This window comes from Marinigracilibium pacificum (assembly GCF_012926615.1).
GTDB classification, from domain to species: Bacteria; Bacteroidota; Bacteroidia; order Cytophagales; family Cyclobacteriaceae; genus Mangrovivirga; species Mangrovivirga pacifica.
Map to the genome: position 1 here is coordinate 173014 of NZ_JABBNU010000009.1, position 57671 is coordinate 230684.

The window sequence follows — 57671 nt, forward strand, 5'->3', positions numbered from 1 at the left end:
CTAACAGTACTTTTTTGCAATTGACAAAACTCACCATAACCGGTCTAAGAAAATCTTTTACTTTCATGAATTCCTCTTTCGTTTTAAAAGGAGGCACATTAAAGTTATCAGTTAATTTATTTGCTTCCTCATAAGCCTTTGATGGGTACCAGGTTTTACCATCCCCACTTAAAACCCCTCCACTTTTCACTAATCGATCCCATGCTGAAGATGCCATTTTACTTTTCTTTACAGGTCGCCATACATCTCCGGAACCATCAATAACTCCTTTACCTGTGATTGCAATATTTTCAAGATCTTTTCCTGATATCGGTGATAAACATCGGTAGGTCTCTAATCCTTCAAAGCTTGTTTCAACTAATGGATATTTTGATTTGTCTTCACTAAACCTGATCAACGCCCCGTCTTCTACATGCAAATTGACATTGCTTTGAAATACAATTGGGCCGGTCATCCAGATACCACGTGGTACAATCACTTTACCTCCACCTTTTTCTACAATTGCTTGCATCGCTTTCTCAAAAGCTTCGGAATTATCAAAAATACCATCTCCTTTTGCTCCGAAATCAACAATATTTACCTCATTATCTGGGAATTCAGGCTCTTTCACCTTTGGCATGTCAAATTCGATACCTTCATAAATGTCACCAGAATTATTAATTTCCTTAGATGACATATTGGCTTCTGTGACTGTTTCGGTAGAACCTCCGCCACAACTATATAATGCTAACCCCATCAAAGTCAGCAATAAAAAAGTGCTATTCTTCACATTCATATTTTTCATGATATTATCTGGGTAGTTTAGTTAATCTTTCCGCAGGATCCCAATCACCAAAAATTTCTTTCAATGTATATTCTGAAAGTTGCTTCTTGGTCAATTGATGAGACCATTTTACTCTTTTGTTTGAATTGGCTCCGGGCCCTGTTGAATTATACTCTGCATAAAATGCTGTTTTTTCAGCTTCTGGTTTGCTCCAGTTGTGCCATCCTTCGGAATTTATATGCTTCCCCAGTACACAGTTTATAAATACAGTATGGGCATATTCTCGCCAGGGTCTTCCAAGGAATACTGAGTTATCCGGGGCATCACCGGTAAGTTTACAGTTTAGAAATACAAACCCATATTCAGTTTCTTCTTTAGTTGAGGCAGCAGTAATATAATTTCCTCCCTCTTTGGAATAAATTTCGCAATCTTCAAAAACAGCAGTACTCCAGCCAAAAATAAAATCCGTTGTTCCTTCTATATAGCAGTTTTTATAATATTGCCTGCTTCGGTCGCCATGTGGATAAAGGGTATCTTGAAACCCTAAAAATCTGCAGTTTTCGAAAATAACTTTATCTCCATCAACTCTCACTGCCACTGCCTGACCAAAAGGCCCTGCAGTATTTGAAAAAGTGATATTCTGCGCAGTAAAGCCATCACCAAACACATAAAACCCAGCTGAACCCGACGTTCCTATTTCCTCTCCAAATTCATTTTTCTTTGATGCAAAATCATCGAATGTAATTATAGTCTTCTGCGGATTTTCTCCAATAAATGTAACATTGGTTTTTGAAGCCGGAAGTATTAATTTCTCTTTATAAACACCATCTTTTATCAAAATACGAGTTGTTTCCTTTCTCATATCCGGAACCGCATCAATTGCAGACTGTATGGTTTTAAAATCTCCTATCCCGTCTTTTGAGACAATGTAGTCAAACTCAACTATGGAATTTACCAGTAGAGATTCCAGATATACCTCGATATTGTTATAATACTCATGAAGGTCATTGCCATTGGCATTATATTTTGTCGGATCCAGATTATTTTCTTTCTCCCATTGATCAGGCATTCCATCACCATCAGAATCTTTCGGATAAGGTGCTGATTGCAATTCAGGCCATCCACCAACATCTTCCTGAGAGTCAATTATGCCATTATTGACCGTAGCTGACCCCTCTTTTACATTTTTAATGATTCGTTGATCGACTTCATCTCTTTTCAAACTGGCTCCGCTTCTTTTCAAAACAGCTCGATAAGCTTTTTGTGCGGTATGTTGCGAGGTGATTTTTACCGCACCAAACGAATTTTCAGACTTTACAGCCTCCGGGTCATCACAATGAACACCCCCGGCCCAATTATCATAAGAAACTTGTGCATCACCATAAACAAAGTTTCCTTCTATATAAAATTTACCATATGGCTCACTCGGATTAACTATTCTATTTCTTGTTAATTTCTTAGTGGCAGGGCCTGGCTTAAAATAGTTATTCACCATATTATAACGACCCGATTCACCTCCGTAAATACTATTGCTTCCCCAGTTATAGATTACATTATTTCGGAAATCTGTGAGTTCACCTTCATCATTTTTAGTGGATGAAGACCCGCTAAATCTAGGGTTTCTACTATTATGATGGGCTATTAAATTATGATGAAAAGTAGCACCATTCCCTCCCCAGATTGCACCGTAACCATGAGGCCCCTTCTCATGGTTAGAATTATTCAGGCTTTCAGAAATAATGCACCACTGCATCGTAAAATCAGAGTTTGAATAAAAAGAAGCACATTCGTCGATCGACCAGCTCATTGAACAGTGATCAATCATAATGTTTTTCAGAAACCTGGCATTGATTGCATCCTCCTGGACATCGCCTTTATCTCCCAGACGAAACCTCATGTATCTGATGATAATATTATTTGCCCTGATTTGAAGTGGGTAATTCCTGATACATATTCCTTCTCCGGGAGCCGAATGACCAGCTATGGTAACATCGCCATTTTTAATGACCAGATTAGACTTAAGATCAATATTTCCCGACAATGAAAATATAATTATTCGCGGACCTTCAGATTCAATTGCTTCACGTAGACTGCCCGAACCCGAATCATTTAAATTAGAGACAACAAATACCTTTCCTCCTCTTCCACCGGTAGTGAATTTCCCGAAACCTTCAGCATCAGGAAAAGCCATCTGTTGTGCATTAACATAGTTAAAAGCAATTGTGAAAAAGATAAAAGGTAATATGGTTCTAATCGAATTCATTAATTTTCATTTGCGGGCTTACCAATTGTAGCAAGAATTCCTCCATCAACATAAATGATCTGACCATTAACGAAGTCACTGGCTTTTGATGATAAAAACACTGCTGTACCTTCGAGATCTGCCGGATCACCCCATTTCCCTGCCGGTGTACGGTTTATTATAAAGTCATTAAATGGATGACCATCTTCCCTGATCGGTGCAGTCTGGCTAGTAGCAAAATATCCGGGACCGATACCATTTACCTGCACATTATATTTTGCCCACTCTGTTGCCATATTTCGAGTAAGCATTTTAAGTCCGCCTTTGGCAGCAGCATAGGCACCAACTGTGTTTCGACCTAATTCCGTCATCATCGAACAGATATTAATGATCTTTCCCGATCCACGGGCGATCATCCCATTAATAACCGCCTTGGAAACAATAAACGGACTGATCAGATCAACCCTGATCACTTCTTCGAATGCCGAAACCTCCATTTCAGCAAGAGGAGTTCTCTTGATTATACCAGCGTTATTAACTAATATATCTATCGGACCTACCTCTTTTTCTATCTTGGTGATATTTTCAATGACCTGATCTTCTTTAGTCACATCAAACAAATACCCTCTGGCATCGATGCCTTCCTTTTTATATTCGTCAATTGCCTTATCAACTTTCTCCTGAGACGAATGACCATTGATTACTACAGTGGCACCCGCTTTTCCAAGTCCCATTGCCATTGCCATTCCGAGTCCGTGAGTAGCTCCGGTTACAAGTGCCGTTTTACCTTTCAGATCAAATAAGTTCATATTATTTCATTTCAGTTATCGGACAAACATCCATATCACCATAATCAAGATTTTCACCAGCCATACCCCAGATAAATGTATAATTTGAAGTTCCGGCACCAGAATGAATAGACCATGGCGGAGAGATTACTGCTTGCTCGTTATGCATCCATATATGCCGTGTTTCATCCGTTGGCCCCATAAAGTGACTTACTGCCTGGTCTTCCGGAAGATCAAAGTAGAAGTATACTTCCATACGTCTGTCATGCACATGTGAAGGCACAGTATTCCAGATGCTTCCCGGCTTTAATTCAGTCATACCCATTTGTAACTGGCAAGTTTCAACAGTTGCCGAAACCAGTAACTGATACACAGTTCTGGCGTTTGATGTCTCTAGTGAGCCTAATTCAAGCTTATTCGCATCCGCTTTTGTTACTTTTTTATTTGGATAGGAATGATGCGCTGGTGCTGAATTGATATAGAATTTAGCTGGTGAAGCTGAGTCAGCACTTGAAAAGATCACTTCCTTGGCTCCCTTACCTATATAAAGAGCTTCCTTAAACTCTAAATCAAACTTTTCCCCGTCCACAGAAACAGTTCCTTTTCCTCCGACATTTATAATTCCCATTTCCCGTCTATCAAGAAAATGTTCAGCCTTTAATGGATCAATTGTTTCTAATGTTAAAGATTTTTTTATTGGCACAGCAGAACCGGCAATATATCTGTCATAGTGGGAATATACCAGACAAACCTTATCAGGCTGCATAATTGAGTCTATTAAAAACTCATTTCTTAGCTGTTGAGTATCATATTTTTTTACTGCTTCAGGGCCTGAAGCGTATCGTACTTCGTAATCAGTATTCATAATAATATTGTGTCATTAATTCGAAACTTCACTTAAATATATAAAAAAATAATCATTTCCGTTAACGTTAACGGAAATTTACCCTAAAAATAAATTGTAATAGGGGAAGGGTGAAACTTATTGTTATGTTAATGAGGGAAGCAGTATTTTGATAGATTGATATTGAAGAGAAGAGGAAAGAACTCATAGCAAAAAAAAAATCAGTAAGACAATGGATTATTACGCATATCACTGAAAAGCTACAGACCTATCCGTTTTTGAATGCACAAGAGGAGGTTAACATAACCCTATAAATGAAAAAGCCATCAATAGTATTTTCCGAAGGGTATTCAATTTCTTTTTGATTTATAGAAAGAATATATCCCTAAGCTTAAAAAAACGATTCCTATTATAAATAGTAAAAATCCTATAATTGGTATACATCCATGAGGGCATGCGTATGAATTAATAATCCAATTAATACGCAAAATTGAACAAATAATAAATATTGCTGATATGAGTAGATAAACTAAATAAGTTTTCATTTCAAAATATACTTATTATTAAATGATGATAGTTTAATTCTGAATACCATTACAAAAATGGATATTATTAACTCGATGACTCTTATCTAAAATTTGTTGTGATGTTTTTCATGTCATTAAATCCCTTATAATTCCAAAATTAGCCCCTGTTTGATTAACTACAAACAATTTTTATGCTTATAGCCACATCTTAATAATTGTAAGATATTGCTATTGTTATGGAGAGTATCTTCACACGCAATGGATATTTAAATAATGGTTAGTGGAGACACTAACCATGACAAACAAAAAAAGCCGATCAAATTGACCGGCTTTTGTAGTTGTAGATCTTGATACTTGTCCTGACAGGTATATCCTCGTCAGTGAAGCATTTTTCTTCGTCATGATAGCAGGTCAAGAATAATAGTCCCAAGTCATTCATTATTAGTAGATACTGACGAGCACTTTAAGTTGTCAGCAAACCTGCTTTTGCCTTAAAAAAGAAAAACCAGTACTGAAAAGCACTGGTTTCCTAATAGTAGCGGGAACAGGATACTGACGAGCTTTTCAAGCTGTCAGCACCATGACAACAAGCTTCAAGGCTTGATCGTCATTGGCTCGAACCTTATAAAAAAGGTTGTTATATCAATTTATAACTTGAATGAGTAATGAAAATGAGAGAGCAATAATTAAAAATGGCTAGCGGAGATACTAACCATGACAAACAAAAAAAGCCGATCAATTTGACCGGCTTTTGTAGTAGCGGGAACAGGACTCGAACCTGTGACCTTCGGGTTATGAGCCCGACGAGCTACCAACTGCTCCATCCCGCGATATATCTTTGTTGGAACTACTTTTGTTCCTTCGTTTCTTAATTGGAGTACAAAGGTAGGTATAATTCTGATAAAATCAAGTACCTTTGCAAAGAATTTTTAAAATATGTCAAAAATCAATCATAAAGCCGGTTTCGTAAACATCATTGGTAAACCTAATGTTGGTAAGTCTACTCTGATGAATGCACTCATCGGCCAAAAACTATCGATCATCACTTCAAAAGCCCAAACGACCAGACACCGTATCATGGGCCTTCTGAATGGTGATGACTTCCAGGTAGTATTCTCGGATACTCCCGGAATCCTGAAACCACAATACGAACTCCATAAAAGTATGATGGGGTTTGTACAAACTGCTCTTGAGGATGCTGATATCCTTTTATATGTTACAGATCCTTTCGAAACTCTTGAGGATGCTGAAAATATTATAGAGAAAATAAATAGAAGTGAAGTTCCTACTTTTGTTGTAATCAATAAAACTGATCTTAAAAAAGATGAGAAAGTAGCTGAGCAATTAGAATACCTTCAGGAAAATCTGAAAGCTGATAAGTTCTTCACTGTTTCTGCTCTAAATGGAAATAACGTTGAATTACTTTTTGACGCCATTATGGAGTTACTACCTGAGCACCCAGCATATTTCCCTAAAGATGAAATGTCTGATAAACCTGAGCGTTTTTTCGTAGAAGAGATCGTAAGGGAAAAAATATTCTTAAATTATAAGAAGGAAGTTCCATATAGCAGCGAGGTGGTTTGTACCGCTTTTGAGGAAGATGAGGAAATTATCCGAATATATATAGAAATTTATGTTGAAAGAAAATCTCAACGGGCTATAATAATTGGACATAATGGGGCATCAATAAAGAAAGTCGGAATTGAAGCTCGTGAGGATATGGAAAAATTCTTTGGCAAACAGGTTTATTTAGAATCTTATGTCCGGGTAGAGCCAGATTGGCGAAAAAAACAGAATAAATTGAATAAATTCGGATACAATAATCAATAACGAATACTTATGGCAAATATAGTTGCAATAGTAGGACGACCTAATGTAGGTAAGTCGACTCTTTTTAACAGGCTTATCGAAAAAAAACAAGCAATAATGGATGACCAGCCGGGCGTAACCCGTGACCGTCATTATGGCTTTGGACACTGGACAGACAAATATTTCACTGTTATAGATACTGGTGGATATGTTACAGGATCTGCTGACCAGTTTGAAGGCGAAATCAGAAAACAAGTAAAAGCAGCTATGGAAGAAGCTAGTGTTATTGTTTTCATGGTTGACAGTCACGTAGGAATGACTGACCTTGATATGGAGTTTGCAAATATTGTAAGGGAAACGAAGAAACCAGTAGTTGTGGTAGCTAATAAAGCTGACACCCTTGAATATCAATTGATGGCTAATGAGTTTTATGCTCTTTCGCTATCTGATGAACTTTATCCTATCTCTGCAAATAGTGGATCAGGAACAGGAGACTTGCTTGATCATATCGTTTCTTTCTTTGAAGAGCAAGGAACTGAAAACCCACATGAAGGAATTCCTCGCATAGCTATACTTGGAAGACCTAATGCCGGTAAATCATCATTTCTGAATACAATTACCGGAAATGAAAGAAGTATTGTCAATGAAGAAGCAGGAACGACCAGAGATGCTGTTGACACGCATTATAAAATGTTTGGACAGAATTTCATCCTGACAGATACTGCCGGAATCAGAAAAAAATCAAGGGTTAAGGAAAATATTGAGTTTTACTCGGTAATGCGATCTATTCAGTCTTTGCAAGACAGTGATGTTTGTATTGTAATGGTTGATGCTACCCGAGGACTTGAGGCTCAAGACATAAGCATTATAAACCTTGCTGTAAAATATGGTAAAGGGGTGATGATTATGATCAATAAATGGGATCTAATCGAAAATAAAGTAAGTAATACTGCAAAAGATTACAGCGACAGAATATATGAAAGAATCGGAGACAGAAGATATATCCCGATAATTTACACTTCAGTTTCTGAAAAACAGCGGATTTTCCAGGCAATGGAGCTTGCTGTCAAAATATTTGAGAACAAAAACAGGAGAATTCCTACATCTAAATTGAACGATATTTTACTTCATGAGATAGAAAAAACTCCTCCTCCGGCAACAAAAGGGAAATACATTAAAATCAAATATATCACTCAATTGCCGTCTAAAACGCCTTCTATTGCGTTTTTCTGTAATTTACCACAATATATAAAAGCACCTTATCAGAGATTTTTGGAAAACAGAATTCGTGAAAATTTCGATTTCACTGGCGTGCCTTTAAAAATCTTTTTTAGGAAAAAATAATTTTATCGTTATCTTTGTTGCCATCAATATATTTTTGTTCAATTACCAAATTTATTTGCACGATGAAAAAATTATTTGCCTTATTAATGGTAGCAGGATTTATGACTGCTATGGTATCTTGTGGTGGTAACGCATCTTCTGAAGGTGAAGAAGCTGCTACTGAAGTAACAACTGAAGAAACTGCAATCGAAGAAGCAGTTGAAGAAGTTGAAGAAGCTACTGAAGAAGTTTCAGAAGAAGCTGAAGAAGCTACTGAAGAAGCTACTGAAGAAGTAGAAGAAGCTACTGAGGAAGTTGAAGAAGAAGCATCTGCTGAGTAATCTTCTCAACTCTATAAAACTTAAAAGAGTCTTGATCTAATCAAGGCTCTTTTTTTTATCTTTGCCCGGTATGCTTGAATCTCTAAAAAAGAAATATGCCTCCGGAAGAAACACTTTCCAGAAGTATCTTCCTGAAGAAGCTGTCGAATATTGCTTTGAGCTTTGGCTTACTTATTCTTTCAGGTTTAAAATCACTAAAGACCGCCAGAGCAAGCTGGGTGATTACCGATATGACCCAACAACTAAAATCCATTCGGTAACAGTAAATCACAACCTGAACAAATACCAGTTTCTTATCACCTATATTCATGAAGTGGCACACCTTGCCGTTCACAAAAAATATGGAAACAGGGTTTCTCCACATGGCAACACCTGGAAAAATCAATTTAAGGAACTATTTCTTCCTGTTTTAAATGACAAGGTTTTCCCGGATGACATATTAAGAGTTCTGGCAAGGCACATGAAGAACCCTAAGGCTTCAACACATGCTGACCCAAACCTTTCAATTGCTTTAGCAGCTTATGATGATAATCATTCTGAAATAACCTTTCTCGACGCAGTACCCGAAGGCGAGTTATTCAATTTTAGAAATAAGAAATACAAGAAATTAGAAACCAGAAGAACAAGAGTTATTTGCCTGGAAGTATCTAGTGGAAAAAAATACCTGATAAATAAAGTTGCAAGAGTAACCACAGAGCAGGATTAATTATAATCCCAATCTCTTCGAAAACTCCATTGAAATCCGATCAATGAGCATCATTGGCTTGAAGGTTCGCCAGTTAATTAGTTCCAACGAACCACCAAAGTCAATATAAGAATCCACACCATATATTTTCCATTCCTGGTAAACATGCTTATGAAAACCAACTGCGCAAATCCATCCATCTTCAACATCTTCATACCATTCTTCATAGTAGCTATCATCATCACCATGAAAATTGAAGACATTTTCACCGATTAATAAAAACTTATTGATTCCTTCATTAATCATAGGGTCAATCACATTGCGCTTCAAATGCATCGAATCATTTGTAATAGCATCATTCCACTCCCCGATAAATTCAATAATACAGGAGCTTCTCTCGTAATCAACATAAAGAATTTTTAAATAAAGGGTGTCACTACCAATAAAATCCCAGGCGGGATCTATATAATATCCATAAATATTATCAGTATATAATTCGAAATTATATTCCTTTCCATAAAATGGAGACCTGTCATCATCCTCGGACCTATAATATTTTAGCCATTTCTCATATGGAATGAGATCGTGCATTTCTTACCTCTTATAATGTTCGATAACTTTACGTACAGAACCATAACTGGAAAGCAATTCTTGCGCTTCCTGACGAGATATATTTAAGGAGTTCATCAGCATTCTGCATCCTCTGTCTACAAGCTTCTCATTACTAAGTTGCATATCAACCATTTTATTACCCTTTACGCGCCCAAGGCTAATCATTACACCTGTTGAAATCATGTTCAGGATCAGCTTTTGAGCTGTCCCGGCTTTCATTCGGGTACTTCCTGTTACAAACTCAGGGCCTACTACAGCTTCAATAGGCACTTCAGCTGCTTCTGCTAAAGGACTTCCATCATTACAGGTAATACAAGCAGTAAACAACCCGTTTTCTCTTGCATTTTTAACTCCACCTATAACATACGGGGTTGTCCCTGACGCTGCAATACCTATCACAGTATCATTTTTATTTATATCAAATTTGGATAAATCTTTCCAAGCCTGCTCAGCATCATCCTCCGCAAACTCAACAGCCTTTCTGATTGCACTATCTCCACCTGCTATGATACCAATTACTATATCATGAGGCACTCCAAATGTAGGAGGACACTCTGAGGCATCTACGATACCCAGCCTTCCACTGGTGCCAGCACCAATATAAAACAGACGACCACCCTCTTTCATTCGCTCTGAAACAGCCTTAACAACTCTCTCAATTTGAGGTATACATCCTTCAACAACCTTCGGAACTTTCTTATCTTCCTCATTAATAGCCTTCAGTAATTCAGCTACTGGCATGTTCTCAAGATTGTCGTATAATGAATCAGCTTCTGTGGTTCTGTCTTTCATATTATTTAGAAGTACTTTCAATCAATTGTTGGTGATATAGGGTCAGTCCGGCAATAGGAGTTTCTGAAATATTACGGACGGTAACTCCTTCGTCATTAGCAACCTGCCTAAGTAAATTACTAAAATAAAACGCTACGCCACCGGTAAAATGTATAGGAACTTCATTGATCTTATCTCCGAAGTTTTCTTTTATCTGTTTGATGAATATTGAAAACCGATCATAGATTAACCTGGCCATCCATGGTTTATTCATATGCTGCATCATAAATCTGGTAAAACTTCCCAGATATTTCTGCTTGTTTTCGGCTGCATACAAAGCGCCAAGAACTTCATCGGGAGATCCAAAGCGCTTGTCAAAAAAACCTGCAAGATCTTTCGGCATTTTATTTTCAAGCCTTGCCTTTAGCAATACTTTACCCAGATCTGCACCGCTGCCTTCATCTCCCAGCAAATAACCTAATGAAGGTGATACTTTTACTATTTTCTCTCCATCAAAATATACAGCAGATGCCCCTGTACCCAAAATACATGAAATACCTGCAGCATTACCACACGAACTTTGAGCAGCAGCCATTACGTCTCCATAAACATGAATCGTTGCTTCTGGCCAGACTGCAATTAGCAAAGCTTTAACTTTTTCTGCCGGTTCGGTCCGGTGACACCCTGCTCCATAGAAATATATCTTGTCGGGTTTTTCTTCAGCAAAATCTTTGACTTGCTGAAAAACAGCTTCAAAATCACTTTTTGATGATTGATGCGCTTGCAGGCCTTGAGTATGCAATTGGTTGAAATTACCTTTTGAATTTATAAATCTCCAGTCTGCTCCGGTACCACCCGAATCTACAATATAGATCATGATTTGACTTTTCCTATTTTGCTAAACTTCTCGAAGACTTTTTCTGTATGAGGAGCATCCGATAATTCCTCGGTCAGGTCCTGACCTGCCCAATGCTCATAATGCTTACCATTCTTCCACAGCCTTGACGACGTCACATCATAAATATCTCCATTGAAGGCAACATAAACTTCTTCCTTATCCTGACCATTATACAGGGCAAGCTGACTTCTGGTTAGTTCCTTCAAACTGAATACTTTTCAATTACTGAATCAATTACCTCATCAATAGCTGACGAACTTTCATAGAATCCAACTACCTTCCTAATGATATCATCAACCATTGCGTCAGGACAACTGGCACCACTGGTTATTAATATTTTTACAGGCTCATCAGTCTTAGAAGGAAGGAAATCTTCAGTGACTCTTTCTTCTTTTTTCAAATGAAGGTAATGTGATATTAATTTTTCTGACAAGATTTTGTCTGCATCTGAAATATGATAGGTAGGCAGTTCTTCTTCACAAAGATCAACAAGGTGTGAGGTATTACTAGAGTTATACCCACCCACAACAATAGCCAGGTCAGCTTCAATTTCAAGCATTCCTCTTACAGCTCCTTGATTATCAGAAGTAGCATAACACAGCGTATCACGTGTATTTGCAAAATGATTTGAAATATTCTCCTCACCTACTCTTGAAAGCATTACTTCCCTTAGGTAATCAGTAATTTCCTGAGTATCCTCCGCCAGCATTGTAGTCTGGTTTACAACCCCAATCCTGTCAAAATGAATTTCTGGGTCAAACCCTTCACTATATCTGTCGGCAAATTCCTCAAAAAACTCTTCCCTTGTTTTTTCTTTTAATATATAAGGTTTAAGCTTTTTAGCTTCTTCAATATTTTGAACTACCAGTGCCGGCGCTGTCTCTTTTGCATGAGAAAAAGTTGCCCTGGTCTCTTCGTGATAACTTTTCCCATGAATCACCACAGTATAATCATCATCACCTAAGCTTCCGGCTCGCTTCCATACTTTAACAACAAAAGGACAAGTAGTATCAAATCGCTTTACATCAATATTTTTATCTTTCAGGATATCTTCTATCTCGACTGTTGTTCCAAATGCAGGAATCACTACAATATCATCTCCTCCAATTTCATCCCATGATACAAACTGGTTGCCTTTGGTGTCCATTATAAAACGCACACCCATCTCATGAAGGTCCTGATTAACCTTTGGATTGTGAATCATTTCACTTAGCAGGAAAATTCTTTTACCCTGATTTTCATTAACGGTCTTATAAATGATCTCGATTGCATTTTCAACACCATAACAAAAGCCAAAATGTCTGGCTACATAAATCTTGACAGGACCAAAATCTAGTTCTGTAGGTGTAAAATCTTTCTTGGTTCGGTCATTTACCTTTCTTTGTTCTTTAATCCTGGAAATTATCGGACTTCGGTAAAAGCTCGGTATATCAAAACTTTTCATACGTAATAGCTAAACGAGATTATGACTCTAAAGTTAAATTCAACTTAAAATTGTCGAAGATATTTTTTCAAATGATCTACAATTTTAGGACTTTCTTTTTGAATACTATATAAAATTCCACTTTTATAGGCATTAAACCCTAAAAAATACATCCCCGGATATCTATCACCAGGAATTGCAGTATACGGATGCCCGTATTGATTTAAAAGTTTATCTCCACCTTCAATAAATTCTTCTATGGCAGATCTGAATCCTGTTGCATAGATAATTGCATCTATATCTATCATACTTTCATCATCAAACCAGGCCCAATGTTCTCTCACCTTGGTAAGTGCCGGCTTTACCTCAATCTTCCCTTCCCTTATGTAATCCATCGTCCCTTGATCAATCACCGGAGTTTTACCTTTTTTTCTAAGCATCTTTCCAGGTGGTTCTTTCTCCAGGGAAAGGCCATAATTGCCCATATCATTATATAAAGACTTCTTGATTAGATTCCCAATAAAATCAACTATAAATGGAGGAAGATATTTATTTAAAACAATACTTGTATGCTGGGTAGGGCGTCCTCTGAATTCTAATGGGACAACATTAACAGGACTTCGTACCGATAGATAAGTTGTAGCATCATGATCAGATAAATCCATTGCAATTTCTGCACCTGTGTTACCCATTCCGACAACCATCACATTCTGACCTCGAAACATTTCTCCATTATGATAGCTACTGCTATGTATTTGGGTGCCTTTAAACACATCAAATCCATCAGGCTTAGGGCAAATAGGTTTTCGATTAAACCCTGTACAAACAATAACGGATTTAGAAATCCATACCTTTCCAGAATTTGACTCAGTAACAAATAAATCGTCTTCTGATCGAACCACACGGATTACCTCCTGTCCAAACTCAGGTTTAATCCCATACCGAGTAGCATAAATATCAAGATAATCTGAAAAATCCTCTCTAGGGACATAATCAGGATAAGCCTCAGGAAATGGTAATCCAGGTAAATGTGAATATTTTTTTGATGTGTGAAGGCGCAACCGATCATAATGATTCTTCCAACTGCTTCCAACTGACTGATTCTTTTCAATCATAACAAATGGAATTCCTGCTTGTTTAAGCAATGAGCCAACTGCAAGACCTGCCGGCCCTGCTCCAATAATCAAAACTTCGGTTTCAGTCACAAACACATGTTTTTATATACTTCATAGGCTTCCTGGCTACCCAATGTCGCTGCTTTTTGAAAATCTCTGCAAGCAGCAGTAGGGTTTTCTTGTTCCAGATAACAATAACCTCTATAAAGATATCCATAGGGGCTTAGGTTGCGAATATAAATCAACCAGCTAAAAACTTTCCGGGCACGAGTATAATATTCTTTTTGAAATAATAAAGCACCATAATTCAAATACACTTCTGCATGAAGATCAGGTACATTTCTTGGAGGAATCAGTACGAACCAGGCTTTACCATATATTTGCTCATAACTTTTCTCGATGCGATTTCTGGCTAATCGAAAATAGAATAGAGCCTTTGTAGTATCCTTAACATCCTCAAGGTATACTTTACCTGTTTTATATGCAACTGTAACTCCATCTGTATCAGCATTAGCCACTCTTTCAAGGGCCGCAATAAGGTCTTCACGATCTCCAACTGCCTGCATACAGGTTATCATGTTATTACCTATTCTAATCAGGAATAACCCACCCTGATTTAAATACATTGTATATAACTGATAGGCCTTTGAATAGTTTTGCTCTTCGAAATGAAAATCTGCTCGCTGTGCAAGATATTTTAAAGCCTCTGTCCTTCTCCATTCCCAATTTATTGATAATCTGTCTTTTTCGGGAACTGAAGAAAAAGCAGTAAAAAGTGCTGTATATGACTCAGGAGAATCATACTTCATTGCTGTATCCATTGCCATGACAATGGGTTCAAGTTTCTTTTCAAAAAGATATTCTTGATACCAGTCATAACCAATTTTAGCCATGACAACGACAAGAAAAATAGCCATAACAAAACCAAAAGCATACATGGTAGCCTTACGGTTCTCCTCAGGAGTTAATTTTCTTCCGTTCTTTGAAAATGGATTTGGAGGGCGATATCTGGGGGTTGGCCTTACGAACTTTCGGCTTTGAGTATTTCTGCCCTGTTGTTTCCTTACCTCACTTTGATATCGTTGATACCTTAACCGGTCATCATAAATTTTTTTTGTCTCAGGGTTAGAAAGTATCTGGTAAGCATTTAAAACATCTTTAAAGATTGCTTCTGCCTTAGGATCCGAGTTAACATCCGGGTGATATTTTTTAGCCAAACGCTTATACGCAGTTTTAATTTCTATTAAATCTGCACTTTCAGGCACTGATAATATTGAGTATAGCGTTTGCATAAAAGTTAAACGAAATACCTTCCTCTCCTTATATAAAAATATAAAAACCCGGGAAAAGACCCGGGTTTAAATACAATTATCTTTATCTAACTTCAAAAATTACAAATCAATAATCTTGAACTCTACACGTCTGTTTTCCTGCTTCCCTTCGTCTGTAAAATTATCAGCAACAGGCTTAGACTCTCCATATCCAACAGCTTCAATTCTGCTATCGGAAATACCCTTACCAATTAAATATGTCCTTACCGAGTTTGCACGCTGTTCTGATAAACGCTGGTTATAAGCATCCGACCCATCCCCATCAGTGTGGCCTCCGATCTCAACTCTCATTCCCGGATTTTCTTCAAATATTTCAATCAATCTATCAAGCTCAAATCTTGATTCATCTCTTAATGTAGCTTTATCATAATCAAAGAAGATATTATTCAATCTTAAAATGCTACCTACTTGAATTGGAACCAGATAAATATCCTGAATTATCTCTTCATTTGGACGATATGAACGTGTATCCAGGTTAAATGATGCCGGAAGATATCCCTTAGCTTTAGCATAAAATGCATATTTACCACCTATATCAACCTGCTTTTCATAATCTCCAAGTCCGTCTTCTGTAACTGTAGTTCCTATCGAACGACCAGTCTTCAGATCTTCAAAAGTAACTTCAGCTGAAATAGGTGTCAGTGTATTTTCATCAATAGTTTTACCTTTGATCACCATTTTATTACAAAGAGCTCTTTCCTGCTCCCATAGGGCATCAATCTCAGCAAAACTTAAACTTCTGCTCCACATCTTAATTTCATCGATGTAGCCTTCATAGGGCCTGTTTTGTCCGACTATCTGTCTTCCCAATTTAAAAGTAACATCAGACACTCCATTATAGCCACTACCATGTTGACGATCAATACGATCCATTTTTCCATCAACAAAAACACCCATCTTTCCTGATCGATTCCACACTAATATTACATGCCTCCAGTCTTCGATACCATAGCGAGTTCTACCATAAACTCCAGTTTCATAGTGTTCTCCATCAGCAACAGTAAAGGAAATCAGGTTTTCAATATTAAAGAATGCGGCAAATTGATCTTGATGTTTGTCAAATGCCCATTTACCTAGAATAAGACCAAAGTCTTCACTATATAAACGAGTTGGCCTGAACCAAAAAGAAATAGTTAACCCACTTCTATTTCCATTCATAACCTGGTACTTATCATAGTATTCAATGTAATCATCAATTCCATCAAAATAATATGCATTACTACCGCAACGGCAGGATTCTTCAAGTTTTGCCCCATATACTGTTCCGGTAATTTCATTACCCGTTACATCATCAGGCCCCTGATCTAATGGGAAGTGTGCTATTAAATCTCTATCTAAATCGATCTCCTGAGTTTCTTGTGCAGTCAAACGGGCAGGAGTTAAAATCAAAAAGCATAGAGATATAAAAAATACTATCTTTCTCATCGCAAAAAAAATAAAGCTGATTTTTCAAAAAAATACCCTCAAATATAGTACAAATTATTAGCCCGGAATATGCAATATTTGCCAAAAACATACTTGTATCGATATTTATAGGGCTCTGATCGAATAATCAAACAAAAAAACCTCAGATCATTCGGGCTTTTCTATTATTCAATAAAATTCGATATATTAGACTACCAAACTTTTAATATATGATATTAAGTAACGAAAAACAGCTAAGGATTCTGATCGAAATTGCCAAATCAGATGGCGAACTTCACCCGGATGAACTCTCTCTAATAATGAGAATCGCAGAAGGTAGTGGCATCGATCAAAACAAAGTCAAGGAGTTCATAGTTAACCCTAAACCTTCAGGAAAGCTTGAAGCACTTACTTTTGATCAAAAGTTCGAGTACTTGTACAATATCATATTATTAATGAAGGCCGACAAAAGGATAACATTTAAGGAAATCAAACATTGCCAGAATATTGCAAAGAAGTTAGGGTTCAACCCAAGTGTCGTTTCAGAACTATCCGCTCATATTTACAGTGATCCTTCCATCGCTGCAGATATAAACATGTTACAAAATAAAGCTAAAAAGTACTTGATTAATCTTTAAGGAATATCCTGACCAATTGAAGCAGAATAAATCTCAAACCATTCCTGAGTAGTTAACTCGATATTAAATGCATCCAGGGCATCTTTTAATCTGGATGATTTACCAGTGCCCAATACTGGCAAAATTTCAGCTGGGTGCTTTAGGTGCCAGGCAAGAATAATCACATCTAATCCAACATTATATTTCTCAGCTAATTTTTGAAGAGTTTTTCTAACTCTCACTACCTGATCATCAGAATTATCATCACTAAATATTGCTCCACTTCCCAATGGAGACCAAGCCATTGGCTTTAATCCAAGTTCTATACACTGATCTAATGTGCCGTCAGTCAAACATTCGGTATATAAAGGAGAAACCTGAACCTGATTTGTCACCAATGGAAAATATTTATTCAGCATAGAAAACTGAGAGGGCGTAAAATTTGATACGCCGAAATGAATCACTTTACCTTCGTGCTTCAATTTATTAAAAACCCCGGCTACAACTTCAGGATTTAACAAAGGACTGGGTCTGTGTAATAATAACAGATCAATATAATCTGTCTTCAAATTACTCAGACTGGTATTCACTGAATTAATAATATGTTCTTCAGAATAATCATAAGACTTGATTTGATGCTCAGGCCTGTTTTCTGACACCATTTTTATACCACACTTGGTAATAAGCTGAATATTGTCACGATTCACTCCGGAATGCTCCATAGCATCACCAAACAGCTTTTCATCCGTGTAATCACCATAAATATCTGCATGGTCAAACGTTGATATTCCCAGCTCGGCGCATTCTGATATGATACTCCCTACTTGTTTGGGAGAATATTTATGCCCCCAATGTCCCCATTTCCACACTCCGGCAACAAGCCTTGAAAGCTCAGGGCCTTCATTAGAAATAACTACTCGGGGGCATATTTGATGATTCATTTTATAAGTCTTCTTCTCTTTCTAACATTAATAATGAAGCCTGTGGTACTATAAAATACTTTTCATTCTCATATTCCAGTTCAATGGCTCCTTTTTGAAGAAATATCGCCAAATCACCTTCCTTTGCTTGTAATGGTATGTACTTAATTGATTCTTTTTCTCCCTTCCACAGCTCCTCTTCTTCGCTTGGTAACGGAATAGGATATCCAGGCCCCGTTTTCATCACATATCCGGTCTGAATCTTTTCTTTTTCTCGTACTCCGGGAGGGAGAAACAAACCACTGGCAGTTTTTTCTTCTGTCTTTGCCGGCTTGATCAAAACTCTGTCACCAACAATGATCAACCGCTTAAATTTATTATCAGGAGTAATATGCATGATTAAAAGTTTTAAACCAGGATGCAAATTTAGATCCGGCAAACAATTTCATCAACATTTATCCTAATTTACATTTTTTGGTTCTATATCGTCTATTCGATGTGAGTTCTTCTTTATATATTCTTTGGCAGTCTGCTTAATTACAGGTCCGCTCAGCTGATTTAACAAATTATGCTCTTCCAGCGTAGCCACTATTTTCCTTATCTTGTCAGGAGTAAAAACAGCTTCATAATATGGCTTAAACTTATCTAGCTCACTATCATCAATAGAAACTTCATTGATACTGATATCCCAGGCTTCGTCTAGAGTAGTATAGTCAGATTGACTTAATGCATCTACAACAGCCTTCATTTCGCTAACCTTAACTTTATCTATAATATCTACAATTTCATCGGAAGAAACTTTCTGTGTTTCCTCCGGCATTGTACTCTTAACATCTTCAAACTTTTCAAATGTCGCCTCTATCTCCTTTTGTGCTTCCTTCACATCCATTTGTACCTTTTCAGGTAACAGAGTCATATCGGCTCCCTCAGTATCATTTAACTGATTCGCCAGCCACATCGGCAATACATATTGATAAACTACAACCCCGACACACATCAGGAATACAGCAAAATAGAATAGCTTCTTCACATTTTAGTTATTTAGTTATCAAATTACCATTTAATAATCTGTTGTAATCCGCACAACTCATAAACCCTTTTTCCTTGCAATAATTGCATGCTTTATAAGATTTATTCAAAGGCCCCTGACGTATAATCACTCCCTCACCAGCACAAACAGGACAGGTTATAGTAGAATTTGGGTCAACACAGTCGATACTATTAACTTTAACTATTTCAATACTGTCTGTAGTAAAAACAGGCTCTCCGGTATCCAATCCATCTTTATAGGCATTTTGAGATTTTTCCAGATACTCTACAGCATCATAATAATCTTTTCCGGAAGTACCCTTTAATTCAATGTACTTACTCAGCCAGTTAATACTTTGTTTATATTTCCCCAGAAAAAAGCTATTCTTACCAAATAAATATGTCACTTCTGCTGGTAACACAGCCATTCCTTTTATGACTTCCTTCAATAGCTTATCTGCATCTTCATAACGTTCATCCTCAATAGCTACTTCAGCATCATCCATTTTTTGTAATAATACTAATTCGCTCCTTGATCTGACTTCCTGAGCTGAAACAGTTAAGTTTGCAGCAATGATCAGTAAAAACAAAAAAATAATTCTCTGCACAATCATCTATTATTCACTCTAAAAGCTTCTATAATTTAAATAAAGTTATACGAAAACTAATGTTTCCTGCGTACTAGTAATAGAATAATATGTTAAAAAATTAAAATCATGCAGCAAAAAGCCCTGATAACTATAATTTTCTTAACGTTTTTAGCCTTTAATATTAATGCTCAAAGCTCTGGAAATTCACGTGATCCCAAACCAAAAGAGATTAGTGATGAAGAAGCTATAAAAATATTTATGGCTACTCGAAAGTCTGAAAGCAGATTAATGGCGTCAGAAAAGTGTCAGGGCCCTAATGAAACTATCAATGCATATTATGACCGGTTAATCAGCGAACATCATATCCGTATTCAGCAAAATATAGAACAGAAAAAAATAACTGAAAAATTAAAAGAGCAACCAAAATACAGCGACCCTTCGTATTTTGGTCATGACAATAAGCCTAAGAAAAGAAAAAGAGGTAAAAGGAGATACTGTATAGAATGCGGAATAATTCATTAAAGCGAAAAAAAAGAAGTCCCAAAAGGAAATCTCATAAAAAAACTAACAATAACAGCTACATGATGATCATTCATATCCTGATGATCATCTTTTTAACAATTTTAACTCAGACAGGTGGCTTAATCTATATTATTGCCCTTCTATCAAGCAAAGCTTTAAAAAGAACAATCACTGGCCCAGTAACCTTCATACTTATTTATGCATTGTGTTCAGGTGTTTTACTACCTTGGTTTTCATCATATGGAGGAAGAGTGCCTTTACCTGTAGATCATCCCTACATCAAACCGGGTAATTGGTTTACTGTGATTTGCAATCGACATTATGTGGCTCCATTAGTCAAACAGGAAATGGTTAAAGTGGCAGAAGATATTGCTCAAACAACTCCCGGGTATAAGATGGTTTACCTGGATGCAAACTTCCCATTCTTTAAGGGTTTTCCTTTAATTCCCCATCTTAGTCATAATGATGGCAAAAAAGTAGATATCGCGTTCACATACAATTCTGATAATAAAATCACTACAAAACTCCCTTCAATCTGGGGCTATGGCAATTATGTAGACAAAAGTTATTCGCCAAATCAAGTATGTCCGGAATCCGGAACGAGCTACGGAATAACAGAGAAACTTCCATTTACAGAAATCAATCCTGGCCTGGAAGTTAACCATGAAGTTAATACCAGAGTTGCCAATAGAATCCTTAAAGCCCAAAGAATAGAAAAAATATTTGTTGAACCCTACCTCAAGTCAAAGTGGAAACTAAATAGTAACAAGGTAAGGTTTCAGGGTTGCCATGCCGTTAGACATGATGACCATTTCCATGTACAGTTCAGGTAATTTGATATCTGAGAACAATTAACTTTCAAGCCTCCAATTCTTTGTTTAAATTAGTCTAACACTACACATCATGGATATCAAAATCAACAGATACATAGAACACACAAGGCTGTCACCAACATTTACAGACAACGATGTCTATGCCTTGGTAGAGGAAGCTGCAGAACACAATTTTCTAGGCATTTGCCTTCCTCCTTTTTGGGTAAAAAAAGCAAAAAGAGAAATTGGTGATCAGGACATACAGCTTGTGAGTGTGGCAGGATTTCCTCTTGGCTACAATATGACTGAAACCAAAATTGAAGAAATAAAAAAAATGATCGATGATGGAGTTGATGAAATTGATCTCGTCTTCAATATTTCTGCATTTAAAGCCGGGATGATATGGCCAAAAATTGAGGTTGCAAAGTGTGCGACACTGGCACATGATAATTATAAAATCATTAAAGTTATTATTGAAACGGCATATCTTAACGGAGACGAAATACAGACTGTGAGTAAGCTCTGTGCTGACGCAGGTGTAGATTTTGTAAAAACCTCAACAGGCTTTGCTCCATCGGGTGCAGATGTTAATGATATCAGGATAATGAGAGAGACACTACCTTCAAATGTAGGCATTAAAGCATCAGGAGGTATTAGTTCATTAAGTCAGGCTCAGCAGATGATAAATGCGGGTGCAGATAGAATAGGCACCAGTAAAGGATTAAAAATAATGGAAGAATTTAAAAGTCATTCTAAATAATGAAGACTGTTTGTATTACCATCACCGGAAAAGTACAGGGTGTTTTTTTTAGAGCATCGACAAGGGAAAAAGCGAGAAGTTTGAACTTACGTGGATATGTTAAAAACCAACATGATGGATCTGTATATATTGAAGTTTCGGGCGATCCGATGAAACTACAAAAGCTAATTGACTGGTGCCGTGTTGGCCCGGAAATGGCAATAGTAGAAAATGTAAGTGTAATAGAGTTAGATCAGCCTTCTCACGAAATCGAATTCGAGATAGTTCACTAAAATCAGGCTATTTTATATGCCTGAACGCCTCTTTTCTTTCTTATCTGAACCTCAAAATTCTCTTTCAATAGATTATTCAATCGGTAAGTAAGCAACTCGAAGTTTTTAGAACCATCATTGAAAACAGTTAGCTCGAGCATAATCTTTAAAAAGGCAGGCTGCTTAAGTGCAAGAGAATCCATCATTTCATCAAATCCGTTTGCCCATTGCTCAAGATAAATCTCATAGTGAGATCTTCCATCAAAATTCAGAAACAACTGATTATCAGTAGCAAATTTAAAACGATATACCCCAGACATTGCCAAATAGAACGGCTTCAAATGAGATAAATCTTTCGGCTCGTAATTATTGATTTGCTCAATAGTATGGTCCACAAGACCTAGGGGATTATGTAAAGTACAATATGATTCTTTGATTTTATCGACCATCCTTAAAAGAAGTTCATCAGTTGAATCAACCTGAGCCTCTTTTAATATATAGTTTTTATCCAAAGGAAAATATCTTAACATAGTCTTCACACTTTATCAGACAAAAATAAGGGATTATATTTAATTTGCTGAAAAAAACTCACTTAATTCGGCTTTTACCTGCCAATATTTTCACCAAAAAAAACTGCATTCAAAAACATTTTATTCGTACCATACCAGAAGGCCCTGAAATTCAGGTTGTCAGCAAAAGTAATTACATTTCCACGACCCATACCACTCACATGTACTGCAGAAGTTCCGGATAACTTTTCAAGGTTTTCTGAAGAGATATAACCACTTAACAAAGGTTTTTCTGTATACACAACCGGGTTGACGTATGGATTCTTTTTTGACAACTCCATTACGGTAGTATTTCTACGGAATAATGGAAGAGTATTTTTGTAATAACCATAAGCCAATGGGTGAGTTAGATCAAGTGTTGCTTCAAAAATATTCCCTCCGATATATTGAGCACCTCTAAATCTCTGCCTCAAGGAGTATGGAAGTTGAATAACAGAAGAGTCATTTTCTTCTTTTTGATATTCAGCAGAGTTTAATCCAATAGTTTTCAAATATCCACCGGCATCTCTCATTGCCACAATAGTTCCTCCTCTTGCAACCCAATCTTTCAATGCCTTTCCTCCATTCATTGAACCATACGAACCATCAGGCATGATAATTACTGAATACTTGTTAAGGTCTACATTGGCAATCCGATCTGGAGAAATTATCGTAATCGGCATTTTCATTCTCACATCAAACAAATGCCATACCTCTCCGGCATCATAAGAATTTACCCCCTCACCGGCAATCATCATTACTTCAGGCTTTTTTAGATCATCCATTTTAGGACTTCCCAGATTAACCCCACCAGTATATCCGCTATTCAGAGAATAAACCTTCACTCTCCATTTCTTTTTAGCTTCATTAACCTTCTTTATCACATCTTCAGCTGAAGATTCCTGATTATGAACAGGCAAGACTAATGTCCCGGCAGGCATAATTTGGCCATCGCCAAATGAAAACTCCTCATTTGCAACTTTCATCCTTAGTCCATCTTTAAGCAATTCGTAAGCCATGGCCGGAGAATTATAATCCCTCCAGTCGATTACTAAAGCATAATCTGAAGTTCCAATTTCAGACACCCTTTCTGAACCAGATTCAAATTCCTCACCAATAAGATCCTTTCCGAAATTCTTCTGTAGATAATCGTATTCAACATTAAATGATAGCAAATAACTCCACGCAGATATATCATAAAACAGACTATCAGTAAAGGAAGTCCTGGTTTCAGTCATCGCTTTAATCAATCTGTATTTTGGCTGGTCAAAAGGCACCACAAAAGCTTCACCTTTTTTATAGTTATTTTTTCCCTGAGAAAGATCTTTTGCCGTACGATAAATTTTAATCTTATGTCTTTTAAAAATTTCAGCAAGATATTCAGCTCGGATCGGATCATGTTCAGCTCCAAAAATCAATGCTTTATTCGCATCTTTTGAAGCCTCGGATAAACTGCTTTTATAAAAACTCACCTGATACTCCAGCAAGTCATTCCTTAATTCTACAGCTGATTTAAATGTACTTAGTGATGTAGTAAACTGATTTTTTATAGCAAATGGAAATCTTAAAACTCCGTTAACAGTTTGCTGGGCATGCCCACGACTTGAAGCCTGCTCAAATAATATCCCGATACTTCCCTGAATATCCGGATATGTACTGCCTTTGCCATAATAAAAATCATCAAAGCTTTCCTTTGTGTAATACAGGCTACCGATTTTATCGAGTGCATCAGCATGATATTCTCCTATCCTTTCAGTTAAATCCTGATTCATTGCAGGAGTCAGTGGGTGTGTTCGCTCTGGAATACCCGGCTGAAAGAAAAAAGTACTGTTGGATCCCATCTCATGATGATCAGTCAGAATATTGGGCATCCATTTTTGAAAATATTCAATTCTTGCTTTGGATGAAGGTAATTGAACTGGCAACCAGTCTCTATTAAGATCAAACCAATAATGATTTGTTCTTCCTCCAGGATAACTTTCTTCAAATTCACGATGGTCAGGATCTGAAGTTTCCGTTAAATTTCTATTTGAATTTACCCATGTCGAAAACCGCTGGATTCCATCAGGATTAATTGCCGGATCTATTAAAACAACAACATTCTTAAGGTCTTCTAGAACCTTCCCCGTTCCTGCTGCGAAATGATAGGCTGTCAACAGACCTGCATTAGCTCCACTCGCCTCATTTCCGTGAACAGAAAAACCCATCCAGACTACAACAGGCACTTTTGATAAATCCGGGTCATTCGACGGATCACCATCTGTCAATAATAATCTCTGCCTTTGAATTTCATCAAGTCGTGCAATATTATCCGGATGCGAAATGGCCATTAGTAAAGTCGGCCTTCTTTCAAAAGTGTAACCAGTTTCAAACAACACTACACGATCACTCGACTCTGATAAGGCATGAGCATAACTAACTATTTTGTCATGAGATACATGCCATTCACCTACTTCATATCCTAAAATATCAGACGGCTTTACAATTTCACTTTTATACTCCTGACCATCCGGGAGGTAATATTCAAGCGATACCTGTCCAAAAATTGATTGCCCAAAAGTAAAAATCAAAGCGAAAAAATATATACGGAACATTTAAATTAAGTTTAGGTTAATTATCAAAAGTTTAAAAGGCTCTATTTATTATATATTAAGTCTAAAGACTAAATTTAGCCCAAAGGCCATTATTATGTTAAAAAAATATACGACTTTTTGTTTTCTATTATTGGTATTTTCTTTTGCCAATCTAAACGCTCAAACAGTTCAATCAGGACCAATGGTAGGATACTCTACCATGAAAGAAGTTCTGCTATGGATCCAAACTACTGAAGAGGCTGATGTTTACTTCAAGTATAATGAAAAGGGAAAATCTGAAAAATTCCAATCAAAAACAGTAAAAACAGAAGAAAACACCGGCTTTATAGCAAAAATCATAATCACCGGACTACAAGAAGGAAAGGAATATGAATATACTCCTTATATAAATGGAAAAGCTTTCAAGCCAGGTTATGAAATGAGCTTTCAAACTCAAACATTATGGCAATGGAGAAAAGACCCTCCACCATTATCTTTCGCTGCAGGAAGTTGCTTCTATGTTAATGAGTCTGAAGTAGACAGACCTGGCAATCCATATGGAAGTAACTTTGAAATTTTAACTTCCATACACAAAGACAATCCCGACTTCATGGTCTGGATGGGAGATAATACCTATTTAAGAGAAGCAGACTGGAATAGCCGATCAGGAATTTTCCATCGATACACCCATACCCGTTCACTTCCTGAACTACAACCTTTACTTGCAAACACACATCATTATGCAATGTGGGACGATCATGATTATGGACCAAATGATGCTGACAGAAGTTACTGGGGTAAGCACATTACTCAGGAAGCATTTAATCTGTTTTGGGGCAATCTAAATACCGGCATCATTGATGGAGAAGGGGTAACAACTACTTTTCCATGGCAAGATATCGAGTTTTTCATGCTTGATAATCGATGGTTCAGATCTGCAAATCATGACAAAAACTTTGACAATCGTGAAATGTTTGGCCAGAAACAGCTCTTATGGCTTAGAGAAGCATTGGTAAATAGCCATGCATCATTTAAGTTTATTGTTATGGGTGGTCAGGCTTTACCTGAAAACCCACGATTTGAAAGATATTCTACTTATCAAAAGGAAAGAGCTCAGTTTCTTGAAATGCTTAAGGATATTAATGTTCCGGGAATAATTATTCTAAGCGGTGACATTCACCATACTGAAATGAATAAAATGGAAAGAGATGGATTTTACCCCCTTTACGAAATCTCCGTTTCAAGTCTTACTGCCGGAATTTATGGCCTTAAAGAGCCATACAACAACAAATACTTATTGGAAGAAACGATAGTTAATGAACATAACTATGGCATTTTCACTGTTACCGGACCAAGGAAAGAGCGCGTTCTCAATATTAAAATAAAAGGAGTAAACGGAGACCTGAAATGGGAAAAGAATATTACAGCTGAAGAACTCTCCGTAAAAAGATAAAATAAATGCCTGAGGGATTCCTCAGGCATTCCATTTCTTCATTACAATACTGGCATTATGCCCGCCAAAACCAAAAGTGTTACTCAAGGCATAATTCATATTATGTGATTTTGTTTCCTTAACGATATTAGATCCCTCCGGTAGATTTTCATCTATATTATCCAGATTGATTGTCCCGGGAATTGTTTGCTCAATTAATGTCTTAGCAAGGGCAATACCTTCAATGGCACCTGCAGCCCCTAACAAATGACCGGTTATAGACTTTGTTGCAGTAACAGGAATATCTCCAAATCTATCACCTGTTAGTTTCTTTATCGCATTTAATTCTGAAATATCTCCTACTGGTGTAGATGTAGCATGTGCATTAATATGATCAAGCTCATTAACTGTGATTGACGATTCATTCAATGCTTGTTCCATACTCCACACTGCTCCTTCACCTTCGGGGTGTGTCGCAGTCATATGATAAGCATCAGCACTCATTCCGCCACCTGTGATTTCTGCGAGTATATTGGCTCCTCTTGCTTGAGCATGCTCCAATGACTCCAGAATTAATGCTCCTGCACCTTCAGCCATTACAAAGCCATCACGATCTCTATCAAAAGGTCTTGATGCTTTTTCAGGCGCATCATTTCTAGTTGATAAAGCTTTAAGAGCACTAAATCCTCCAAGAGCAGAATAGGTGATCGGAGCTTCAGAACCACCGGCAATCATAACATCAGCTCTTCCTTCTTTGATATTTCTAAAGCCTTCAATCAAGGCAGCAGTCGATGATGCACATGCAGATACAGGACAGTAATTGATTCCCATCAGGCCAAACTCCATTGCGATCAATCCGGAGGCGGTATCTACTAATATCCTTGGAATAAAGAATGGACTGAACCTTGGTAGTTCAGGATTCTCAAAGAATTCTTTTGTTCCTTGTTCAAATGTAGTAATCCCTCCATTTGCAGAAGACCAAATCACTCCAGCCCTTCTCGGGTCTTTAATATCCTCTTTTGTTAACCCTGCATTATTCATTGCCTCACGGCTGGCAACTAATGCATAATGACAATAAGGATCATATTTTCTTGCTTCCTTCCTGTCAAAATGGTCAGAAACATTAAAATCCTTAAGCTCTGCGGCAAAAGAGGTTTTAAAATATTGCGGGTCAAATTTAGTTATTTTAGAAACACCCGATTTCCCCTCGGTCAACGCATTCCAGAAATCATTTATATTTTCACCTATCGGGCTTAAAACGCCCATTCCTGTTATTACTACTCGTTGACCCATAATATTCTAAATTTAATTCATTAAACTTTGTTTCACACCGTTAATGATTTTTGCAAATTGCTCATCTCCAAACATCCTTGCTAATAGCAGACCTCCGGACATATTTGACAAAATCATTAATGCACGTGCTTCAGGCTCCCCATTAAACTGGAAGATGCCTTTATTCTTACCTAATTCAAGCAGTTGTGTAAGCCAAACCAAAGCACTGGAAATAAATTGCTTTGAATTTGACTGCATAGAATCAGGCAAAGTGTAAAATTCAGCACCTACTGAACCTATTAAGCAAACATGCTCTTCTTTTAAATACTCGGCATAGAAATCAAGAAAATCTGAAAGCTTCTGCCATTCATTCTTATCTGAACTATCTACATCAGATATAAATGAATTTAATCGAGTTTTAGCTCGTTCAATAATTTCATTGCCTAAATCTTCCTTTGTAGGATAGTGGTAATGAACTGCGGCTTTCTTAAGTCCCAGCTCATCAGATATATCCTTAAAGCTAAAAGAATTAAAACCTCTTGAACGTAGAAAATTATCTCCAAGCTCAATAATTTTTGATTTAGTATTACTCGCTTCCTCGCTCATAAAAAATTTAATTAACCTGCTTATACCTACTTACTCTGATTCATTATAATGGCTATCAGCCAACTCAACCGGTTTTGTTCTTTTCTTTCGTAAACGAAGGTTAAGGACCTCGACGAACAATGAAAAGAAGATGGCAAAGTAAACGTATCCTTTCGGAACATGCACATGAAAACTTTCAACAAATAATAAAAGACCAATCATTAACAAGAATGACAATGCCAGCATTTTTACCGTTGGATGCTTTTCAATAAAATCTGATATCGATTTAGCTGCTGCAAGCATTACGATCATTGACACAACAATTGCAGAAACCATTATTATAAAATTAGTTTTTGAATTTGGATCATCTACCAAACCAATAGCGGTAAGTATTGAATCAAATGAAAAAACAACATCAAGAAGAATAATTTGAATAATTGCCTTTCCTAGTGGAAGAGCAACCGCCTCTGGAGAGTCCTCGCTTATTCCTTCAAGTTTATGATGTATTTCGGTTGTACTTTTATAAATAAGAAAAAGACCTCCTAACAAAAGGATAAGATCTCTTCCGGAAAACTCAAAGTGATCAATCAGCTCTCCACCAAATAATTGAAAATTATCAATTATAAAGATAGGTTTCTGAAATCCTACAAGTACACTTATTCCAAACAACAGCAATACCCTGACGATCAAAGCTGCACTAATTCCAATCATTCGTCCCTTCTTTTGATCCTCAGGACGCATCTTACCGGTAAGGATCGAGATAAAAATTATATTATCGATCCCCAAAACAATTTCCATCAATGCCAGGGATAAAAAACTTACCAAGGCACCTACGGTAAATAATTCTTCCATGTGTTTAGCTGAAGTTTGATAAAAAAACCCTTAAGCATAAACTTAAGGGCTCATAAAATTACTTGAAAAATACAATTACATATTAATTGCTTCAACTTTTTTTACTTCCGGCATCATTCTTTGTAATAAATTCTCGATTCCAGCCTTTAAAGTAACTGTACTTGAAGGGCATCCTGAACACGCTCCCTGAAGAATAACTTTTACAACTCCATCCTTAAACGAATGAAATGAAATCGCACCTCCATCGCCCTCAACAGCTGGTTTTATATACTCATCAAGGATCATCATGATTTTCTCATCATAAGGAGACTGCTCAACCTCTTCATCTGTGCGTAAAGCTTCAGGAAGTAATATAGGCTCACCACTTTCCAAATGAGTTTTCATCAATGATCTGATCTCATTCTGAATTTCTATCCAATCTTTATCTTCAGGTTTTGTCACCGTAACAAAGTTTGACATGTAAAAAACCCTGTTTACATACGGTAATTCAAATAATTTCTTAGCTAATGGTGCATGCTTTGCAGATTCTGCATCGGGAAAATCAATACTTTCTCCTGCAGGTAACAACATGACATTAGCAACAAACTTCATGGAGTTCGGATTTGGATTTGCCTCCATGTATATATTTATAACCTCTTTGGTTTCCATATTATTAAAATTTATTCTTCAATGGGCTAAACGAAAAAACTACGATTGGGTTTCTTCTTTTAACTGACCTTCACTATTAGCTACTAAAGTTGCAACTGTTGCATCACCTGTTACATTTACAACAGTTCTGAACATATCAAGAATTCTATCTACAGGAAAGATAATCGCTACCCATGCAGGATTTAACCCAACAGATGTAAGTACAATCATCATCATAACTAATCCCGCACTTGGAACTGCAGCAGAACCAATTGATGCTAAAGTTGCAGTTAAAACAATTGTCAACTGTTGTGCAAAACTTAAATCAACCAAATGTAGCTGAGCAAGAAAAACTACCGCTACAGCTTGATACATACTAGTACCATCCATATTGACGGTAGCACCAATAGGCAATACAAAACTAGCTGTCTCTTTTGGAACCCCCACATTTTCTTCTACACACTCTATAGTTACCGGAAGTGTTGCAGCACTACTAGAAGTTGAAAATGCAAGGAATTGCGCCGGGCTTAAATATTCAAAAAACTTTTTATAAGTAATCCTTTTAACCAAAGCAGAAACAACTAGTGGGTATAAAACAAAGATCATAAATAATAAACCTGCCATTAGTGTCAAAGAATACCACCCCAGGCCTTTGAATATTTGAAATACTTCAGCAGGTGTATCAGCCATTTTTGCAATCACACCGGCAAGTAGAGCAAATACAAAGAAAGGAGCTGCTTTCATAGTCAGGTCAACCATTTTCAGGATAACTTCATTAGCTCCGTCGATAAAATCCTTAACACCCTTTACTTTCTCATTGGGTAATAAAGCAAGTGTTATCCCAAAGAACAATGCAAAAAAGATCACTTGCAGCATTCCACCATTATTTCCAAAAGCATTGAAAATATTCTCAGGAACCATATCCACAAAAAATTGAAGAGGACCCTGGTCTACTGTTTGATTAGCTGATTGAGATAACTTTTCAACACGCTCATCGACTGCATTAGCCGCTTGCTTTAATGAATCAAGCTCTCCCTCACCTAAGGCTGCAGCTACCCGTTCTGCATATTGCGGATCGGTCAAAAATGATCGACCATCTTTTGGTTTAGGCACATCCGGATTTTCATTAACCCAAAGCTCATATTTTATCCGGTTACTGATTCGTTGATTTTCATCAACAAATTCACCAGGCTTGATAGTATTTACTAATAACAGGCCCAGCCCTACCGCTAATACAGTTGTCGTTAAATAAAAACCTAATGTTTTAGCGCCTAGTCTCCCAAGATTGGATATATCATTAAGGCTGGAAACCCCACTTATAATTGAAAGCAATACTAAAGGAACAGCAATGGCTTTCAATATTCGAATGAATATCTTTCCAAAGGGATCAATCCAGTCAATAGTAAACTGATTCCATCCCATATAGCTCGATAAAAATGCCCACACAATACCCAGTGCCAGACCAATAATAATCTTAATATGTAAGGGTAATTTTTTCATTTCAGGTTTTTATATTTTTCGGGTTCTGTTCAACAAAATATTATCCGCAATAACTAGTGCAGCCATTGCTTCGACAATCGGCACCGCTCTCGGCAATACGCATGGATCATGTCTTCCCTTTCCGGAAACAATAGTTTCATTTCCGTCCTGATCAACACTTTTTTGATCTTGCATAATTGTTGCCACTGGCTTGAATGCCACATTAAAAAATATATCTTCGCCATTACTTATACCACCCTGGATACCTCCTGAGTAGTTTGTTCGTGTACGAATATCTCCTTTATCATCTTTATAAAACTCATCATTATGCTCAGAGCCAAGCATACTTACTCCATCAAATCCGCTACCATATTCAAACCCTTTAACAGCATTAATACTAAGCATTGCATGCCCAAGGGTAGCGTGTAATCGATCGAAAACAGGCTCACCTAAACCAACAGGAACATTTTTTATCACACAGGTAACAACACCGCCAATTGTATCTCTGTTCTTCCTAACCTCATCGATACGCTCAATCATCTCCTCAGCAACATCACTATCCGGACATCTTACAATATTGTCATCAATTTTAGTCAGATCGAGTTCTTTATAGCTTTTCTCAAGTTTCAAATCTCCAACTTGTGACACATAAGCTGAAATTTCAATTCCATAATGGTTTAACATAAGTTGAGCCAAAGCTCCAGCAGCTACTCTGGCAGCTGTTTCTCGTGCACTACTTCTTCCACCTCCGCGATAATCTCTGACACCAAACTTTTCCTGATAGGTATAGTCAGCATGTGACGGTCTGTATTTATCAGCAATGTGTCCGTAATCTTTACTTCTTTGATTACTATTAGGAATAAACAATGAAATCGGCATTCCGGTAGTTTTGCCTTCAAACACTCCACTAAAAACCTGAAAAAGATCTTCCTCTTTACGCTGAGTGGTTATTTTGGATTGTCCTGGCTTTCTTCTTTCAAGTTGCAATTGAATGAATTCCTCATCGAAATTAATTCCGGCAGGACACCCGTCTATGACTACGCCTACTCCGGCACCATGTGATTCTCCGAATGTAGTTATTTTGAACAGCTTACCGAAACTATTACCCATTGTGTGCTATTTGATAAAACAAGCTGCAAAATAAGGACAAAAAGGTAAAAAATCGAAAAAGGAATACTGTTATTGGGAATTTCTTATGATTTAAACATAAACCACCCCGCTAAAGCCAGCATAAGGAATATTAAACCATTAAAAATATAAGTATAGTAACTTTCAATACCATTTATCGACTTAAGATCATTATCTGATTTGCCAATCAAATCGTAAAATGAATCAAGTGCCTTTGAAGAAATCTCCTTGTCCACAAGACTTTCACCTGTAACGTTTATGATAACATCAGATTTCAATGTATCGTATTTAGCAGTAACCGGATTAAAATATACCCATGAAAAGTAGTCTTTCATTTTTATATCTCCAGGAAGCTGAGGTATCCCAAAATAACTAAAAGTTGCATCTCCAATCACTGAATTCCCACGTCTGATAATATTCCTTGATTCATCAGGATCAAACAAATCAAGTTTTTTATCTTTTTTAGGATTCACTTTAATTCCTGCAATATTACCCTCACCCTTAATTTTGAATGTATACTTGAAACTCTCACCTGTTTTTAGCTCTGTTCTATTTACATTCTCATTGAGCCTGAATACACCAACACTAACCTGATCTTTTAATGGGTGGTCAGGAAGAGGCTTTACTTTTATAGTCTTTGGTTTACTCTTGTAGGTTTTAATTTCAGCCTTTCTGGAAGGCCCCATGCTAAAAAAGCCTCTGTTCTTGGCAATTTTAGATTTTTGCATATCAAACTCAACAGACGGAATACTAATATCTTCTTCTGTTAAAGGGTAAAAAGTAGCCTCAAAAAGATCATATCGATAGTAAGGTTTCCCATTTATAGAAACTCTGTCTTCCTGTATTTGTCTGATATCAAAATTCTCTTCCCAGCTATTCTCAGGCTTGATCATCTTTTGAATTTCAGATAGCTGTTTATCCATTTCATGCCAACTCAACGGCGCTTTATTAGCCAGGGCTACATAAAATGAAAAACGCATATGAAAACCTTCACCCACAAACACTTCATCTTTATCAGTTGTTACTGCAACAAAAGCATCATCTTCCAACTCAATAAATTCAGGTTCTTGTCTATTAGGTGAACGATCACTGAAGATATCACCAAAAGGATCATAGTATTGTTGTTGCTTTTCAGGACCTACTTTTACAGTCTTACCAGGCACTCTAATTGTCTCTCCATTAACCTCAATCGTAAAGTCAGGGATTCTGAAAGATCCTTGCTTCTGAGGCATGTAGTTTTGAGTGATACTTGAGGTCCTGCTAATCTGACCGTTAACAATTGTTGTAGAGGAACTTCTGGACGTCCCACGCTTTATCAGACCACTAATTTCAGGAAATCCACTCAAATTTCTTACCTGTCCATTTTCGACTGAGACTGTAATTGTAAACAGCTCATTCATTGCAACTTCACTCTTCCCAAGTTCTACTTTTACCTCCTGAGCCTCAATTTGAGTCCCTAGAAGAAAAAAAACAGAAAAAAGCAGATACTTAATTATATTTTCAGTCGTTGTAAGCATGTATACAGTTCGATCAATTTATTACTTCCCAAAGTTATGGCAAAGTTTTAAATTGATTAAAATAATTGTAAATTATACTTGATTGAGTTAACAAAAATTAACCCTAAAAGATTAATAGCCAATGAAAATGTTAGAGTATGTTAAGACGATTTTATCAAAAGTCAGTTTTAACCGAGAACTTTTTGAAAAGGAGCTAAATAAAGCTATGAAGATGTTGGTACCACAAGAAATCAATCTACTCAAACAATGGTGTTATAGGCGATTTTATACTAAGTACCCTTTAGTATTACAGAAGGTATTTACAAACTAAATAAAATAGGGCCACTTTTACGTGGCCTTATTTTTTTCCTTTTTTATAAACTCTATATTCCTCTTTAAACCAGAATACTTTGTTCTTTTTACTGCTGATTTTCTAAACACTTCACTAAAAATATCCTGAGTTATTTCTTCCCATTCCTTTTTTGAGGCATTCTTAATAAATTCATTTGGTATAAATGACTCTTCCTTATGTGGCTGGGCAAATCTATTCCATGGACATACTTCCTGACAAATATCACAACCAAACATCCAGTCATTCATTTTACCTGAAAACTCATCCGGAATATCATCTTTTAACTCAATAGTCAGGTATGAAATACATCTTGAGCCATCAACTACACCTGATTCAGGAATGGCATCTGTTGGACAAGCCTCCATACATGCCGTACATGTACCACAATAATTCTTGATTGGTCCATCGGGAGTTAATTCCAAATCAATAATTAACTCAGCAAGAAAGAAGTAACTCCCAAGAGAACGATTTAGCAATAAACTGTTTTTACCAATCCAACCTATACCACTTTTTTCTGCCCATGATCGCTCCATAACAGGAGCCGAATCAACAAAAGCACGACCATCGATTTCTCCGATAGCTTCACTCAATTCTTCAAAAAATAACTTTAGTTTATCCTTAATTATGAAGTGATAATCTTTACCATAAGCATATCTGGCAATTTTATAGCTGTCAGGTCTTTGGTTCTCATCTTCTGGCGGGAAGTAGTTATATATTAAACTGACAACACTCTTAGCTCCGGGCACGAGTTTCGTCGGATCAAGACGTTTATCAAAATGGTTTTCCAAATAAGACATTTTACCTTGGAAACCTCGCTTCAACCATTCTTCAAGCTTCCCGGCTTCAGACTCAAGAAATTCTGCTTTGGAAATCCCACAAAATGAAAAGCCGTAATCAGAAGCTAATTTTTTAACTATAGCGGTATTATTTGCAACTGACAAATCACTCTTCATTATCAAATAAACTACCTAGTCTACCTGGAATTGATAAATTCAAATGTTTATAAGCTAATGGTGTGGCTTGTCGTCCTCTTGATGTTCTTTTGATATAACCTTCCTGAATCAGAAATGGCTCATAAACTTCTTCAATTGTTTCGCCATCCTCACCACATGCAGTAGCAATTGTACTTATACCAACAGGACCACCATTAAACTTTTCGATTATGGTCATCAAGATCCTGTTATCCATCAGATCAAGACCTCTTTTATCTACTTCAAGGGCATCGAGTGCCATTTCAGCGATACCCTTGGTAATTGTACCATCACCTTTAACTTGGGCAAAATCTCGGGTTCGACGCAACAATGTATTTGCAATCCTTGGTGTACCACGGCTTCTACCTGCAATTTCTTTAGCGGCATCATCATTTATAGGGGTAGAAAGAATACCCGCCGAACGAATTACGATTGTCTTGAGCAATTCAGAGTCATAGTATTCTAACCTTGAATTAATTCCAAATCTGGCACGAAGCGGAGAGGTTAACAATCCTGATCTGGTCGTTGCTCCAATTAATGTAAATGGATTAAGACTAATCTGAACTGTCCGCGCTGAAGGACCACTATCCAACATGATATCGATTTTATAATCCTCCATTGCAGAATATAAGTATTCTTCTACAATTGGGTTTAATCTGTGTATCTCATCAATAAATAACACATCATTAGGTTCAAGATTGGTTAAAAGTCCTGCCAGGTCACTCGGTTTATCTAAAACAGGACCGGAAGTTATTTTAATATTTGCACCTAATTCATTAGAAATAATATGAGAAAGAGTAGTTTTTCCTAAACCTGGAGGCCCATGTAATAACACATGATCTAAAGCTTCTTCACGCCTCTTGGCAGCTTCAACAAAGACTTTAATATTTTCCACAACCTTTTGCTGACCGGTAAAATCATCAAAAGATAACGGCCTCAAAGCCTTCTCGATTTCTTTATCACCGGGGCTTAAAAAATTTTTATCTGGCTGTAAATATTCCTCTCTCATCCCAATCAGAATTCTCTATAATACAAAAGTAAGCAAGTAAGCAGGATTTTCATAAATTGCCTTGTAAATTGCAACATAATTGCAAAAAGATTATGATCAACAACCGAATCAAAAACGCTATCTATACGGTAGTATTGCTTTTATCTATTTTTTTGGTACACCAATGCCGAAATCAAAACCAACCCGAGTCTGAAACAAAACTGATTGCTGTAACGGGCAAAACAATGGGTACATATTACAGCATCAAGTACCTGGATAGCCTAGATCGTAATTTTAAACCAATTATAGACTCCACTTTGGAAGTTTTCAACCAGAGTCTTTCTACTTATATCCCTGATTCAGAAATAAGCATATTCAACAGGAATGATTCATTGACTTTTAATTTACCTTTTTTCTATCCAGTACTTAAAAGATCAGAAGAAATATTCGCGAAAACAAATGGTGCTTTTGATCCGACTGTCATGCCCTTAGTTCGTTTATGGGGATTTGGTCCAGATAAAAAATCTGAAGTTGATAGTGCCATAATATCTGAGACACTTACCAAAGTAGGCTTTGATAAAATAACCTATAATCAAGATTATATAAAAAAACTTACCAAAGGGGTGGAACTGGACTTTAGTGCAATTGCTAAAGGTTATGGCGTTGATGTGATCAGTGACCTGCTATCAAAAAATGGTATAAATAATTATCTGGTTGAAATTGGTGGTGAAGTGAGGGTAAATGGTTTGAATCATGAAGGCCAAGCCTGGTCAATAGGCATTGACAAACCTGAAGAAAATACAAGCCAGGCAAAAAAAATGAGTGCTATCGTTCAATTATCGAACAAAGCGATGGCCACATCTGGAAATTACCGAAATTTCTATGTCAAAGATGGGATTAAATATGCTCATACGATTAGCCCTAAAACCGGTTACCCTATATTCCACAAACTACTTAGTGCATCTGTGATCAGTGACAATTGTATGTCTGCTGATGCCTATGCTACATCATTTATGGTCTCAGGGTTAGAGACAAGTAAACAAATTGCCGAAAAAGAAGGTCTGGAGGTAATCCTAATATATTCTGATGATGAAGGAAATTACCATACTTATATAAGTCCTTCACTTGAAAGTAAAATCAAGCTGATAAATTAATGAAAAGAGGAAAAGAGTGGTTTGACGAGTGGTTTAACTCTCCCTATTACCACATATTATATAAACACCGAGACCATGATGAAGCTCAAAACTTCATTGATCAGCTTTCAGGAGTGTTAAATTTCAAAGCAGGTCAAAAAATTTGTGATCTGGCATGTGGCAAGGGTAGACATTCAATTTATTTAAACAGTTTGGGGCTTGATGTAACCGGACTTGATTTATCTCAGGAAAATATCGATGCTGCAAATAAATCCAGTAATGACAACCTTCGATTCATTCAACATGACATGAGACTGCCATTTGCTGATAATGAGTTTGATTATGTTGTCAATCTATTTACAAGTTTTGGATACTTCAAAACTGATGATGAAGATCAGTCTGTTATTGACGCTGTTTATAAAGCACTAAAACCCGGGGGGCAGTTTATACTTGATTTTCTAAACCCATATACAATTATAAATAATCTTACCCCTAAAGAAAGTAAGGAAATTGACGGAATAAGATTTGATATTGAAAAGTCTTTTGAAGCAGACAGCTGTGTGATTATCAAGGACATTAAGATTACAGACGGTCAAAAGACTGCCGAATATGAAGAACGAGTAAAAGCCATAAGAAGAATTGAGTTTCTGGATCATTTCAGAAAAGCAGGATTTATTTTAAAAGAAGTTTGGGGTGATCATGATCTCGGAGATTATGAGGCTGAGAAAAGTGAAAGAATGATATTCTTATTAGAGAAGTAAACGATGATTATAAATTCAATTATATTAATATTCTTTACAGTTGGAGCCGGTCTAACTGCTTTCTATTTTGGAAAGAAAAAATTATCATTTTATAAGCCTGCCCTGACATTTGGCGGCGCGTATCTATTCTCTATTACCATAACTCATATATTGCCTCAAGTTTACTATCTAAAAAAAGAAGCGTCACTTACGCTCGGCATTTTTATTTTGGGTGGATTTTTTCTGCAATTACTTCTTGAAAATCTATCTCATGGTATAGAGCATGGTCACCGTCATGCATTTGATATTGAAAGCAAACCTTTTCATCCGACAGCCATTGCTTTAATGGTCGGACTTTGTATACATTCAATCCTTGAAGGAACACTAATCGGGCATCCGTACACTATTTATCATCATCATAATCATGGAGACGGCAGTGTACTGATAGGAATTCTACTTCATAAAATGCCTGCTGCTTTTGCTCTTACATTGGTTATATGGGAAAGCATCAAAAACATGAAAATAGCAATCATTTATTTAGTGATTTTTTCAATTATGTCACCAATCGGAATGATTGCCGAATATTTCATGGGTAAAATGGAGCTTATAGCGCCTGAAAACATGAGTTATATCTATGCGCTTGTTAGTGGGAGTTTTTTACAAATTTCAACTACTATTTTCTATGAAACTTCACCGGAGCACAAAATCAACCCTACCCGCTTTGGAATTGCGATTGCAGGGGCAGCATTAGCAATACTTACAGAGATGATCTTTTAAAAAGAATAGTCTTTACAAATGATGATTTAACCAGATTTATATATAAATGAAAAAGCCATTTCTTTCGAAATGGCTTTTCTATTTAAGGATGTTAATCTGCTAAATTAACCGCTACATGCCTCACAACTATCCGGATCATCTAAAGAGCATGCCATGTCGCTACGCTTTTGTAATGCATCTGCTTCTCTTTCTTCCAGAGTTTTTGCTGTTGGTCCTTCTTCCTGAGCTTTAGTTTTCTCAACAGTAAACTGGATAGCAGAAGTAGCTGCTTTAGAACGTAGGTAATACATACCTGTTTTCAATCCTTGTTTCCATGCGTAGAAGTGCATAGAAGTCATTTTTCCGAAATTCGGGTTATCCATATGGATATTCAAACTCTGACTCTGGCAAATGTACGGACCTCTTTCCGCTGCCATCTCAAGAATTGTCTTTTGAGAAATTTCCCAAACTGTTTTATATAGATCCTTAATACGCTGAGGTATATCAGGCATATGCTGTATCGAACCGTTAGCTTCGATAAGTCTGTTTTTCATTTTGTCATTCCACAACCCAAGCTCGATCAAGTCTCTCATCAAGTGCTTGTTCACAACGATAAACTCACCTGATAAGGTACGACGAGTGTAGATATTAGAAGTATATGGTTCAAAGCACTCATTGTTACCAAGTATCTGAGAAGTACTTGCTGTAGGCATTGGAGCCATTAGTAATGAGTTTCTAACACCATTTTTCTTAACTCTACGCTTAAGGTCAGTCCAATCCCATCTTCCTGACTTAGGAGTTACTCCCCACATGTCAAATTGGAAGATACCTTTAGATACCGGAGAACCTTCATAAGTCTGGTAAGGACCTTCTTCAATGGCCAACTCCATAGAAGCTTCCATTGCAGCATAATACATTGTTTCGAAGATGTCTTCATTTAATCTTTTCGCTTCTTCAGACTCGAAAGGATAACGAAGTAACATAAATGCATCAGCAAGTCCCTGAACACCCAAACCAATTGGTCTGTGTCTCATGTTAGAATTACGTGCTTCTTCTACCGGGTAGTAGTTTCTATCAATAACCTTATTCAGGTTTTTAGCAGCTACTTTAGTTATTTCATAAAGCTTCTGGTGATCGAATTTACCATCAACTACAAACTTTGGTAGAGATAAAGAAGCTAGGTTACAAACAGCTACTTCATCAGGAGCAGTATACTCTATAATCTCAGTACAAAGGTTACTAGATTTAATAGTACCTAAGTTCTTCTGATTTGATTTGTTATTTGCTGCATCTTTATACAGCATGTATGGAGTTCCAGTCTCGATTTGTGACTCAAGAATTTCAAACCAAAGATCCTGAGCTTTGATAGTTTTTCTACCTCTTCCTTCTTTTTCGTACTTGGTATAAAGCTTATCGAAGTCTTCACCATAAGTCTCGTGCAGCCCAGGAGCCTCATCAGGACTGAAAAGAGTCCATTCTCCATTTTCTTCTACACGCTTCATGAATAAATCGGGAACCCATAGAGCGTAGAAAAGGTCACGTGCTCTTAATTCTTCCTTACCATGATTTTTCTTCAAATCAAGGAAAGAGAAAATATCTGCATGCCAAGGCTCAAGATAGATGGCAAAACTACCTTTACGTTTTCCTCCGCCCTGATCTACATATCTTGCAGTCATGTCAAAGTTTCTTAGCATCGGAACGATACCGTTTGACACACCGTTAGTTCCTTTTATGTAAGCACCTGTTGCACGAACATTATGGATACTTAATCCGATACCACCAGCAGACTGTGAAATTTTCGCACACTGCTTAAGAGTATCATAAATTCCGTCAATACTATCATCTTGCATGGTTAACAAGAAGCAACTCGACATCTGAGGCTTTGGTGTTGCCGCATTAAATAATGTCGGAGTAGCATGAGTGAACCACTTTTCAGATAATAGATTGTATGTTTCAATTACTGAGTCGATATCATCCATGTGAATACCAACAGCAACACGCATTAACATATGCTGAGGTCTTTCTACAATTTGATTATCAACTTTAAGTAAGTATGATCTTTCTAAAGTTTTGAACCCAAAATAGTCATAATTAAAATCACGATCATAGATAATCGCAGAGTCTAACAATGCTGCATGCTTACGAATTACTTCATATGCTTCTTTAGAAATAAGTGGTGCATGATCACCAGTTTTAGAATCTACAAAAGTATACAAACGCTTCATCGTATTCGAGAAAGACTTACTTGTTACTTTATGAAGATTTGAGATTGCAATTCTGGCTGCAAGAATGGCAAAATCAGGGTGTTTTACAGTTAAACTGGCAGCTGTCTCTGCAGCAAGATTGTCTAACTGAACGGTGGAAACACCGTCATAGATACCGGAGATTACTTTTTTGGCAATGTCAACCGGCTCTATGTAGTTACGGTCTAATCCGTAACACAAACGTTCGATACGCGCAGTAACTTTATCAAACTTTACTGACTCACGCCTTCCGTCTCTTTTAACTACATACATTTGGGCTCAGGTTTTAGTTTTTTAGCAGAAAATTATTCCTTAACAATATATTAACTTAAAATAAATTTTGTAAGATTTTTTTAAAAATCTTCATCAAGACTGAATCGAGGTTTATCACCTGCTGATTTGTCTTGCATCACACCAGCTTTCTGGTAATCACCAACTCTCTTTTCGAAGAAGTTTGTCTTACCCTGTAGTGAGATCATTTCCATAAAGTCAAATGGGTTTGTAGCATTGTATATTTTCTCACAACCCAATTCAACTAGTAGCCTGTCAGCTACGAATTCAATATACTGACACATTAAATCTGAATTCATACCTATCAATTTTACAGGAAGAGCATCGGTAACAAACTCTTTCTCGATAGCTACGGCATCAGTGATGATTTCAGTAATGCTTTCTTTTGGTAACTTATTCTTAACGTGGTTATTGTAAATCAAACAAGCAAAATCACAGTGCAATCCTTCATCTCTTGAAATAAGCTCATTTGAGAAACTCAGACCTGGCATTAAACCTCTTTTCTTTAACCAGAAAATAGAGCAAAAACTTCCACTAAAGAAAATACCTTCTACAGCTGCAAATGCTACAAGTCTTTCCTGGAAAGAACCATTATCAATCCATCTTAGTGCCCAGTCAGCTTTTTTCTTCACGCAATCTAATGTCTCAATAGCATGGAATAAGAAATCCTTTTCCTTACCATCTTTAACATATGTATCTATAAGAAGAGAATAAGTCTCTGAGTGAATGTTTTCTATAGCAATCTGAAATCCGTAAAAGAACTTAGCTTCTGTATACTGAACTTCAGCAACAAAATGTTCTGCAAGATTCTCATTTACAATACCATCACTAGCAGCAAAAAACGCCAACACATGCTTAATGAAATGTCTTTCACCATCATCAAGGTTTTCCCAATCTTTAAGATCCTGACTAAGATCTATCTCCTCTGCCGTCCAGAAACTCGCTTCCGCTTTTTTGTAAAAATCCCAAATGTCATTGTGCTGTATTGGAAATAACACAAATCTGTCAGGATTATCCTGTAAAATCGGTTCGTCTACTTGCTTATTTATATCACTCATATCTTGGTAATGTTATTTATAGATACAAACAGTCTTACCACACAACTGTTGCGCGAATTATTATAAAATATTTTAATCAATATCGTCGTGAATTTGATGACTGTTGATTTTTAACATTTCAGGGTCAAACCTCCCACGAATTTTCCCCTGTAGCCACCATCTGATACTGGTACAAAATTGTAAAATGAATGCATAAAATCAAAGCTAGATTTCAACAAAAAAATATTCGACAAAGGGACTTGATTTTATAATATATTTTTATATATTCCATTATTAAGTTATTGATTAACAATCACTTAACACACAGTTAATCAAATTGAATTTTTCTAAGAAAATCACCTAAAACCCTCTATTTCAACAGTAATTATTTATTAGGAATTCCTAAATAAAAAAGTAATTAAAGCTGATTTCATTTTATTGAATTTTACTTCAGATTTTTTATTGAATTTTTATCAAAAAAAAATTTTTTTCAATAAAATTTCTCACATTTCTCACCTCGTTTTGGGGTAATCGAAGTTAAATTTTACCCGAAAGTGGTATTAATCTGCTTACATTCACATTACATGTGGTCAAAGAACATTTTCGAATATTTCGTACCGTTTAAATTAGTGTTTATATTAAGAAAACCCAATAAATTAACGATATAAAATTTTATTTGTTGCTAATATCTGCCTTTATTATCCTACAGGGCATTAATCAATTTAATTTGAGTGATCGAAGTCAAAAATCTATACCTTATATATATAGGAGTAATATTTTAGGCATTAAGGTAATAGTCTAACAGCCATAAAGTTCAGCCAATCTTTGTATTATTATAATTAGTTGCTTACTTTTGCAAACCATTTAAAAAGGTAAAGTTTTTTATCATGTACGCAATTGTAGAAATAGCCGGAAAGCAGTTCAAAGTAACGCAAGACCAGTCTATTTACGCTCCAAAGATGGAGGGTGAGGCAGGCGCTTCCGTAGAGTTTGACAAAGTATTGTTAACTGACGACAATGGTTCTGTAAAAATTGGAGAGCCAACAGTAAAAGGTGTTAAAGTAAGCGGTAAAATCGTTGAACATGTGAAAGGAGACAAAATTGTTGTTTTTCACAAGAAAAGAAGAAAAGGTTACCGTAAGAAAAACGGACACCGTCAGCAGTTCACTAAAGTATTAATTGAAAAAATAGCTTAAACGAATTAAACTATGGCACATAAGAAAGGAGCCGGTAGTAGTAAAAACGGTAGAGAGTCGGAAAGTAAACGACTAGGCGTAAAAATATACGGTGGCCAAGCAGCTATCGCAGGTAATATCATCGTTCGTCAGCGTGGTACTAAACACCACCCAGGTGAAAACGTAGGAATAGGTAAAGATCATACTTTATTTGCTCTTACTGATGGTGTTGTTGAATTCAAGAAAAGCCGAAACAGATCTGTCGTTTCAGTTACTAAGGCAGAAGCTTAAGAAAGCTCAGACAAAAAAACAAAAGCTCTTCTCATATGGGAAGAGCTTTTTTTATGTCCTATCATTATTAGGATTTTATCTCTATGGCAATCACTTTTAGCAACATCTATATTCAACGCAAATGTTGATATTATTAATAGCAAAATAAAAGCTGCTTCAAATGAAGCAGCTTTTATTTTTTATTGTTCTTGTTGTGACTTCAAATGCTTGTTCAGATAGTCTGTATATTGTTGATATAGTAAAACATAACTTGGTCCACTATAGGCAACACCATGAGCTCCCGGAGGGTAAATTCTCAAGTCAGCATCTTTTCCATTATCAATTAACTTTTTGACAAGCTGGAAGGTGTTCTGAACATGAACATTCTCATCCATTGTACTATGAGCTATAAACATATGCCCATCAAGTTTACCTGTATATGTCTGAGAACTTGAATTGATCCACTTTTGATCGTTTCCATCAATTAACCCCATATAACGCTCTGCATAAATACTGTCATATAATCTCCAGTCTGTTACAGGTGCTCCTACAATCGACACCTTGAATATTCCAGGGTGTCTAAGCATTGTCATAGATGACATAAATCCACCATAACTATGACCTCTTATTGCCATATTATCACCATCAATCCAACTATAAGTATCAGCAAGGTATGTTACTGTTGATACAAAATCCTGGCTTTCGTAGTTACCAAGGTCTTCATAAACAATCTTTTCAAATGCAGAACCATATCCTCCACTACCTCTGTTATTGACACTTACTACTACATAACCTTCCTGAGCCAGATACTGCTCCCAGCCATTAGTAGCAAATTCATTGTAAACAGACTGTGCACCAGGCCCCCCATATATATTAAGAACTAATGGATAACTTTTTGACTCATCAAAATCAATTGGCTTGATCATGTATCCGTCTAATTTCTGTCCATCTTTTGTTGTGAAAGAAAACAATTCCTTTGGAGCGTAAATATGTGAACTGATATATTCAGATACTTTCTTATTATCTACAAAGTGGTTGATTGTTTTATTGCCTTTCACACTCTTAAGAACAACCTGATTTGGTGTATTTACATTGCTATAGTAATCGAGATACATATCTGAAGAAGGAGAAAAATCGATTTTATGTCTACCTGCTTCTGAAGTCATCCTTGTTTTACCTTTACCGTTGAATTTCACGCTATACAATTGTCTCTCTAACGGAGATTGCTCGGTAGAACTGTAATAAATAGTTTTTGACTTAGCATTTACCTCATGTACAAACACTACTTCCCAGTTACCATCTGTAACCTGATTGATTAGCTTTCCGTCATAGTCATACCTGTAAATATGGCTGTATCCATCTCTATCTGATATCCAGAAGAACTCTTCTGTTTCTTCAGGGAAAAAGAATAAATGATCAATTCCGGCAAAGAAATCAAACACATCAATCCATGCATTAGATTCTTCTTCCATAATTACTTTTGACTCTCCTGTCTTAATATCAGACATGAACAACTTCAAATGGTTTTGCTTCCTATTCAAATGAACAATAGCCAACTTATTTGCATCCGCTGTCCAATAAATACGAGGGATGTAATCATCATTCATTGGAACTTTCATCCATTCCTTCGAGCCTGACTCAACGTCAACTACACCAATTCTAACTTTTGGATTTGTATCACCAACTTTTGGATACCTAACTTCTACATATTCATTTTGGCCAGTATTCTGGTAATCTGTCATTCTAAATATTGGAACTTCACGTTCATCAGACTGCCAGAATGCAATATTCTTACTATCATGTGACCATGACCATGCTTGAGCCAATCCGAATTCTTCTTCATAAGCCCACCCAAATCGTCCATTGTAGAACTGGTCTTCTGCATCATTAGTTAATTGAATTTCTTTCTCCGCCTGAAGATCATATACAAACAGGTTTCCTTCTCTTTCATAACCAACTTTGGTTCCATCAGGAGATAATTGTGCAGTCTGAGCATCTTTTGCTACTAACTTGAAAGATTCATCAGATAAGCTATACAGATAATAGTCAGAAATACCAGACCTTCTCCATACCGGACGGAAGTTGGTTTTAAATAAAATAAATTTAGAATCTTTAGACCATTGGAATGAATTGTATGCAAAATCTGCATCAGAACCCGGAAGCTTTTTCCCGGATGGATCGAATATCACACTTTCAGCATTTCCGGATGGATCATATTGCTTGATGATGTTTCCATCCATAAACGAAAATTGCTCACCATCGTTAATCCAGTTTACACTTGCCGGCCCGGACTGTCCGTATAAGTTGCCTGCACCAAACAAAGCATCTCTCAAACTATTATATCTTTCTTGAGCATCAATAGCAAAGACTGATATAACAATTAATACAGCTATTAATCGTTGCTTCATGAATTAATTAAAGTTTATATAGTTATAGGTTAATGTTAAAATAGTTCATTAAGAAATGAGCCAAATAACCCTGGCTCCAGAATCAATGTGAAAATTATCCCAAATACCGCACCATAAAAATGGGCATCATGGTTTATGTTATCTCTGGCATTTTTAGTTTGATACCATGAATAAGCTAAAAACAAACCTCCAAAAAGAATACCTGGAACAGGTATAAAGAATACATAAATCTTATTCCAAGGATCAAAAATAATTGTTGAAAAAATAACCGCTGCAACTGCTCCGGAGGCACCCAAGCTATTATAACCTGGTGTATTTCTGTGTTTCAGAAATGTTGGAATTTCAGACACAACTATGGCTACCAAATACAATGCAATAAAAATATATGATGCATCTCCACCGACAATACTTCTTAAATAATAGTCTTCGAGATTACTACCAAAGAAATATAGGGTGAACATATTAAAGCCCAGGTGAACGTAATCTGAATGAATAAATCCTGACAACAAGAATCTGTCATATTGTTTCTTGCGCTCAACCTGATAAGGATTCATCATCCATCGATAGTATTTATCCTGATTGTTCCAGGCATAAAAACTCAAAACAACGGTTAAACCAATTAGAATAATTGTAAAACTCATATTAACTCTCTCGATTTATTAATGCTTCGGCTAAAAGTCGGATTTTATCCTTTTTGTTTTCTGGTACAGGAAAATGATCAAGGGTATTAAATGCTTTGCTGAAGTAGTCATTCATCCTTTCTTCAATAGTATTTCTGATGTCCAGGCGGTCATAAATAGCAGTAACTGCTTTAACCTTTTCTTCATTATTAAAATCTGAAGCCTTTAACCAACCATTAAGTTCCTTTTCGTCTTCACCCTGAGCTTTTTTCAAAGCCTCTATTAAGAGCATGGTCTTCTTATTGGCAATGATATCTCCACCAACTTGCTTCCCGAATTTCGCCTGATCTGCATATACATCCATCAGGTCATCCTGAAGCTGGAATCCAATACCAAGATTTACACCAAAGTCTCTGATTTGTCTGCAAACAACTTCAGTTGCTCCGGCTATTTCTGCCCCCGCTTCCAAAGCAAAACCAAGCAATACTGAAGTCTTTTTCCTGATCATTTCCAGATACTCAGACTCGCTAACATTATCACTGGTTTCGAAATTCATATCCTCTTGTTGTCCTTCGCATACTTCAGCAGCGCAAACATTAAATTTCCCAAGGATAGATTTTAACTTTGATGGCTCAATATCAAGATCCAGGAAGTAATCATACACTTTTACAAGCATAACATCTCCGGAAAGGATACCTATATTTTGATTCCACTTATTATGGACTGTCGGTTTTCCTCTTCTTAAAGGTGCTTCATCCATGATATCGTCATGAACGAGCGTAAAATTATGGAACAACTCTACAGCCATTGCAGCGGGCATAGCTTTTTGATAATCATCTGCAAAAAGTTTATACCCTAACAAGGTTAGCAGTGGTCTCATTCTTTTTCCCCCGATATTCATAATATATTTAATCGGGTCATAAAGTTCTACCGGATGATGCGGTAGAGATAATTCATCAATATTCTTATTCAGCTCCTCAAGAAGCGGATTGAACTTTTCAATCATTGTATACTAATTCAAGATCTATGTTTCGTTTATCCAGATCAGTCCTTACGACTCTAACCTTCATATTATCACCTAGAGTGATGATTCGTTTGTTTCGTTGACCAATTAGTCTCATGTTTTTCTCATCAAACTCATAATAGTCATCATCAAGGTCAGCAACACGAATCATTCCTTCACAAGCTGTGTCAGTTATTTCTATATATACACCCCAGTCTGTTACTCCGGAAACTATACCGTTAAATTCTTCACCAACATGGTCTGACATATATTCCACCTGCTTGTATTTTATACTTGCTCGCTCAGCTTCGGTTGCACGTCTTTCCATCTCAGAACTGTGACGACATTTATTTTCAAACAAGCCTTTTTCAGCAGTTTCATTATCATCTAAATATCTCTGAAGCAAACGGTGAACCATTACATCCGGATATCTTCTTATCGGTGATGTAAAATGAGTATAATGATCAAAGGCAAGACCAAAGTGACCTCTTTCTTCTGTTGTATAAATCGCTTTTGCCATGGTTCTGATGGCAAGTGACTCAAGGATATTTTGTTCCGGCTTACCTTCGATTTCATCCATCAAGGTATTCAAAGCTTTTGCTATATTCTCAGAATTGAGATCTACCTTATGGCCAAACCTGGCAGCAAATTTACCAAATGTTTCTAGCCTGTCTGGATCCGGGTTATCATGAACCCGGTAAACAAAGGTTAACTTTTCCTTACCCTTCTTTTTATGATAAACCTTTTCAGCTACTGACTTATTTGCCAAAAGCATAAATTCCTCAATCATCTTGTGAGCATCTTTTCTCACTTTAGGAATCACACCCAATGGCTTACCATTTTCATCAAGCTTAAACTTGACTTCTACAGTTTCAAAGTTAATTGCTCCCTTTGTATATCTTTTAGCTTTAAGTTTCTTGGCAATTGAATTCAGCAACCTGATTTCATCAGCAAAATCACCTTCCTGACCTTCGATCAGCTCTTGAGCCTCCTCATATGAGAATCTTCGATCAGAATGAATAACTCCTCTACCAAACCAGGCATCTTTAACTGTTCCATTATCATCCATTTTGAATGTTGCCGAAAAAGTCAACCTATCCTCATTTGGCCTTAATGAACATAAGTCATTTGACAATCGCTCGGGTAGCATTGGAATTGTTCTATCAACAAGATAAACTGATGTTGCTCTTGCAAATGCTTCCTTATCCAGAACACTATCGGGAGTAACGTAATGTGATACATCAGCAATGTGAACACCAATTTCGTACATTCCATCACCCAGATCAACAAAGCTTAATGCATCATCAAAATCTTTGGCATCAACAGGGTCAATTGTGAAGGTGGTTACATCGCGAAAATCTCTTCTTTTCTTGATCTCGTCATTAGTAATCTCTCCGGGAATCCTTTCTGCTGCTTCAACAATTTTTTCTTCAAACTCAAATGGAAGACCAAATTCTGCCATGATACTATGCATCTCGGCAGTATTGTCTCCAGCCTTACCAAGGATCTTTACCACTTCACCAATCGGACTTTTCTCATCTTCTGGCCAGCTGGTAATCCTGACAATTACTTTATCGTTATTTTTAGCTCCTTTGAGTTTGCCTTTATGGACGAAAATGTCCGTATGCATCCTTTTATTATCAGGAATTACAAAAGCAAATCGATCACCTAAGTCTAAACGACCAACGAACTCCATTCGTGATCTCTTGATGATTTGGACAACTCTTCCTTCAGGATTTCTACCGTCCATTGCCTCTTTAAAGATCTGAACTTCTACTTCGTCACCATCAAGGGCCTGACCCATATCGCGTGAAGCTACTTTTATATCGTGATCTTCACCTTCAACGACAATAAACCCAAACCTTGGGTTAACAAAATCAACTTTACCTTTGAGAAGTTCGCCTTCGTAAATGGAAGTGTAGAATCCTTTACCTGTTTCTCTGATTTTTTCATCGAGTTCCAGGTCTATCAATGCATGGACAACCATTGCCCTTGCTTTCTTATTACTTGCTCCGGCTTTTCTGGCGATTTGCTTTTCTGTAAAAGCTTTGCCGGAGTTATTATTTAAAAATTGAAGTATCTTATTCTTATATAATTCAATATTATCTTTTGTTCGTTTCTTTCCGGAACTCTTAGTTCCTTTTCTCTTTTTTTTACTCATTTCGTGAAATTTTTATTCACATTAATAGCCATATGTGTCTGTTTTGGCTTTACGTTGGAGAGTACGTTTGCGGATATCTTCAATATTACCATGTGGAATGGCATCCATTAATTTAATGGTGTAATCTGATTTTGGCGCATCATATATACTTTCTGAGAATCCAGCCTCAACTATTTTTCCTTCATTCATTACCATGATTCTGTCTGCAATAAATTTTACAACCGATAAATCATGTGAAATGAAAATATAGGTGAAATCGTGGTTTTCCTTAAGCCTGTTAAGCAAATTTAATACCTGTGCCTGAACCGACACATCGAGTGCCGAAACGGATTCATCACAAATGATGAATTTTGGATTCACTGAAAGGGCTCTGGCAATAACAATACGTTGACGCTGACCTCCACTAAATTCATGTGGATACCTATTATAAAATGAAGCTGAAAGTCCTACCTCTTCCAGAAGTTGCTCAGCTTTTTGCTTTCTATCGTTATTTGAGCTGCCAATATTATGAAAGCGCATTGGCTCAACAATCGCATCTCCGATGGTTTGTCTAGGGTTTAATGAGGAATATGGATCCTGGAAGATGATTTGCATATCCTTCCTTAGCTGCATCATCTCCCTTTTGTTGAAGTCTAATATGTTCTTGCCGAAAAACAAAACCTCTCCTTCGGTAGGTTCTATCAGCCTCATCATACTTCGACCCAAAGTTGTTTTACCACACCCTGATTCTCCTACTAAACCAAGTGTTTCGCCTTCGAACACTTTAAAACTCACATCATCTACAGCCTTGATAACCTCTTTACTCTTCTTGAAAATACCTTCTTTTACTGGAAAATAGGTCTTGAGGTTTCTAACTTCAATGATAGGTTGTTCTTTAAGCATTCTTAATTGCTTTTCCTGTATTTCATCTTCGGAAACAAGATTACTTAAAACAGCAAAAGCAGCGGATTTATATTTAGAATCTTTCTTCTCAACAATTTCACCTTCCTGATTTAACTCCATAAAATCTGATACGGTAGGAAGTTCCCTTAGCTTAACATCCATTCTTGGGCGACAAGCTAGTAAGCCCTTGGTATAAGGATGCTGTGGATTGTTGAAAATATTAAATATCGGACCTTGTTCAACTATTTTACCCTGGTACATGACAACTACTCTATCTGCAATCTCAGCTATTACACCAAGATCGTGCGTGATAAAGATTGTAGCCATATCATTATCCTCATTAAGTTCCTTCATCAGATCGACAATGTTTTTCTGAACAGTCACATCTAATGCTGTAGTAGGCTCATCGGCAATAAGCACTCTTGGGTCGCAAGACATTGCCATAGCAATCATTACTCTTTGCTTTTGACCTCCGGAAATCTGATGAGGATAAGTGTCAAATATTTTTTCAGGTCGCGGAAGTTTTACCTTTTTAAAAAGATCAATTGTACGCTGCTTCGCTTCCTTTTTACTCACATTCCTATGAAGCCTTATTGCTTCCATAACCTGATCACCACAAGTATAAACAGGATTAAGTGAACTCATAGGCTCTTGAAAAATCATAGCAATATCTTCGCCTCTGATTTTTCGCATCGTTTTTTCATCGACTTTGGTTACATCGACTGGCCCAAGCCCAGGACTGTTAAGTATTATATCTCCTCCTTCAATGTAGGCATGAGGTTTAGGTAATAACCCCATCATGGTTAATGCTGTGACAGATTTACCAGATCCGCTTTCTCCAACTATACCAATTGTCTCTCCTTTATGAATGGTAAAACTGATATCGTCAACTGCCTTTACAACTCCTCTTTTGGTTGCAAAGCTAGTTCTCAGATTCTTTACATCAAGTATTACATTATCCTTCATCTCCATGCTCAAAACATTAAAAAGTGGGGGCTCTTGATTTGGCTATCCTCCCTCGATTTTAAAAGCCTAAAATACTAAAACATACGGAGTTTTAAAACGAATCAAACGTATTGTATTGTACTGATATCAGTCTTCCCTATTAATTTCAGGTAAATATGCATCATCACTTCCACATCTTGCATGCAATAATTCGAAATCGCCTCCAGATCATTGTTTTCATAATATGCCGAATGCACCTTACTTCCATCAAGATTACTCTTACTACTTGGCATACTAAATACTGCTGAAAGGGTTTCAAGGGAAGTATAGTTTTTACGATCACCAAACTTCCAATAGTCCATTGTATCAAGGTGTTGTACTTCCCATGGCTTCTTACCGGCAAGATTTAAAACATCAGGTATCGCTACCCCATTTACGATCATTCGACGACATAAATAAGGGAAATCAAACTCTTTACCATTATGGGCACACAAATAAAGTTTGTCCTGATTGAACTTTTCTCTTACGAGGTTAGAAAAATCTGTCAAAAGTTCATTTTCATCATCATTACTTAACTGAGTAACACGCAATTGCCATTCGTCATCAACCATTCTAATTACACCAAGCCCTATACATATGACCTTACCAAATTCAGCATAGATAGCAGCTTTTCTAGCCCATAATTCTTCGGGAGTATACTCATCAGAGTCTCGCAAATTACGAGTTTTGGCAACCCATACCTTTTGCATTCTCTCATCGAGCTGATTAAAATCAGGGGTGATTGCTACTGTTTCAATGTCTAAAAATAAAATGTGATTAAGCGGCGGTTGAAAAATTTCCATTACAGTTTAATGATGATGGCCTCTTCTCCGATTTCATCAATAAATTCAGGCTTGCCTTTCTTTATTGTCCCCGGTTTAAAGGAAATTACTCCATCAAATAGTCGATTATTTTTAAAGTAGGTTATTTTAAATTCGTTTTCCAAAGCAAACACTTCCTCAACCATTGTTTCAAAGGCCACGGCCTTATGTGAGGCTATTTTATCTATTATGTGTCTTAATACTGAGGTTTTTACCTCTTTGCCTTTAACTACTCCTTTACCACATGAATTAATAAGAACATTTTCAAGCTCACTTTCATGGAAGTTAATAAAATACACTCTCCATTCTCCGGTTTTTTGCTTAGATAAAGCAATACCTATTTGCTCTGCTTTTTGTTCAACAATATCCTTTTTCATTTCTCTTGTGATTCATACACCATTTCAAACTCAAAGATCTCTGCCAAATATCCTTTGACCTTGTCTTTCACTTCCTCGAAATCAACTTTTCTTCCAAGTTCCTTATCGAGAGATGTTACGGCCTTATCATCAATTCCACACGGAATTATATGCCCGAAATATGAAAGATCTGCATTCACATTAAAAGCAAAGCCATGCATAGTTACCCATCTGCTTGATTTCACTCCCATAGCACAGATTTTTCTGGGGTTCTTCTGCTCTTCATGATCCAGCCATACACCAGTAAGCCCGTCGATTCTGCCAGACTTAATACCATAATCTGCAAGAGTCCTGATAATCGCTTCTTCGAGAAAGCGCATATACTTATGAATATCGGTAAAAAAGTTTTCAAGGTCAAGTATAGGATACCCTACTAATTGACCCGGACCATGGTAAGTGATGTCGCCACCTCTGTTTATTTTATAATAAGTAGCTTCATACTGCTTCAGCCCTTCCTCATCTAACAATAAGTTTTCAGGCTTCCCACTTTTTCCTAAGGTATATACATGTGGGTGCTGGCAAAATATCAAATAATTAGGTGTTTCGGTCTGATCGCTCTCCTCAACCTTTCTATTTTGAATCTTTTGATCAACAGTCTGATTAAATAATTCGCCTTGTTTATCCCAAGCTTCCTGATAATCTATCAATCCCCAATCCAAAAACTGTACCTGCTTATTTATTCTTTCATTCATGATTCTGAAATACAAGTCTGTAATAACTTTGACTGGCCATCAATCGCTTTGATCTTTATCTCACTACAGGCTGCAGGAAGAAGAATTGTTTTTCCCTTAGGAAGTAAATTTGTTTCTCCATTATAAACAATTTCTGTAGTACCTTCTATGGCCATCAATACAACAAACGAACCTAAGGCGGATGGGGTTATTGAAGTTTCAGTTTGAATTGTTAACTGTTTAACATCAAAATAACTGTTAGCAACTAACTGATCAGAGGTATCAGGTTTTGTGGCTGGTCTTACTTTATACTGATCTTTATATTCATAATCAAGAGCTTCATATGCATCATCAATATGAAGCTCACGTTTGTTTCCATTAGTATCAACACGGTCAAAGTCATAAACTCTATAAGTAAGATCTGAACTCTGTTGGATTTCAGCTAGCAATATCCCCTTACCTATCGTATGTATTCTTCCCGCAGGAATATCATAAACATCACCCTCTTCAACTTCATGATTCAAAAGAGTATCTGCTACCTTTCCCTCCTCAACCATTTTTTGAAACTTGTCTCTTGACATATTTTCTTTAAATCCGGAAACAAGAGTCGAACCTTCTTCAGCAGATATGATATACCACATTTCATTTTTACCAAATGGCTGGCTATGCTTCTTCATGGCAAGTGCATCATCAGGATGAACCTGAACTGATAAATCCTGAGCAGCATCTATGAATTTAAAAAGTAAAGGGAAATCTCTACCATACTTTTTATAAACCCTTTCTCCCAAAATTTCTACCGGGAACCTCTCGATAAGCTCGGTCAATTTTATCCCATCAAAAGGACCACCATTAACAACGCTAACATCACCCGGCACTCCTGAGATTTCCCAGCTCTCACCGATAGGTTCATCGCCTGTCAAAGGTTTATTAAGTAAAGTTCCTAATTTTCTTCCACCCCAAATCTTTTCCTTCAGAATAGGGTGAAACTTAAGAGGCATTAAGTTCATTCTAATAATTTCTACTTTCTAAATTCCTTATACGCATTGATAAGGCCGTTTGTCGAAGCATCATGTGTATCGACTTTATCATCCGAATTTAATTCCGGAAGAATCTTTTTTGCTAACTGCTTACCTAACTCTACCCCCCACTGATCAAAGCTAAAGATGTTCCAGATAACACCTTGAACAAACACCTTATGCTCATACATCGCGATTAAGGCCCCTAAAGTTTGTGGGTCTAATTCTTTGAACAGAATGGAATTAGTCGGTTTATTTCCTTCAAATATCTTAAATGGAAGTAAAAAGTCAATTTCTTCTGTTGACTTTCCTAAAGATTCAAGTTCAGCTTTTACTTCATTACCATCTTTCCCTTTCATCAACGCTTCCGTCTGAGCAAAATAATTTGACAATAGCTTTTGATGATGGTCGCCAATCTGATTATGTGTTTTTGCCGGAGCAAGGAAGTCACAAGGAATTATTTTGGTGCCCTGATGAATCAATTGGTAAAAAGCATGCTGTCCGTTAGTACCAGGCTCACCCCAGATTACCGGACCGGTTTGATATTCAACATTTTTACCTAATCGATCAACATATTTACCATTACTCTCCATATCTCCTTGTTGGAAATAAGCTGCAAATCTATGCATATACTGATCGTATGGAAGTATTGCTAATGACTCAGCACCAAAGAAATTATTATACCAAATACCTAGCATTGCCAAAATTACAGGCAGGTTCTTTTCAGGCGAGGTAGTCTTAAAATGGGTATCCATCTCGTACGCTCCTTTTAAAAGCGATTCAAAGTGATCAAACCCTATTGTACAAGCAATTGATAGTCCAATGGCTGACCAAAGCGAATATCTTCCACCAACCCAATCCCAAAATTCGAACATATTATCAGGATCGATACCAAACTCTGTTACTGATTCGGTATTTGTGCTTAGTGCAACAAAATGCTTTTTGACTGCCTCTTTATTACCTGCTGCTTGTAAAAACCATGCTTTAGCAGTTTCAGCATTAGTCATGGTTTCTTGAGTAGTAAAAGTTTTTGATGCTATGATGAAAAGTGTATTCTCCGGATCAACAACTTTTAATACTTCTGCAATATGTGAACCATCAACATTTGAAACAAAGTGTGTTTTAATATGTGGTACAGTATAAGGTTTTAAGGCTTCGGTAACCATGTATGGTCCCAGATCTGATCCTCCAATACCTATATTAACAATGTGTTCAATTCTTTTTCCAGTAAATCCTTTCCATTCTCCGCTGATCAGCTTATCGCTGAACGATTTCATTTTGTTAAGCACCCGTTTAACATCCGGCATCACGTCTTCTCCATCAACCAACACAGGTTCTCCGGACATATTTCTTAGTGCAGTATGAAGCACCGCTCTATCCTCGGTTTGGTTAATATGATCTCCGGAAAACATTGCCTTTATAGCATCACCTAATTTGCATTCTTCAGCAAGTTCATTAAGTAATGACATTGTTTCTTCTGTTATCCTGTTTTTTGAAAAATCAAGGAGGATATTATTAAACTGAACCGAAAACTTATTAAACCTGTCCTTATCTTCCTCAAAAAGATCCTTCATGTGAAGATCTTTAACCTTATTATAATGGGTGGTTAGCTTTGACCAGCTTTTGGTATTTTGTGGATTTATTTTTGGTAGCATGATATTTGCTTTAAAATCATCAATTAACAGTCTGTTATACTATATTAGTCTATTATCAACTATTATTGTAAAATTGGAAAGAAATTTTAACAGAAACAGACAAATCGGCAATAAAGGTGAGGAAAAAGCAGCATTATTCCTAAGAAGTCTGGGTTTTGACATTATAGAAACCAACTACCGATACAGCCATTCCGAAATCGATATAATTGCATTAAAAGATTGCAAAATTCATTTTATTGAAGTCAAAACGAGAACTTCAGATCAATATGGAGAACCCGAGGAAGCTATTGATGACAGCAAGCTTGAATCCATGATGTCTGTAGCAGATCATTATGTTGATAAGATTGACTGGAATGGCAATATTCAATTTGATGCCATTTCCATTTTGCTTAAAGATGATATTAGATTAGACTATTTTGAAGACATTTGTTGAATGAATTCAACCGGGACTTCAGCATTGTACACCGGATTATATTCGAAGATAACTTTCCCTCTTTCGTCCCATTCCTTTAGCACATATGGAATAAAATCATTGTCATAAGGGTTATCACGGTATTGCATTTGCCTTTTTCGCCTTCTGCGCTCGTAAAACTCTGTCCAGACGCCAACTTTTTCTCCATTTTCATATTCACCAACAACAGCTACGAGTCCATTTTCATGGAAATAATAATAGTAACCTTCTTTTTCACCATACTCAATGGGAATAACT

At 36.7% G+C, this 57671-nt stretch carries 56 protein-coding genes and 1 tRNA gene (2 of these 57 only partly in view); 16 read left to right on the top strand and 41 right to left on the bottom strand.

The window, feature by feature from the left end; translation table 11 throughout:
- The 5 genes from HH304_RS14960 to HH304_RS14980 form a co-directional block, all read right to left on the bottom strand.
- A protein-coding gene (locus HH304_RS14960) for a glycoside hydrolase family 28 protein (RefSeq protein WP_271711641.1) crosses the window boundary here: on the bottom strand, positions 1-784 show its 5' portion. Its footprint begins 944 nt before the window's first position; the window shows 784 of its 1728 coding nt (coding positions 1-784); its start codon is at positions 782-784; the stop codon falls past the left edge of the window.
- Between the two features lie 4 nt (positions 785-788).
- Entirely contained in the window at positions 789-3026 is a 2238-nt protein-coding gene (locus HH304_RS21410) for a pectinesterase family protein (protein WP_333908760.1), read from the bottom strand.
- The gene (locus HH304_RS14970; RefSeq protein WP_169683068.1) at positions 3026-3814 is read right to left on the bottom strand and encodes a gluconate 5-dehydrogenase; all 789 of its coding nucleotides are present in this window, start codon (positions 3812-3814) and stop codon (positions 3026-3028) included. Before HH304_RS14970 ends, HH304_RS21410 begins: the two co-directional genes overlap by 1 nt.
- Before the next feature lies 1 nt (position 3815).
- Positions 3816-4658, bottom strand: coding sequence for a 5-dehydro-4-deoxy-D-glucuronate isomerase (gene kduI / locus HH304_RS14975; protein WP_169683070.1), 843 nt, complete (start codon positions 4656-4658; stop codon positions 3816-3818).
- 1263 nt (positions 4659-5921) lie between these two features.
- A tRNA-Met gene (locus HH304_RS14980) sits at positions 5922-5994 on the bottom strand.
- A 106-nt stretch (positions 5995-6100) separates the two neighbouring features.
- On the opposite strand from HH304_RS14980, the gene era reads away from it, so the two are divergent.
- From era to HH304_RS15000, 4 genes are all read left to right on the top strand, one after another.
- A complete protein-coding gene (gene era, locus HH304_RS14985) occupies positions 6101-6994 on the top strand; it encodes a GTPase Era (RefSeq protein WP_169683072.1) in 894 nt (297 codons plus the stop codon).
- A 9-nt stretch (positions 6995-7003) separates the two neighbouring features.
- The gene (der, locus tag HH304_RS14990) at positions 7004-8317 is read left to right on the top strand and encodes a ribosome biogenesis GTPase Der (RefSeq protein ID WP_169683074.1); all 1314 of its coding nucleotides are present in this window, start codon (positions 7004-7006) and stop codon (positions 8315-8317) included.
- Between the two features lie 62 nt (positions 8318-8379).
- Complete coding sequence (locus tag HH304_RS14995; protein WP_169683076.1) at positions 8380-8637, top strand: hypothetical protein; 258 nt, start codon at positions 8380-8382, stop codon at positions 8635-8637.
- 70 nt (positions 8638-8707) lie between these two features.
- Positions 8708-9343, top strand: coding sequence for a SprT-like domain-containing protein (locus tag HH304_RS15000; RefSeq protein WP_169683078.1), 636 nt, complete (start codon positions 8708-8710; stop codon positions 9341-9343).
- Here the strand turns inward: HH304_RS15000 and HH304_RS15005 are convergent, their stop codons facing one another.
- The 8 genes from HH304_RS15005 to HH304_RS15040 form a co-directional block, all read right to left on the bottom strand.
- Complete coding sequence (locus HH304_RS15005) at positions 9344-9913, bottom strand: hypothetical protein (protein ID WP_169683080.1); 570 nt, start codon at positions 9911-9913, stop codon at positions 9344-9346.
- Positions 9914-9916: 3 nt separating this feature from the next.
- Positions 9917-10726: an N-acetylmuramic acid 6-phosphate etherase gene (gene murQ / locus HH304_RS15010; protein ID WP_169683082.1), complete on the bottom strand. Its 810-nt coding sequence runs from the start codon at positions 10724-10726 to the stop codon at positions 9917-9919.
- Position 10727: 1 nt separating this feature from the next.
- A complete protein-coding gene (locus HH304_RS15015; protein WP_169683084.1) occupies positions 10728-11582 on the bottom strand; it encodes an N-acetylglucosamine kinase in 855 nt (284 codons plus the stop codon).
- Positions 11579-11809 (bottom strand): cytochrome b5 domain-containing protein, encoded by a 231-nt coding sequence (locus tag HH304_RS15020; protein ID WP_169683086.1) that lies wholly within the window; start codon positions 11807-11809, stop codon positions 11579-11581. The genes HH304_RS15015 and HH304_RS15020 overlap by 4 nt, the downstream gene beginning before the upstream one ends.
- Positions 11806-13047, bottom strand: a complete 1242-nt coding sequence (locus HH304_RS15025; protein WP_169683088.1) for a 4-hydroxy-3-methylbut-2-enyl diphosphate reductase — start codon at positions 13045-13047, stop codon at positions 11806-11808. The genes HH304_RS15020 and HH304_RS15025 overlap by 4 nt, the downstream gene beginning before the upstream one ends.
- 44 nt (positions 13048-13091) lie before the next feature.
- Positions 13092-14231, bottom strand: coding sequence for a flavin-containing monooxygenase (locus HH304_RS15030; protein ID WP_169683090.1), 1140 nt, complete (start codon positions 14229-14231; stop codon positions 13092-13094).
- Entirely contained in the window at positions 14228-15433 is a 1206-nt protein-coding gene (locus tag HH304_RS15035; RefSeq protein ID WP_169683092.1) for a J domain-containing protein, read from the bottom strand. Before HH304_RS15035 ends, HH304_RS15030 begins: the two co-directional genes overlap by 4 nt.
- A gap of 99 nt (positions 15434-15532) precedes the next feature.
- Positions 15533-16897: an OmpA family protein gene (locus HH304_RS15040; RefSeq protein WP_169683094.1), complete on the bottom strand. Its 1365-nt coding sequence runs from the start codon at positions 16895-16897 to the stop codon at positions 15533-15535.
- Positions 16898-17106: 209 nt separating this feature from the next.
- Between HH304_RS15040 and HH304_RS15045 the strand changes: the two genes are divergently transcribed.
- Entirely contained in the window at positions 17107-17514 is a 408-nt protein-coding gene (locus HH304_RS15045) for a TerB family tellurite resistance protein (RefSeq protein ID WP_169683096.1), read from the top strand.
- Here the strand turns inward: HH304_RS15045 and HH304_RS15050 are convergent.
- The 4 genes from HH304_RS15050 to HH304_RS15065 form a co-directional block, all read right to left on the bottom strand.
- Positions 17511-18434 carry an aldo/keto reductase gene (locus tag HH304_RS15050; RefSeq protein ID WP_169683098.1) on the bottom strand — a complete coding sequence of 308 codons (924 nt, stop codon included), beginning with the start codon at positions 18432-18434 and terminating at the stop codon, positions 17511-17513. The genes HH304_RS15045 and HH304_RS15050 overlap by 4 nt on opposite strands.
- A gap of 1 nt (position 18435) precedes the next feature.
- Positions 18436-18810, bottom strand: a complete 375-nt coding sequence (locus HH304_RS15055; RefSeq protein ID WP_169683100.1) for a co-chaperone GroES — start codon at positions 18808-18810, stop codon at positions 18436-18438.
- A 63-nt stretch (positions 18811-18873) separates the two neighbouring features.
- Entirely contained in the window at positions 18874-19443 is a 570-nt protein-coding gene (locus HH304_RS15060; protein ID WP_169683102.1) for a hypothetical protein, read from the bottom strand.
- A gap of 7 nt (positions 19444-19450) precedes the next feature.
- On the bottom strand, positions 19451-20050 hold the full coding sequence (locus tag HH304_RS15065) for a hypothetical protein (RefSeq protein ID WP_169683104.1): 600 nt from the start codon (positions 20048-20050) through the stop codon (positions 19451-19453).
- 108 nt (positions 20051-20158) lie between these two features.
- Between HH304_RS15065 and HH304_RS15070 the strand changes: the two genes are divergently transcribed.
- From HH304_RS15070 to HH304_RS15085, 4 genes are all read left to right on the top strand, one after another.
- Positions 20159-20554, top strand: coding sequence for a hypothetical protein (locus HH304_RS15070; protein WP_169683106.1), 396 nt, complete (start codon positions 20159-20161; stop codon positions 20552-20554).
- A 59-nt stretch (positions 20555-20613) separates the two neighbouring features.
- Complete coding sequence (locus HH304_RS15075) at positions 20614-21387, top strand: hypothetical protein (RefSeq protein WP_169683108.1); 774 nt, start codon at positions 20614-20616, stop codon at positions 21385-21387.
- A 70-nt stretch (positions 21388-21457) separates the two neighbouring features.
- Positions 21458-22126, top strand: a complete 669-nt coding sequence (gene deoC / locus HH304_RS15080) for a deoxyribose-phosphate aldolase (RefSeq protein WP_169683110.1) — start codon at positions 21458-21460, stop codon at positions 22124-22126.
- Positions 22126-22398 carry an acylphosphatase gene (locus tag HH304_RS15085; protein WP_169683112.1) on the top strand — a complete coding sequence of 91 codons (273 nt, stop codon included), beginning with the start codon at positions 22126-22128 and terminating at the stop codon, positions 22396-22398. The genes deoC and HH304_RS15085 overlap by 1 nt, the downstream gene beginning before the upstream one ends.
- Before the next feature lie 2 nt (positions 22399-22400).
- Here HH304_RS15085 and HH304_RS15090 read toward each other — a convergent pair whose 3' ends face one another.
- Entirely contained in the window at positions 22401-22907 is a 507-nt protein-coding gene (locus HH304_RS15090; protein WP_169683114.1) for a hypothetical protein, read from the bottom strand.
- A 74-nt stretch (positions 22908-22981) separates the two neighbouring features.
- A complete protein-coding gene (locus tag HH304_RS15095; RefSeq protein ID WP_169683115.1) occupies positions 22982-25519 on the bottom strand; it encodes a M14 family metallopeptidase in 2538 nt (845 codons plus the stop codon).
- Between the two features lie 94 nt (positions 25520-25613).
- On the opposite strand from HH304_RS15095, the gene HH304_RS15100 reads away from it, so the two are divergent.
- Complete coding sequence (locus HH304_RS15100; RefSeq protein WP_169683117.1) at positions 25614-26951, top strand: alkaline phosphatase D family protein; 1338 nt, start codon at positions 25614-25616, stop codon at positions 26949-26951.
- 21 nt (positions 26952-26972) lie between these two features.
- Here HH304_RS15100 and fabF read toward each other — a convergent pair whose 3' ends face one another.
- From fabF to ruvB, 9 genes are all read right to left on the bottom strand, one after another.
- Positions 26973-28223: a beta-ketoacyl-ACP synthase II gene (gene fabF, locus HH304_RS15105; RefSeq protein WP_169683120.1), complete on the bottom strand. Its 1251-nt coding sequence runs from the start codon at positions 28221-28223 to the stop codon at positions 26973-26975.
- A 12-nt stretch (positions 28224-28235) separates the two neighbouring features.
- Complete coding sequence (locus tag HH304_RS15110; protein WP_169683122.1) at positions 28236-28808, bottom strand: TetR/AcrR family transcriptional regulator; 573 nt, start codon at positions 28806-28808, stop codon at positions 28236-28238.
- Positions 28809-28838: 30 nt separating this feature from the next.
- Positions 28839-29639 carry a TerC family protein gene (locus HH304_RS15115; protein WP_169683124.1) on the bottom strand — a complete coding sequence of 267 codons (801 nt, stop codon included), beginning with the start codon at positions 29637-29639 and terminating at the stop codon, positions 28839-28841.
- Positions 29640-29714: 75 nt separating this feature from the next.
- The gene (locus HH304_RS15120) at positions 29715-30287 is read right to left on the bottom strand and encodes a NifU family protein (protein WP_169683126.1); all 573 of its coding nucleotides are present in this window, start codon (positions 30285-30287) and stop codon (positions 29715-29717) included.
- Positions 30288-30326: 39 nt separating this feature from the next.
- Positions 30327-31766, bottom strand: a complete 1440-nt coding sequence (locus HH304_RS15125) for a dicarboxylate/amino acid:cation symporter (RefSeq protein ID WP_169683128.1) — start codon at positions 31764-31766, stop codon at positions 30327-30329.
- Positions 31767-31775: 9 nt separating this feature from the next.
- Positions 31776-32855, bottom strand: a complete 1080-nt coding sequence (gene aroC, locus HH304_RS15130; RefSeq protein ID WP_169683131.1) for a chorismate synthase — start codon at positions 32853-32855, stop codon at positions 31776-31778.
- Between the two features lie 83 nt (positions 32856-32938).
- Entirely contained in the window at positions 32939-34390 is a 1452-nt protein-coding gene (locus HH304_RS15135) for a BatD family protein (protein WP_169683133.1), read from the bottom strand.
- A gap of 327 nt (positions 34391-34717) precedes the next feature.
- Positions 34718-35674, bottom strand: a complete 957-nt coding sequence (gene queG / locus HH304_RS15145; protein ID WP_169683137.1) for a tRNA epoxyqueuosine(34) reductase QueG — start codon at positions 35672-35674, stop codon at positions 34718-34720.
- Complete coding sequence (gene ruvB, locus HH304_RS15150) at positions 35664-36701, bottom strand: Holliday junction branch migration DNA helicase RuvB (protein ID WP_169683139.1); 1038 nt, start codon at positions 36699-36701, stop codon at positions 35664-35666. Before ruvB ends, queG begins: the two co-directional genes overlap by 11 nt.
- A 92-nt stretch (positions 36702-36793) precedes the next feature.
- Here ruvB and HH304_RS15155 point away from each other — a divergent pair, with 92 nt between their 5' ends.
- Genes HH304_RS15155 through HH304_RS15165 form a run of 3 tightly spaced genes read left to right on the top strand, consistent with a single transcriptional unit; the run spans position 36794 to position 39330 of the window.
- A complete protein-coding gene (locus HH304_RS15155; protein ID WP_169683142.1) occupies positions 36794-37834 on the top strand; it encodes an FAD:protein FMN transferase in 1041 nt (346 codons plus the stop codon).
- Complete coding sequence (locus HH304_RS15160) at positions 37834-38574, top strand: class I SAM-dependent methyltransferase (RefSeq protein ID WP_169683144.1); 741 nt, start codon at positions 37834-37836, stop codon at positions 38572-38574. Before HH304_RS15155 ends, HH304_RS15160 begins: the two co-directional genes overlap by 1 nt.
- Before the next feature lie 3 nt (positions 38575-38577).
- Positions 38578-39330: a ZIP family metal transporter gene (locus HH304_RS15165; RefSeq protein WP_169683146.1), complete on the top strand. Its 753-nt coding sequence runs from the start codon at positions 38578-38580 to the stop codon at positions 39328-39330.
- 104 nt (positions 39331-39434) lie between these two features.
- Here the strand turns inward: HH304_RS15165 and HH304_RS15170 are convergent, their stop codons facing one another.
- Positions 39435-41825, bottom strand: coding sequence for a ribonucleoside-diphosphate reductase subunit alpha (locus HH304_RS15170; protein WP_169683147.1), 2391 nt, complete (start codon positions 41823-41825; stop codon positions 39435-39437).
- 80 nt (positions 41826-41905) lie between these two features.
- Positions 41906-42901 carry a ribonucleoside-diphosphate reductase small subunit gene (locus HH304_RS15175; RefSeq protein ID WP_169683149.1) on the bottom strand — a complete coding sequence of 332 codons (996 nt, stop codon included), beginning with the start codon at positions 42899-42901 and terminating at the stop codon, positions 41906-41908.
- An 866-nt stretch (positions 42902-43767) separates the two neighbouring features.
- Between HH304_RS15175 and rplU the strand changes: the two genes are divergently transcribed.
- Positions 43768-44076, top strand: coding sequence for a 50S ribosomal protein L21 (rplU, locus tag HH304_RS15180; RefSeq protein WP_169683151.1), 309 nt, complete (start codon positions 43768-43770; stop codon positions 44074-44076).
- A gap of 12 nt (positions 44077-44088) precedes the next feature.
- Positions 44089-44346 (top strand): 50S ribosomal protein L27, encoded by a 258-nt coding sequence (rpmA, locus tag HH304_RS15185; RefSeq protein ID WP_169683154.1) that lies wholly within the window; start codon positions 44089-44091, stop codon positions 44344-44346.
- Positions 44347-44525: 179 nt separating this feature from the next.
- On the opposite strand, the gene HH304_RS15190 is transcribed toward rpmA, so the two are convergent.
- The 10 genes from HH304_RS15190 to pgi form a co-directional block, all read right to left on the bottom strand.
- Positions 44526-46733, bottom strand: a complete 2208-nt coding sequence (locus HH304_RS15190) for a S9 family peptidase (protein ID WP_169683156.1) — start codon at positions 46731-46733, stop codon at positions 44526-44528.
- Between the two features lie 35 nt (positions 46734-46768).
- A complete protein-coding gene (locus tag HH304_RS15195) occupies positions 46769-47374 on the bottom strand; it encodes a rhomboid family intramembrane serine protease (protein WP_169683158.1) in 606 nt (201 codons plus the stop codon).
- Position 47375: 1 nt separating this feature from the next.
- Positions 47376-48359 carry a polyprenyl synthetase family protein gene (locus HH304_RS15200; protein WP_169683160.1) on the bottom strand — a complete coding sequence of 328 codons (984 nt, stop codon included), beginning with the start codon at positions 48357-48359 and terminating at the stop codon, positions 47376-47378.
- Positions 48352-50517 carry a ribonuclease R gene (rnr, locus tag HH304_RS15205; protein WP_169683162.1) on the bottom strand — a complete coding sequence of 722 codons (2166 nt, stop codon included), beginning with the start codon at positions 50515-50517 and terminating at the stop codon, positions 48352-48354. Before rnr ends, HH304_RS15200 begins: the two co-directional genes overlap by 8 nt.
- Before the next feature lie 21 nt (positions 50518-50538).
- Positions 50539-52371 (bottom strand): ABC transporter ATP-binding protein, encoded by a 1833-nt coding sequence (locus tag HH304_RS15210; RefSeq protein ID WP_333908761.1) that lies wholly within the window; start codon positions 52369-52371, stop codon positions 50539-50541.
- Positions 52372-52466: 95 nt separating this feature from the next.
- Complete coding sequence (locus tag HH304_RS15215; protein WP_169683164.1) at positions 52467-53186, bottom strand: 3'-5' exonuclease; 720 nt, start codon at positions 53184-53186, stop codon at positions 52467-52469.
- Entirely contained in the window at positions 53186-53581 is a 396-nt protein-coding gene (locus tag HH304_RS15220; protein ID WP_169683166.1) for a hypothetical protein, read from the bottom strand. The genes HH304_RS15215 and HH304_RS15220 overlap by 1 nt, the downstream gene beginning before the upstream one ends.
- Entirely contained in the window at positions 53578-54312 is a 735-nt protein-coding gene (lipB, locus tag HH304_RS15225; protein ID WP_169683167.1) for a lipoyl(octanoyl) transferase LipB, read from the bottom strand. The genes HH304_RS15220 and lipB overlap by 4 nt, the downstream gene beginning before the upstream one ends.
- Positions 54309-55289: a type I phosphomannose isomerase catalytic subunit gene (locus HH304_RS15230; RefSeq protein ID WP_271711642.1), complete on the bottom strand. Its 981-nt coding sequence runs from the start codon at positions 55287-55289 to the stop codon at positions 54309-54311. Before HH304_RS15230 ends, lipB begins: the two co-directional genes overlap by 4 nt.
- A 20-nt stretch (positions 55290-55309) precedes the next feature.
- Positions 55310-56962, bottom strand: coding sequence for a glucose-6-phosphate isomerase (gene pgi / locus HH304_RS15235; protein WP_169683171.1), 1653 nt, complete (start codon positions 56960-56962; stop codon positions 55310-55312).
- A gap of 73 nt (positions 56963-57035) precedes the next feature.
- On the opposite strand from pgi, the gene HH304_RS15240 reads away from it, so the two are divergent.
- Positions 57036-57395 carry a YraN family protein gene (locus HH304_RS15240; RefSeq protein WP_169683173.1) on the top strand — a complete coding sequence of 120 codons (360 nt, stop codon included), beginning with the start codon at positions 57036-57038 and terminating at the stop codon, positions 57393-57395.
- Here HH304_RS15240 and HH304_RS15245 read toward each other — a convergent pair.
- A protein-coding gene (locus HH304_RS15245) for a toxin-antitoxin system YwqK family antitoxin (RefSeq protein WP_169683174.1) crosses the window boundary here: on the bottom strand, positions 57374-57671 show its end. Its footprint extends 581 nt past the window's final position; the window shows 298 of its 879 coding nt (coding positions 582-879); the start codon falls outside the window, past its right edge — the gene reads right to left on this strand; it ends in the stop codon at positions 57374-57376. The two genes, HH304_RS15240 and HH304_RS15245, sit on opposite strands and share 22 nt — an antisense overlap.

What these genes read in the sequence shown, in the direction of transcription:
- era (WP_169683072.1), top strand. Translation starts at nt 6,101, where the DNA reads ATGTCAAAAATCAATCATAAAGCCGGTTTCGTAAACATCATTGGTAAA.
- HH304_RS15170 (WP_169683147.1), bottom strand. Translation starts at nt 41,825, where the DNA reads ATGTATGTAGTTAAAAGAGACGGAAGGCGTGAGTCAGTAAAGTTTGAT.
- HH304_RS15000 (WP_169683078.1), top strand. Translation starts at nt 8,708, where the DNA reads ATGCTTGAATCTCTAAAAAAGAAATATGCCTCCGGAAGAAACACTTTC.
- HH304_RS15015 (WP_169683084.1), bottom strand. Translation starts at nt 11,582, where the DNA reads ATGATCTATATTGTAGATTCGGGTGGTACCGGAGCAGACTGGAGATTT.
- HH304_RS15085 (WP_169683112.1), top strand. Translation starts at nt 22,126, where the DNA reads ATGAAGACTGTTTGTATTACCATCACCGGAAAAGTACAGGGTGTTTTT.
- HH304_RS15165 (WP_169683146.1), top strand. Translation starts at nt 38,578, where the DNA reads ATGATTATAAATTCAATTATATTAATATTCTTTACAGTTGGAGCCGGT.
- queG (WP_169683137.1), bottom strand. Translation starts at nt 35,674, where the DNA reads ATGAAGAGTGATTTGTCAGTTGCAAATAATACCGCTATAGTTAAAAAA.
- HH304_RS15005 (WP_169683080.1), bottom strand. Translation starts at nt 9,913, where the DNA reads ATGCACGATCTCATTCCATATGAGAAATGGCTAAAATATTATAGGTCC.
- pgi (WP_169683171.1), bottom strand. Translation starts at nt 56,962, where the DNA reads ATGCTACCAAAAATAAATCCACAAAATACCAAAAGCTGGTCAAAGCTA.
- HH304_RS15190 (WP_169683156.1), bottom strand. Translation starts at nt 46,733, where the DNA reads ATGAAGCAACGATTAATAGCTGTATTAATTGTTATATCAGTCTTTGCT.
- HH304_RS15230 (WP_271711642.1), bottom strand. Translation starts at nt 55,289, where the DNA reads ATGCCTCTTAAGTTTCACCCTATTCTGAAGGAAAAGATTTGGGGTGGA.
- HH304_RS15155 (WP_169683142.1), top strand. Translation starts at nt 36,794, where the DNA reads ATGATCAACAACCGAATCAAAAACGCTATCTATACGGTAGTATTGCTT.
- HH304_RS14995 (WP_169683076.1), top strand. Translation starts at nt 8,380, where the DNA reads ATGAAAAAATTATTTGCCTTATTAATGGTAGCAGGATTTATGACTGCT.
- HH304_RS15055 (WP_169683100.1), bottom strand. Translation starts at nt 18,810, where the DNA reads ATGCATATTACTCCTGATAATAAATTTAAGCGGTTGATCATTGTTGGT.
- lipB (WP_169683167.1), bottom strand. Translation starts at nt 54,312, where the DNA reads ATGAATGAAAGAATAAATAAGCAGGTACAGTTTTTGGATTGGGGATTG.
- HH304_RS15110 (WP_169683122.1), bottom strand. Translation starts at nt 28,808, where the DNA reads ATGAGCGAGGAAGCGAGTAATACTAAATCAAAAATTATTGAGCTTGGA.
- HH304_RS15090 (WP_169683114.1), bottom strand. Translation starts at nt 22,907, where the DNA reads ATGTTAAGATATTTTCCTTTGGATAAAAACTATATATTAAAAGAGGCT.
- HH304_RS15215 (WP_169683164.1), bottom strand. Translation starts at nt 53,186, where the DNA reads ATGGAAATTTTTCAACCGCCGCTTAATCACATTTTATTTTTAGACATT.
- HH304_RS15100 (WP_169683117.1), top strand. Translation starts at nt 25,614, where the DNA reads ATGTTAAAAAAATATACGACTTTTTGTTTTCTATTATTGGTATTTTCT.
- HH304_RS15095 (WP_169683115.1), bottom strand. Translation starts at nt 25,519, where the DNA reads ATGTTCCGTATATATTTTTTCGCTTTGATTTTTACTTTTGGGCAATCA.
- fabF (WP_169683120.1), bottom strand. Translation starts at nt 28,223, where the DNA reads ATGGGTCAACGAGTAGTAATAACAGGAATGGGCGTTTTAAGCCCGATA.
- kduI (WP_169683070.1), bottom strand. Translation starts at nt 4,658, where the DNA reads ATGAATACTGATTACGAAGTACGATACGCTTCAGGCCCTGAAGCAGTA.
- HH304_RS14970 (WP_169683068.1), bottom strand. Translation starts at nt 3,814, where the DNA reads ATGAACTTATTTGATCTGAAAGGTAAAACGGCACTTGTAACCGGAGCT.
- HH304_RS15125 (WP_169683128.1), bottom strand. Translation starts at nt 31,766, where the DNA reads ATGAAAAAATTACCCTTACATATTAAGATTATTATTGGTCTGGCACTG.
- HH304_RS15075 (WP_169683108.1), top strand. Translation starts at nt 20,614, where the DNA reads ATGATGATCATTCATATCCTGATGATCATCTTTTTAACAATTTTAACT.
- HH304_RS15045 (WP_169683096.1), top strand. Translation starts at nt 17,107, where the DNA reads ATGATATTAAGTAACGAAAAACAGCTAAGGATTCTGATCGAAATTGCC.
- HH304_RS15135 (WP_169683133.1), bottom strand. Translation starts at nt 34,390, where the DNA reads ATGCTTACAACGACTGAAAATATAATTAAGTATCTGCTTTTTTCTGTT.
- HH304_RS15050 (WP_169683098.1), bottom strand. Translation starts at nt 18,434, where the DNA reads ATGAATCATCAAATATGCCCCCGAGTAGTTATTTCTAATGAAGGCCCT.
- HH304_RS21410 (WP_333908760.1), bottom strand. Translation starts at nt 3,026, where the DNA reads ATGAATTCGATTAGAACCATATTACCTTTTATCTTTTTCACAATTGCT.
- der (WP_169683074.1), top strand. Translation starts at nt 7,004, where the DNA reads ATGGCAAATATAGTTGCAATAGTAGGACGACCTAATGTAGGTAAGTCG.
- HH304_RS15115 (WP_169683124.1), bottom strand. Translation starts at nt 29,639, where the DNA reads ATGGAAGAATTATTTACCGTAGGTGCCTTGGTAAGTTTTTTATCCCTG.
- HH304_RS15220 (WP_169683166.1), bottom strand. Translation starts at nt 53,581, where the DNA reads ATGAAAAAGGATATTGTTGAACAAAAAGCAGAGCAAATAGGTATTGCT.
- murQ (WP_169683082.1), bottom strand. Translation starts at nt 10,726, where the DNA reads ATGAAAGACAGAACCACAGAAGCTGATTCATTATACGACAATCTTGAG.
- deoC (WP_169683110.1), top strand. Translation starts at nt 21,458, where the DNA reads ATGGATATCAAAATCAACAGATACATAGAACACACAAGGCTGTCACCA.
- HH304_RS15200 (WP_169683160.1), bottom strand. Translation starts at nt 48,359, where the DNA reads ATGATTGAAAAGTTCAATCCGCTTCTTGAGGAGCTGAATAAGAATATT.
- rplU (WP_169683151.1), top strand. Translation starts at nt 43,768, where the DNA reads ATGTACGCAATTGTAGAAATAGCCGGAAAGCAGTTCAAAGTAACGCAA.
- HH304_RS15195 (WP_169683158.1), bottom strand. Translation starts at nt 47,374, where the DNA reads ATGAGTTTTACAATTATTCTAATTGGTTTAACCGTTGTTTTGAGTTTT.
- HH304_RS15040 (WP_169683094.1), bottom strand. Translation starts at nt 16,897, where the DNA reads ATGAGAAAGATAGTATTTTTTATATCTCTATGCTTTTTGATTTTAACT.
- HH304_RS15035 (WP_169683092.1), bottom strand. Translation starts at nt 15,433, where the DNA reads ATGCAAACGCTATACTCAATATTATCAGTGCCTGAAAGTGCAGATTTA.
- HH304_RS15120 (WP_169683126.1), bottom strand. Translation starts at nt 30,287, where the DNA reads ATGGAAACCAAAGAGGTTATAAATATATACATGGAGGCAAATCCAAAT.
- HH304_RS15160 (WP_169683144.1), top strand. Translation starts at nt 37,834, where the DNA reads ATGAAAAGAGGAAAAGAGTGGTTTGACGAGTGGTTTAACTCTCCCTAT.
- rnr (WP_169683162.1), bottom strand. Translation starts at nt 50,517, where the DNA reads ATGAGTAAAAAAAAGAGAAAAGGAACTAAGAGTTCCGGAAAGAAACGA.
- aroC (WP_169683131.1), bottom strand. Translation starts at nt 32,855, where the DNA reads ATGGGTAATAGTTTCGGTAAGCTGTTCAAAATAACTACATTCGGAGAA.
- HH304_RS15025 (WP_169683088.1), bottom strand. Translation starts at nt 13,047, where the DNA reads ATGAAAAGTTTTGATATACCGAGCTTTTACCGAAGTCCGATAATTTCC.
- HH304_RS15175 (WP_169683149.1), bottom strand. Translation starts at nt 42,901, where the DNA reads ATGAGTGATATAAATAAGCAAGTAGACGAACCGATTTTACAGGATAAT.
- rpmA (WP_169683154.1), top strand. Translation starts at nt 44,089, where the DNA reads ATGGCACATAAGAAAGGAGCCGGTAGTAGTAAAAACGGTAGAGAGTCG.
- ruvB (WP_169683139.1), bottom strand. Translation starts at nt 36,701, where the DNA reads ATGAGAGAGGAATATTTACAGCCAGATAAAAATTTTTTAAGCCCCGGT.
- HH304_RS15210 (WP_333908761.1), bottom strand. Translation starts at nt 52,371, where the DNA reads ATGGAGATGAAGGATAATGTAATACTTGATGTAAAGAATCTGAGAACT.
- HH304_RS15070 (WP_169683106.1), top strand. Translation starts at nt 20,159, where the DNA reads ATGCAGCAAAAAGCCCTGATAACTATAATTTTCTTAACGTTTTTAGCC.